General features: G+C 60.2%; 42 protein-coding genes (1 of these 42 running past the window's edge). 28 read left to right on the forward strand and 14 right to left on the reverse strand.

Going from position 1 to position 57,671, the window contains the following annotated elements; all coding sequences use genetic code 11:
* The first annotated feature begins 337 nt into the window (after window positions 1-337).
* The 11 genes from IB254_RS25075 (at window position 338) to IB254_RS25120 (ending at window position 9,259) form a co-directional block, all read left to right on the forward strand.
* Window positions 338-1,252: a glutamate/aspartate ABC transporter substrate-binding protein gene (locus IB254_RS25075; RefSeq protein WP_008032176.1), complete on the forward strand. Its 915-nt coding sequence runs from the start codon at window positions 338-340 to the stop codon at window positions 1,250-1,252.
* A 195-nt stretch (window positions 1,253-1,447) separates the two neighbouring features.
* Entirely contained in the window at window positions 1,448-2,194 is a 747-nt protein-coding gene (locus IB254_RS25080) for an amino acid ABC transporter permease (protein ID WP_192420021.1), read from the forward strand.
* Complete coding sequence (locus IB254_RS25085) at window positions 2,194-2,865, forward strand: amino acid ABC transporter permease (protein ID WP_192420023.1); 672 nt, start codon at window positions 2,194-2,196, stop codon at window positions 2,863-2,865. Before IB254_RS25080 ends, IB254_RS25085 begins: the two co-directional genes overlap by 1 nt.
* On the forward strand, window positions 2,862-3,596 hold the full coding sequence (locus IB254_RS25090) for an amino acid ABC transporter ATP-binding protein (RefSeq protein WP_008032183.1): 735 nt from the start codon (window positions 2,862-2,864) through the stop codon (window positions 3,594-3,596). Before IB254_RS25085 ends, IB254_RS25090 begins: the two co-directional genes overlap by 4 nt.
* A 28-nt stretch (window positions 3,597-3,624) precedes the next feature.
* Window positions 3,625-3,753, forward strand: coding sequence for a hypothetical protein (locus IB254_RS29705; protein ID WP_263864003.1), 129 nt, complete (start codon window positions 3,625-3,627; stop codon window positions 3,751-3,753).
* Window positions 3,753-5,654: a sensor histidine kinase gene (locus tag IB254_RS25095; RefSeq protein ID WP_008040854.1), complete on the forward strand. Its 1,902-nt coding sequence runs from the start codon at window positions 3,753-3,755 to the stop codon at window positions 5,652-5,654. Before IB254_RS29705 ends, IB254_RS25095 begins: the two co-directional genes overlap by 1 nt.
* The gene (locus IB254_RS25100; protein WP_192420025.1) at window positions 5,651-6,979 is read left to right on the forward strand and encodes a sigma-54-dependent transcriptional regulator; all 1,329 of its coding nucleotides are present in this window, start codon (window positions 5,651-5,653) and stop codon (window positions 6,977-6,979) included. Before IB254_RS25095 ends, IB254_RS25100 begins: the two co-directional genes overlap by 4 nt.
* 8 nt (window positions 6,980-6,987) lie before the next feature.
* A complete protein-coding gene (locus IB254_RS25105; RefSeq protein ID WP_192420106.1) occupies window positions 6,988-7,317 on the forward strand; it encodes a GlpM family protein in 330 nt (109 codons plus the stop codon).
* 241 nt (window positions 7,318-7,558) lie between these two features.
* Window positions 7,559-8,479, forward strand: coding sequence for an arginase (locus tag IB254_RS25110; RefSeq protein ID WP_192420027.1), 921 nt, complete (start codon window positions 7,559-7,561; stop codon window positions 8,477-8,479).
* Window positions 8,476-8,850 carry an EamA family transporter gene (locus IB254_RS25115; protein ID WP_192420029.1) on the forward strand — a complete coding sequence of 125 codons (375 nt, stop codon included), beginning with the start codon at window positions 8,476-8,478 and terminating at the stop codon, window positions 8,848-8,850. Before IB254_RS25110 ends, IB254_RS25115 begins: the two co-directional genes overlap by 4 nt.
* Before the next feature lie 10 nt (window positions 8,851-8,860).
* Window positions 8,861-9,259: a transporter gene (locus IB254_RS25120; RefSeq protein WP_008040850.1), complete on the forward strand. Its 399-nt coding sequence runs from the start codon at window positions 8,861-8,863 to the stop codon at window positions 9,257-9,259.
* A gap of 119 nt (window positions 9,260-9,378) precedes the next feature.
* On the opposite strand, the gene IB254_RS25125 is transcribed toward IB254_RS25120, so the two are convergent.
* Window positions 9,379-10,140, reverse strand: coding sequence for a MipA/OmpV family protein (locus tag IB254_RS25125; RefSeq protein WP_192420031.1), 762 nt, complete (start codon window positions 10,138-10,140; stop codon window positions 9,379-9,381).
* 231 nt (window positions 10,141-10,371) lie between these two features.
* Here IB254_RS25125 and IB254_RS25130 point away from each other — a divergent pair, with 231 nt between their 5' ends.
* From IB254_RS25130 to IB254_RS25155, 6 genes are read left to right on the forward strand one after another with little or no spacing between them, the layout of a single operon-like run.
* Complete coding sequence (locus IB254_RS25130) at window positions 10,372-11,070, forward strand: MtnX-like HAD-IB family phosphatase (RefSeq protein WP_192420032.1); 699 nt, start codon at window positions 10,372-10,374, stop codon at window positions 11,068-11,070.
* Window positions 11,063-12,457: an aspartate aminotransferase family protein gene (locus tag IB254_RS25135; RefSeq protein WP_192420033.1), complete on the forward strand. Its 1,395-nt coding sequence runs from the start codon at window positions 11,063-11,065 to the stop codon at window positions 12,455-12,457. The genes IB254_RS25130 and IB254_RS25135 overlap by 8 nt, the downstream gene beginning before the upstream one ends.
* Window positions 12,454-13,347 (forward strand): alpha/beta hydrolase, encoded by an 894-nt coding sequence (locus tag IB254_RS25140; RefSeq protein WP_192420034.1) that lies wholly within the window; start codon window positions 12,454-12,456, stop codon window positions 13,345-13,347. The genes IB254_RS25135 and IB254_RS25140 overlap by 4 nt, the downstream gene beginning before the upstream one ends.
* Window positions 13,348-13,361: 14 nt before the next feature.
* Window positions 13,362-14,489 carry a GNAT family N-acetyltransferase gene (locus IB254_RS25145; protein ID WP_192420035.1) on the forward strand — a complete coding sequence of 376 codons (1,128 nt, stop codon included), beginning with the start codon at window positions 13,362-13,364 and terminating at the stop codon, window positions 14,487-14,489.
* Between the two features lie 10 nt (window positions 14,490-14,499).
* Window positions 14,500-16,272, forward strand: coding sequence for a sensor histidine kinase (locus IB254_RS25150; RefSeq protein WP_192420036.1), 1,773 nt, complete (start codon window positions 14,500-14,502; stop codon window positions 16,270-16,272).
* Window positions 16,262-17,650 (forward strand): sigma-54-dependent transcriptional regulator, encoded by a 1,389-nt coding sequence (locus IB254_RS25155; RefSeq protein ID WP_192420037.1) that lies wholly within the window; start codon window positions 16,262-16,264, stop codon window positions 17,648-17,650. Before IB254_RS25150 ends, IB254_RS25155 begins: the two co-directional genes overlap by 11 nt.
* A gap of 1,030 nt (window positions 17,651-18,680) precedes the next feature.
* On the opposite strand, the gene IB254_RS25160 is transcribed toward IB254_RS25155, so the two are convergent.
* From IB254_RS25160 to metE, 3 genes are all read right to left on the reverse strand, one after another.
* Window positions 18,681-19,346 carry a DsbA family oxidoreductase gene (locus tag IB254_RS25160; RefSeq protein ID WP_192228565.1) on the reverse strand — a complete coding sequence of 222 codons (666 nt, stop codon included), beginning with the start codon at window positions 19,344-19,346 and terminating at the stop codon, window positions 18,681-18,683.
* Window positions 19,347-19,554: 208 nt separating this feature from the next.
* Window positions 19,555-20,589, reverse strand: coding sequence for an alpha/beta fold hydrolase (locus tag IB254_RS25165; RefSeq protein WP_192420038.1), 1,035 nt, complete (start codon window positions 20,587-20,589; stop codon window positions 19,555-19,557).
* Window positions 20,590-20,830: 241 nt separating this feature from the next.
* Window positions 20,831-23,143, reverse strand: coding sequence for a 5-methyltetrahydropteroyltriglutamate--homocysteine S-methyltransferase (metE, locus tag IB254_RS25170; protein WP_192420040.1), 2,313 nt, complete (start codon window positions 23,141-23,143; stop codon window positions 20,831-20,833).
* Window positions 23,144-23,251: 108 nt separating this feature from the next.
* Here metE and metR point away from each other — a divergent pair, with 108 nt between their 5' ends.
* On the forward strand, window positions 23,252-24,169 hold the full coding sequence (metR, locus tag IB254_RS25175) for a transcriptional regulator MetR (protein WP_008032216.1): 918 nt from the start codon (window positions 23,252-23,254) through the stop codon (window positions 24,167-24,169).
* Between the two features lie 153 nt (window positions 24,170-24,322).
* Here metR and IB254_RS25180 read toward each other — a convergent pair whose 3' ends face one another.
* The 4 genes from IB254_RS25180 to IB254_RS25195 form a co-directional block, all read right to left on the reverse strand.
* Window positions 24,323-24,820 carry a GNAT family N-acetyltransferase gene (locus IB254_RS25180; RefSeq protein ID WP_192420108.1) on the reverse strand — a complete coding sequence of 166 codons (498 nt, stop codon included), beginning with the start codon at window positions 24,818-24,820 and terminating at the stop codon, window positions 24,323-24,325.
* Window positions 24,821-24,822: 2 nt separating this feature from the next.
* Window positions 24,823-25,461 (reverse strand): LysE family translocator, encoded by a 639-nt coding sequence (locus tag IB254_RS25185; protein ID WP_192420042.1) that lies wholly within the window; start codon window positions 25,459-25,461, stop codon window positions 24,823-24,825.
* Between the two features lie 22 nt (window positions 25,462-25,483).
* Window positions 25,484-25,918: an NUDIX hydrolase gene (locus tag IB254_RS25190; protein WP_192420043.1), complete on the reverse strand. Its 435-nt coding sequence runs from the start codon at window positions 25,916-25,918 to the stop codon at window positions 25,484-25,486.
* A 184-nt stretch (window positions 25,919-26,102) separates the two neighbouring features.
* Entirely contained in the window at window positions 26,103-27,476 is a 1,374-nt protein-coding gene (locus tag IB254_RS25195; RefSeq protein WP_192420045.1) for an HD domain-containing phosphohydrolase, read from the reverse strand.
* Window positions 27,477-27,734: 258 nt separating this feature from the next.
* Here IB254_RS25195 and IB254_RS25200 point away from each other — a divergent pair, with 258 nt between their 5' ends.
* The 5 genes from IB254_RS25200 to IB254_RS25220 are packed head-to-tail and all read left to right on the forward strand — an operon-like array spanning window position 27,735 to window position 36,127.
* Window positions 27,735-30,041 (forward strand): putative bifunctional diguanylate cyclase/phosphodiesterase, encoded by a 2,307-nt coding sequence (locus IB254_RS25200; protein ID WP_192420047.1) that lies wholly within the window; start codon window positions 27,735-27,737, stop codon window positions 30,039-30,041.
* Complete coding sequence (locus IB254_RS25205; protein ID WP_192420049.1) at window positions 30,038-31,912, forward strand: putative bifunctional diguanylate cyclase/phosphodiesterase; 1,875 nt, start codon at window positions 30,038-30,040, stop codon at window positions 31,910-31,912. The genes IB254_RS25200 and IB254_RS25205 overlap by 4 nt, the downstream gene beginning before the upstream one ends.
* 44 nt (window positions 31,913-31,956) lie before the next feature.
* On the forward strand, window positions 31,957-32,916 hold the full coding sequence (locus IB254_RS25210; RefSeq protein WP_192420051.1) for a cytochrome-c peroxidase: 960 nt from the start codon (window positions 31,957-31,959) through the stop codon (window positions 32,914-32,916).
* A complete protein-coding gene (locus IB254_RS25215; RefSeq protein ID WP_192420053.1) occupies window positions 32,913-34,724 on the forward strand; it encodes a DAHL domain-containing protein in 1,812 nt (603 codons plus the stop codon). The genes IB254_RS25210 and IB254_RS25215 overlap by 4 nt, the downstream gene beginning before the upstream one ends.
* Window positions 34,721-36,127: an ATP-binding protein gene (locus IB254_RS25220; RefSeq protein WP_192420055.1), complete on the forward strand. Its 1,407-nt coding sequence runs from the start codon at window positions 34,721-34,723 to the stop codon at window positions 36,125-36,127. The genes IB254_RS25215 and IB254_RS25220 overlap by 4 nt, the downstream gene beginning before the upstream one ends.
* A 114-nt stretch (window positions 36,128-36,241) precedes the next feature.
* Here the strand turns inward: IB254_RS25220 and IB254_RS25225 are convergent, their stop codons facing one another.
* Both IB254_RS25225 and IB254_RS25230 read right to left on the reverse strand, forming a co-directional pair.
* Entirely contained in the window at window positions 36,242-37,567 is a 1,326-nt protein-coding gene (locus IB254_RS25225; RefSeq protein WP_192420057.1) for an APC family permease, read from the reverse strand.
* Between the two features lie 245 nt (window positions 37,568-37,812).
* On the reverse strand, window positions 37,813-38,634 hold the full coding sequence (locus IB254_RS25230) for a carbon-nitrogen hydrolase family protein (protein WP_192420059.1): 822 nt from the start codon (window positions 38,632-38,634) through the stop codon (window positions 37,813-37,815).
* 126 nt (window positions 38,635-38,760) lie between these two features.
* Between IB254_RS25230 and IB254_RS25235 the strand changes: the two genes are divergently transcribed.
* Both IB254_RS25235 and IB254_RS25240 read left to right on the forward strand, forming a co-directional pair.
* Window positions 38,761-39,561: a helix-turn-helix transcriptional regulator gene (locus IB254_RS25235; RefSeq protein WP_008032237.1), complete on the forward strand. Its 801-nt coding sequence runs from the start codon at window positions 38,761-38,763 to the stop codon at window positions 39,559-39,561.
* A gap of 177 nt (window positions 39,562-39,738) precedes the next feature.
* Window positions 39,739-41,358: an FMN-binding glutamate synthase family protein gene (locus IB254_RS25240; RefSeq protein ID WP_192420061.1), complete on the forward strand. Its 1,620-nt coding sequence runs from the start codon at window positions 39,739-39,741 to the stop codon at window positions 41,356-41,358.
* A gap of 15 nt (window positions 41,359-41,373) precedes the next feature.
* Here IB254_RS25240 and IB254_RS25245 read toward each other — a convergent pair whose 3' ends face one another.
* Both IB254_RS25245 and IB254_RS25250 read right to left on the reverse strand, forming a co-directional pair.
* The gene (locus IB254_RS25245; protein WP_192420063.1) at window positions 41,374-42,882 is read right to left on the reverse strand and encodes a glucosyltransferase domain-containing protein; all 1,509 of its coding nucleotides are present in this window, start codon (window positions 42,880-42,882) and stop codon (window positions 41,374-41,376) included.
* Window position 42,883: 1 nt separating this feature from the next.
* Window positions 42,884-43,825: a glycosyltransferase family 2 protein gene (locus IB254_RS25250; protein ID WP_192420065.1), complete on the reverse strand. Its 942-nt coding sequence runs from the start codon at window positions 43,823-43,825 to the stop codon at window positions 42,884-42,886.
* A 248-nt stretch (window positions 43,826-44,073) separates the two neighbouring features.
* Here IB254_RS25250 and IB254_RS25255 point away from each other — a divergent pair, with 248 nt between their 5' ends.
* Window positions 44,074-45,222: an OpgC family protein gene (locus tag IB254_RS25255; protein WP_192420067.1), complete on the forward strand. Its 1,149-nt coding sequence runs from the start codon at window positions 44,074-44,076 to the stop codon at window positions 45,220-45,222.
* 971 nt (window positions 45,223-46,193) lie between these two features.
* Here IB254_RS25255 and IB254_RS25260 read toward each other — a convergent pair.
* Entirely contained in the window at window positions 46,194-47,615 is a 1,422-nt protein-coding gene (locus IB254_RS25260; protein ID WP_192420068.1) for an amino acid permease, read from the reverse strand.
* A gap of 770 nt (window positions 47,616-48,385) precedes the next feature.
* Between IB254_RS25260 and IB254_RS25265 the strand changes: the two genes are divergently transcribed.
* Together IB254_RS25265 and IB254_RS25270 are read left to right on the forward strand one after the other, a co-directional pair.
* Complete coding sequence (locus tag IB254_RS25265; protein ID WP_192420070.1) at window positions 48,386-51,502, forward strand: transglycosylase domain-containing protein; 3,117 nt, start codon at window positions 48,386-48,388, stop codon at window positions 51,500-51,502.
* Between the two features lie 153 nt (window positions 51,503-51,655).
* Window positions 51,656-56,734, forward strand: a complete 5,079-nt coding sequence (locus IB254_RS25270; protein ID WP_192420072.1) for an NEL-type E3 ubiquitin ligase domain-containing protein — start codon at window positions 51,656-51,658, stop codon at window positions 56,732-56,734.
* A gap of 44 nt (window positions 56,735-56,778) precedes the next feature.
* Here the strand turns inward: IB254_RS25270 and IB254_RS25275 are convergent, their stop codons facing one another.
* A protein-coding gene (locus IB254_RS25275) for a hypothetical protein (RefSeq protein ID WP_192420074.1) crosses the window boundary here: on the reverse strand, window positions 56,779-57,671 show its 3' portion. The gene runs 328 nt beyond the window's last position; 893 of the gene's 1,221 nt are visible here — the last part of the coding sequence; its start codon lies beyond the right edge, outside the window; the stop codon is at window positions 56,779-56,781.

The following is a 57,671-nucleotide window of genomic DNA, read 5'->3' on the forward strand; positions in this document are numbered from 1 at the left end:
ATGCCAGTCAATAAAGAAGTTAACTGGCACACCGCCATCGCCAGCAAGCCGGCTCCTACAGGGGAATGCGTTTACAGCATGGGGCATTCGGTTTTCCGAACGCGACTCATCGGTCTATTCGGTTAACCGGACTATCTCACTCCAAAAAACGCGCCATAAATATTTAATCTCCTTACAAATCAATACTTTAGTTTGTATCGACTGGTCTGGCACGAGTCATGCTCTACACTCTTGGACGAATGCTTGTTGCGCGGACCTTGAGAAGCCGACAGACATTCGAAGCACAAAAGGGCCGATGAACTGGCTCCATAAAAAAAACAATGTCGAGGAAAATTTGATGCGCATCGTTCCCCATATCCTGGGCGCAGCCATTGCTGCAGCTCTGATTACCACTCCAGTTTTCGCTGCCGAACTCACCGGCACACTGAAGAAGATCAAAGAGTCCGGCACCATCACCCTCGGGCATCGTGACGCTTCCATTCCGTTTTCCTATATCGCGGACGCTTCCGGCAAACCGGTTGGCTACTCCCACGATATTCAGCTGAAAGTCGTTGAAGCCCTGAAAAAAGACCTCGACATGCCGAATCTCCAGGTCAAATACAACCTGGTGACCTCGCAAACCCGCATCCCGCTGGTGCAGAACGGCACCGTGGACCTCGAGTGCGGTTCCACCACCAACAACGTCGAGCGTCAGCAGCAAGTTGACTTCTCCGTCGGCATTTTCGAAATCGGTACTCGCCTGCTGTCCAAGGCAGACTCCAAGTACAAGGATTTCGCTGACCTGGCCGGCAAGAACGTCGTGACCACCGCCGGCACCACGTCCGAACGCATCCTCAAGGCGATGAACGCCGACAAGCAGATGGGTATGAACGTCATCTCCGCCAAAGACCACGGCGAATCCTTCCAGATGCTGGAAACCGGCCGTGCCGTGGCTTTCATGATGGACGACGCCCTGCTGGCAGGTGAAGCGGCCAAAGCCAAGAAGGCAACTGACTGGGCCGTGACCGGCACTCCACAGTCCTACGAAATCTACGGCTGCATGGTCCGCAAGGGCGACGAGCCGTTCAAGAAGGCTGTAGACGACGCCATCGTGGCGACCTACAAGTCGGGCGAGATCAACAAGATCTACGACAAATGGTTCATGCAGCCAATCCCGCCAAAAGGTCTGAACCTGAACTTCCCGATGAGCGACGAGCTCAAGGCCCTGATCGCCAATCCGACTGATAAAGCGGCTGACGACAAGAAGTCCTGATTTTCTGACTAACCTTATCTCCTGAGAGGGCCGTCGCCCTTTCAGGAGGTGGTCACTTCCTGCTGGTATTTTTTGGAAACACTCGAACCGGTGGCTGTCGAGCCGGGAGCGTGTGCCTGATCGAAAAGGTCAGGCGGGAACGGAGCTTCCCCCAAGCGGGCACTTGCACATCGATTGAACTGAGGGGAGACCCTAATGAATTACAACTGGGACTGGGGCGTGTTCTTCAAGTCCACCGGCGTGGGCAGCGAGACCTATTTCGACTGGTACTTGTCCGGTCTGGGATGGACCATCGGCATCGCCATCGCGGCCTGGATCATCGCCCTGACACTGGGTTCGATCCTGGGCGTCATGCGTACCGTGCCAAACCGCATCGTATCGGGCATCGCCACCTGCTACGTCGAACTTTTCCGTAACGTACCGCTGCTGGTGCAGCTGTTCATCTGGTACTTCCTGGTGCCCGACCTGCTGCCGCAAGATCTGCAGGAATGGTACAAACAGGACCTGAACCCGACCACCTCCGCGTTCCTCAGCGTGGTTGTCTGCCTGGGCCTGTTCACCACGGCTCGCGTTTGCGAACAAGTGCGCACCGGTATTCAGGCACTGCCAAAAGGCCAGGAATCCGCTGCTCGCGCCATGGGCTTCAAGCTGCCGCAGATCTACTGGAACGTGCTGCTGCCCCAGGCCTACCGGATCATCATTCCGCCGCTTACCTCGGAATTCCTGAACGTATTCAAGAACACCTCCGTCGCCTCGCTGATCGGCCTGATGGAGTTGCTCGCACAAACCAAACAGACCGCCGAGTTCTCCGCGAACCTGTTCGAAGCGTTCACCCTGGCGACCCTGATCTACTTCACCCTGAACATGAGCCTGATGCTGCTGATGCGCCTGGTCGAGAAGAAAGTGGCCGTACCGGGCCTGATCTCCGTAGGGGGTAAATGATGGAATTCGACTTCTCGGGCATCATCCCGTCCCTGCCGGGCCTGTGGAACGGCATGGTCATGACCCTGCAATTGATGGCGCTGGGCGTCGTCGGCGGGATCATCCTCGGCACTATCCTCGCGCTGATGCGCCTGTCCCACAGCAAAGTGCTGTCGAACATCGCCGGCGCCTACGTTAACTACTTCCGTTCGATTCCACTGCTGCTGGTCATCACCTGGTTCTACCTGGCGGTGCCGTTCGTGCTGCGCTGGATCACCGGCGAAGACACACCGATCGGCGCATTCGCCTCGTGCATCGTGGCGTTCATGATGTTCGAAGCGGCGTACTTCTGCGAAATCGTCCGCGCCGGCGTGCAGTCGATTCCCAAAGGCCAGATGGGCGCTGCCCAGGCACTGGGCATGTCGTATGGCCAGATGATGCGTCTGATCATCCTGCCGCAAGCGTTCCGCAAGATGACCCCGCTGCTGCTGCAACAGAGCATCATCCTGTTTCAGGACACCTCGCTGGTCTACGCCGTCGGCCTGGTGGACTTCCTCAATGCCTCGCGTGCCAGTGGCGACATCATCGGCCGCTCGAATGAGTTCCTGATCTTCGCAGGTCTCGTGTACTTCACAATCAGCTTTGCCGCCTCGCTGCTGGTCAAGCGTCTGCAAAAAAGGTTTGCCGTATGATCTCTATCAAGAATGTCAACAAGTGGTATGGCGACTTCCAGGTACTGACTGACTGCAGCACCGAGGTCAAAAAAGGCGAAGTGATCGTGGTGTGCGGGCCGTCCGGCTCCGGCAAATCCACCCTGATCAAATGCGTCAACGCTCTGGAACCGTTCCAGAAAGGCGACATCGTGGTCGACGGCACGTCCATTGCGGACCCGAAGACCAACCTGCCGAAGCTGCGTTCACGCGTGGGCATGGTGTTCCAGCATTTCGAACTGTTCCCGCACCTGACCATTACCGAAAACCTGACCATCGCGCAGATCAAGGTGTTGGGCCGCAGCAAGGAAGAAGCCACCAAGAAAGGCCTTCAACTGCTGGAGCGCGTCGGCCTCTCGGCACACGCTCACAAGCACCCGGGCCAGCTCTCCGGTGGTCAGCAACAGCGTGTGGCGATTGCCCGTGCGCTGGCGATGGACCCGATCGTCATGCTGTTCGACGAACCGACCTCCGCGCTCGACCCTGAAATGGTCAACGAAGTGCTCGACGTGATGGTGCAACTGGCCCACGAAGGCATGACCATGATGTGCGTGACCCACGAAATGGGTTTCGCCCGTAAAGTAGCGGACCGGGTGATTTTCATGGACGCCGGCAAAATCATCGAAGACTGCAAGAAAGAGGAGTTCTTCGGCGACATCAGCCACCGCGCCGAGCGTACCCAGCACTTCCTCAACAAGATTCTGCAGCACTAAAAAACACCGCTCCCCTGTAGGAGCCGGCTTGCTGGCGATCAACGATAACGCGGTGTTTCAGGTTAACCGCGGTGATGCGATCGCCAGCAAGCCGGCTCCTACAGGGGTCGGTGATGGTTTTGAGATTTGTGTTGTGGTTGACCCAAGGCATCTGTGATGAAATGCGACCCCACTCTCTATCGCGCAGCGCCGCCATCACTCGTCGTGAAACCCCGTCTGATCCGCCACTTGTTCCTGCCGCCACTGGTCATCGCCCTGATGATCGGATTGGGTTACCTCGGCTTCTGGGTCAGCGAGCACTACGGGATCCGCAGCCTCAGCGAGAACGGCCAGCGTCAGCTCGAACTGCACGCCCGCGCCGTCGAGAGCGAGATCAGCAAGTACACCTACCTGCCCAGCCTGCTGGAACTCGAAACCAGCGTTTCGAAGCTGCTGGCCGACCCGTCGCCGGAACACCGGCAAACGGTCAATGAATACCTCGAAGGCCTGAACCGGCGCAGCCGCAGTCGGGCCATCTACGTGATGGACACCACCGGTCGCGTCATGGCCACCAGCAACTGGCGCGATGTCGACAGTTACCTCGGTGAAGACCTGTCCTTTCGCGCCTACTTCCAGAACGCCGTGCGCGGTCAGCCGGGCCGCTTCTATGGCATCGGCAGCACCAACGGCGAACCCGGTTATTACCTGGCCCATGGCCTGGAAGAACACGGCAAGATCATCGGTGTCGCGGTGGTCAAAGTCCGCCTCGAAGCCATGGAAGAACGCTGGCAGCGGGCGCGCCTGGAAGCCTTCGTCAGCGACGAAAATGGCATCATCATTCTCTCCAGCGATCCGGCGCGACGGCTGAAATCAGTCGTTCCATTGAGCGACGAGACCAAGGAAAAACTCGCCCGCAGCCTTCAGTACTACTGGTTTCCACTGAACGAGCTGCAACCGCTGGCCCGTGAAAGACTGGCCGAAGGCGAGGAAAAACTGACCTTCCCGGCCAACAGCGAAGTGGAGTCCGACGAAGAGGACATCAGTTACCTCTCGCAAACCCGTCCCTTGAGCGACACCCCGTGGAATTTCACCCTGCTCACGCCGCTGCAGGATTTGCGTCGCGAAGCGATCAATCAGGGGATTCTGGTGGCCGTGGCGTTTGCCCTGGTGGCGTTCCTGCTGATCGCCTGGAACGAGCGCCGCAAGGTGATCGCCACCCGTCTCGCCGCCCGGGAAGCCTTGCAGGAAGCCAACAATCAACTGGAGCGTCGGATTACCGAACGCACCACCGACCTGCGCGCCAGCAACGAACGGCTCAAGGGCCAGATTCGCGAACGCCGTCAGGCCGAAGAGACCTTGCGCCGCGCCCAGGATGAACTGGTGCAGGCCGGAAAACTCGCGGCCATCGGCCAGATGTCCACCAGTATCGCCCACGAATTGAACCAGCCGCTGGCGGCGCTGCGCACCTTGTCCGGCAACACCGTGCGCTTTCTCGAGCGCGGGCAACTGGATGTGGCCAGCACCAACCTCAAGACCATCAACGAACTGATCGACCGCATGGGCCGGATCACCGCAAGCCTGCGCTCCTTCGCCCGGCGCGGCGACGACAAGGGCCAGGCCTGCCTCGGCAAAGCGGTGGACGCCGCGTTGCAACTGCTTGGCGGACGCGTGGAAAGTGTCCCACTGCACTTGCATCGCGAGTTCGCCGACGTGCAGGTGCAGATTGACCAGACCCGCCTGGAGCAGATTCTGGTCAACCTGATCGGCAACGCCCTCGACGCCATGCAGTCGCAGCCCCAACCGGAATTGTGGCTCGAAGGCGAAGCGTTCGACGGCAAGTATCGCCTACGGGTACGCGACAACGGCCACGGCATCGATGCCGAAGCGCGCAAGCATCTGTTCGAACCGTTCTTCACCACCAAACCCGGCGAGCAAGGCCTGGGCCTCGGCCTGACCCTGTCCGCCAGCCTGGCCGCCGCCACCGGCGGACACCTGGGTGTCGAACACCCGGCCAGCGGTGGTACCACCTTCGTCCTCAGTTTACCGTTGGTAAGCCCCCTTCAAGCCGAGCCAATATGAACAACGACCTTAGTGTGCTGATCGTCGAAGACGACCCTCATGTGCTGCTCGGCTGCCAACAGGCGCTGACCCTGGAAGACATTCCCTGCGTCGGCGTGGGCAGCGCCGAAGAAGCGCTGGAGCGGGTCGGCGACAACTTTGCCGGCATCGTCATCAGCGACATTCGCCTGCCGGGCATCGATGGCCTGGAGTTGCTGACCCGGCTCAAGGCCCGTGATCGCAGCCTGCCGGTGGTGCTGATCACCGGCCACGGCGACATTTCCATGGCCGTCGGCGCGATGCAGAAAGGCGCCTACGACTTCATGGAGAAACCTTTCTCCCCCGAACGCCTGGTGGATGTCGCCCGTCGTGCGCTGGAGCAACGCAGCCTCGCCCGGGAAGTCTCTTCGCTGCGCCGGCAATTGGCGGAACGGAATTCCCTGGAAGGCCGGATCATCGGTCGTTCGCCAGCCATGCAGAACCTGCGGGAATTGATCGCCAACGTCGCCGATACCTCGGCCAACGTGCTGATCGAAGGCGAAACCGGCACCGGTAAGGAACTGGTTGCGCGCTGCCTGCACGACTTCAGTCGGCGTCACACCAAACAGTTCGTTGCCCTGAACTGCGGTGGCCTGCCGGAGAACCTGTTCGAAAGTGAAATTTTCGGCCACGAAGCCAATGCCTTCACCGGCGCCGGCAAGCGGCGGATCGGCAAGATCGAACACGCCGACGGCGGCACGCTGTTCCTCGACGAGGTGGAAAGCATGCCGCTGCCGTTGCAGATCAAACTGCTGCGGGTGTTGCAGGAGCGTACCCTGGAACGCCTAGGCTCGAACCAGAGCGTGGCAGTGGATTGCCGGGTGATCGCGGCGACCAAGTCCGATCTCGACGAGTCGAGCAAGGCCGGCGAATTCCGCAGCGACTTGTATTACCGGCTGAACGTGGTGACCCTGGAACTGCCGCCGCTGCGCGAGCGCCGCGAAGACATCCTGCAACTGTTCGAGCACTTCCTGCAGCAATCGTCCTTGCGCTTTGACCGTGCCGTGCCGGAACTGGACAACCAGACCGTGTCGAACCTGATGAGCCACGACTGGCCGGGCAACGTCCGTGAACTGCGCAACGTTGCCGAGCGGTATGCCCTCGGTCTGCCGGCCTTCAAGAAGTCGGGCGCCAGCGGCAGCAATCAGGGCCTGGCCTTCGCCGAAGCAGTGGAAGCCTTCGAACGCAACCTGCTCGGCGACGCCTTGCAACGCAGCGGCGGCAACCTGACCCAGGCCAGCCTGGAACTGGGCATGGCCAAAACCACGCTGTTCGACAAAGTGAAGAAGTACGGGTTGAGCCACTGATGGACCTGATGCTCAAGGCAACCCTGGGCGCAGCGGTGGTGCTGATACTCGCTGCGCTGGCCAAGACCAGAAACTATTACATCGCCGGCCTGGTGCCGCTGTTTCCGACCTTTGCGCTGATTGCGCACTACATCGTCGGCAAGGGTCGCTCGCTGGACGACTTGAAGACCACGATTGTGTTTGGCATGTGGTCGATCATTCCGTACTTCATCTATCTCGCAACCTTATACGTGATGGTCGACCGGATGCGGCTGGAGGCTTCGCTCGCCGTGGCGGCGGTGGCGTGGTTGATCGCGGCGACGATCCTCGTCAGCGTCTGGGTACGCTTCCAAGCCTGACCACACCCCCTGTAGGAGCCGGCTTGCTGGCGATAGCGATGTGTCAGTCGGCATCGATGTTGACTGACACACCGCTATCGCCGGAACGCCGCCCGCAGCAAGCCGGCTCCTACAAGGGAGAACGGGTACATCCGGCATGGCTGGCCCGCCCCTTGCATTTACCCCCAAAAGCCCCCTCGGCCGGCCTTCATGATGGATGGAGCCGGTGTCTGGGAGGGTCTGCCAAGGGTGAATTGCGACCTTGAACATTTTAGATCTCGACCACAGCCTGACTGCCCAGGCCCCCATTGCACGGTTGCTCGACAGCGGCCGCGCGAAACGCCTGGACCTGCTCGACCTCGGCCCGAAATTGCGACTCTGGTCCAGCGAACGCACCTGGCGCCGCTTCGCCGAACGCCTGCAACAACGCCCGCGCCACAGCGGCCCGCAACCGGAAATTTTCTTCGTCGGCTCAGGCGATTACCACCACTTGACCCCGGCTTTCCTCACTGACTTGCCGGTGCCGGTGAGCCTGATCCACTTCGACAATCACCCCGACTGGGTCCACTTCGCCCCGCGTCGGCATTGCGGTTCGTGGGTCAACCAGGCGCTGAAACTGCCGAACGTCCAGCGCATCGTCACCCTCGGCCCGTGCAGCGATGACCTGCAAAATCCACAGCTCAAGGGCGGCAACCTCAGCGCCCTGAAACGCGGGGTGTTGCAGCTGTTTCCGTGGCAGCATCCGCCCTCGAAAGTCTGGGGCCGGGTCGGCGATGGCGCCGGACATCAGCAACTGGAAAACCAGCTCCACTGGCGCAACCTCGCCGAACTGGATTGGCCGGTGTTTCTCGATCAGTTGATCACCAGCCTGCCCACCGAGGCGGTGTGGATCACCATCGACAAAGACGTCCTGGCCTGCGAAGACGCGGCGACCAACTGGGATCAGGGCGGCATGCGCCTGAGCCATCTGCTGCAAGCGATACGCGTGCTGGCCGCGAACAAGCGGATCCTCGGCATCGACATCTGCGGCGAATACGCCCGCCCCGCGTTCAGCAACGCCTTCAAACGCTGGGAAGCCAAGGCCGACCAGCCGCCGGCGGAACGCTGGAGCGCAGACGATCTGCTGCGTAACTCGGCCACCAATCAGGCACTGATCGAGCTGTTCGAGGAGCTGTTCCCATGACCCTTACCGTGATTGTGCTGGTGGCGTTTTCCATCGTGCTGGACGTCATTGGTCAGCTCTGTTTCAAGCTCGGACTCGACCGTTTGCCGGAACTTGAAGGCGGTTTTCGCCTGAATGCATTCTGGGGCCAGGTGTTCAACGCGCCGCTGCTGTGGTGCGGGATCGGCGCCTACGTGATCGAGTTTTTTGTCTGGCTCGAAGCCCTCTCCCGCGCGCCGCTGAGCCTGCTGTTTCCGGCTGCGGCGCTGGCGTATTGCGGCGTGGTGCTGGCCGGCAAACTGATCCTCGGCGAAACCGTGAGTCGTCGGCGCTGGCTCGGCACTTTAGTGATTACGGCGGGCGTGATGCTCGTGTGTGTCGCCCATGCATGAGGCTCAATCGATGATCAGAGGCAAGACCGACTGGCTGCATGAGCGCTTGGGCACCATCGTGCTGTGGGCGCTGTTGATCGCTTTTGAAAGTGCCGGACAGATCGCCACGAAGGTCGGCGGCGATCAACTGGGGCAGATGGATTTCAACCTGAAGTGGCTGATGGCCGTGGCGGTGAATCCCGGGGTGTGGCTGGCGATTGCCTGCTACATCGGGGCGTTTTTCGTGTGGATGTTGATCTTGCGGCGCAGCAGCCTGTCGCTGGCGTTTCCGTTGAGTTCGCTGGTGTTCGTCGGGGTTTTGCTTGGGTCTTGGCTGGGGTTGGGTGAGCAGATCAGCGTGCTGCACTGGGTGGGGGTGGCGGTGATCATGGGGGGGATTGCGTTGCTGGCCGAGGGTGAAGAGACCTAGTTTTCTGTGATCTCAAGGGCCCCATCGCGAGCAGGCTCGCTCCCACATTTTGACCGCATCCCCCTGTGGGAGCGAGACCGGCTTGCCGGCGATGGCGTCAGACCAGCCAATGAAGCTTTCTATTCAAACTTGTAAGCCACCGCCGCCTGCACCTCCCCCTGGTTGGTATCCCCGACCGCTTTGACAATGCTGCTATCCGCCGCCGCCCCCGTCAGGTGAATCCAGCTCGCGCTCGTCAGCAGTGACCATTGCGGCGCCAAGGGAAATTCGAAGCTCTGGGTCAGCGCCACTTTCTGCAAGCCACCACCGGCGTTGTACGGGCGGATCCCCGAGGCTTGAGACTCGTCGGCACTGACGCCGAAGAACGTCTGGTTCTGCCGGGCATCGGCAAAATGCGCGGTCAGGTTTGAGCTGCCGATCACCCCTCCACCCAGTGGATAACCCACCTCCCCACCCAGCCGTCCCAACACCCCGCCCTGCCCCCCTCGCCCGCCCACCGCCTGGCCAACCGAAGCAAACACTCGCCAGAAATCGGCCGGCGCGTACTGCACAAACCCGCCCAATTCGCCCATGTCCGGCACATCGCGCAAGCCTTGCAGCTCGCCGTTGGAGGTCCGTCCCGGCAGGTAATTCAGGAACGGCCCGGCGCTGAAGCCGTTGCCGTTGAACGCGTCCCAGGTCAGCCCGTCATCGGTGCTCAGGCTGACATCGCCCCAGTCCAGATCGAGATACGGCACGGGCCGGGTTTCGTAACGGCTGCCGGTTGGGTCGTGCGGCTGATAGCTGAGGCCACCCCCTGCTTCGCCGGTGATGCCGTCTGCTGAAACGTTGGCCGAAAGGCACGTCAGCGCGGCGAATAGAGCAACTGTAATCCTCGACATGAGGCAATTCCTTGAACGGGACATGCGCGCATCAATCCCCGGATCGCGCTCCCGGCGCAAGCACTCATGTTGTTTGTAGCGACCTACAAAAATTGTAGCTTCGCCGCCACGAACACACGCCAGAACCCCAGCCCTGCGGGGCCAAACCCGGTTGGCACAGTCCCTGCTCTACCCCCTGGGCAGCGCAGACAGCACACCCGGCGCACACTTTTTACAAGATAGGTAACGCAGATGATTGACTGGCATATCGTGTGTGATTTCGACGGGACCATCACCCGCACCGACGTGATCGACAGCATCCTCCAACGGTTCGCCGACCCGAGCTGGGAAGCGATCGAAAACGAGTGGCTGGCGGGCGACATCGGTTCCCGTGAATGCCTCAGCCGCCAGCTCTCGCTGGTCAAGGCCACACCCTCCGAGCTGCTCGGGTTCTTCGACACGGTCGAGATCGACCCGGACTTCCCCGACTTCGTCGACCACGTGATCGGCCTCGGCGCCTCCCTCGAAGTGGTCAGCGACGGCATCGAACAAGGCATCGCACGGATCCTGGCGCGCAACTACGTCAGCCTCTTGCCGATCCTCGCCAATCGCCTGCGCCAACTCGATCACGACAGTTGGCGCATCGACTTCCCCCATGCCAGCGACGCCTGCCGCGCCGCCTCCGGCAACTGCAAATGCAAATCCACCCCCGGCACCAAACGGGTGCTGGTAATCGGCGACGGCCAGTCCGACATGTGCGTGGCCGCCACCGCCGATTTCGTGTTCGCCAAGGATCGCCTGGCCGAGCACTGCGAGCGCAACGGCATCGCCTATGCGCGCTTCGACAGCTTCGCTGAACTGCCGGCGCTGCTGGCCTTGCTGCCAAGCGCCAACGCCGCCAATGCCACCTCTTTCAACGTTGAAACACAGGAACTCCTCCACCATGTCTGATATTCGAATCGCCACCGCAGAAGACCAGATCCTCCTGGATAAAGAAGCCAAATACTGCTCCTACGGCGACACCGTTCACTACATCGACCCGCCGCGTATCTTCAGCCGATGCGAAGGCTCCTACGTCTGGGACACCGAAGACCAGGCCTACCTCGATTTGCAAATGTGGTACTCGGCGGTCAACTTCGGTTACGCCAACCCGCGCCTGAACAATGCGCTGAAACAGCAGATCGATACCCTGCCGCAGATCGCCAGCCAGTACCTGCACAAAGGCAAGATCGAGCTCTCGGAAATGATCGCGGTCGACGCGAAGAAAAAATTCGACCTCGACGGTCGCGTGCACTTCAACGTCGGCGGGTCGCAGTCCATCGAGGACTCGCTGAAAGTCGTGCGTAACGCCACCAACGGCAAGAGCCTGATGTTCGCGTTCGAGGGCGGTTACCACGGGCGCACACTCGGCGCGTCGTCGATCACCTCCAGCTACCGCTATCGCCGCCGCTACGGCCACTTCGGCGAGCGCGCCAATTTCATCCCGTTCCCGTACCACTTCCGTGGTCCGAAAGGCATGACCAAGGAAGAATACGGCAGCCATTGCGTGCAGCAATTCGCCCGCCTGTTCGAGACCGAATACAACGGCGTCTGGGACCCGAAAGTCGGCCAGAGCGAATACGCCGCGTTCTACGTCGAGCCGATCCAGGGCACCGGCGGCTATGTGATTCCGCCGATGAACTTCTACAGCGAACTCAAGCATGTGCTGGACCAGCACGGCATTCTGATGGTGGTCGACGAAATCCAGATGGGCTTCTATCGCACCGGCAAGCTGTGGTCGATCGAGCACTTCGACGTCAAACCCGACGTCATCGTCTTCGGTAAAGCGCTGACCAACGGCCTCAACCCGCTGGGCGGCATCTGGGCGAAAGAAGAGCTGATCAACCCGAAAATCTTCCCGCCAGGCTCGACCCACTCGACGTTCGCCTCCAACCCGTTGGGCACGGCGGTGGGCCTGGAAATGTTCAAGATGACCAGCGAAGTCGACTACGGCGCGATGGTCATGAACAAGGGCAAGTACTTCCTCGATGGCTTGAAAGACTTGCAGAAACGCTACCCGATCATCGGCGACGTCGACGGCCTGGGCTTGGCGCTGCGCTGCGAAATCTGCGGCCCGGACGGTTTCACGCCAGACAAGGCCACGCTCGATTTCATGGTGGAAGAAGGCATGAAGGCCGACATCGAAATCGACGGCAAACGCCTGGGCCTGATTCTCGATGTGGGCGGTTACTACAAGAACGTCATCACCCTCGCGCCGTCGCTGGAAATCAGCTATCCGGAAATCGATTTGGGCATCGCTTTGCTCGACCGCTTGCTGCATCGGGCGATGAAACGATGAAGCCCTCTTTTTCCAGGGCAGACGAGATCGACATGGGCGAAGGCAGCGCCGGTTTCGTTCTCGGCAGCGGGGAGGTCGCGGTGTTGTTGATCCACGGCCTCACCGGCACCCCGACCGAGTTGCGTCGGGTCGCCATCGGCCTGGCCAAGGCCGGCTGCACGGTGTACGTGCCGACGCTGGCCGGGCACTGCGGAGACAACGCCGACCTGCAAGCCACCGGTTGGCGTGACTGGTACGAGAGCGCACGCAATACCTTCATCGGTGTGCGGCGCAAACACGAGCACGTGTTCGTCGGCGGTTTGTCGATGGGCGCGGTGCTGTCGATGTACCTCGCCGCCGAGCATCCGGGGCAGATCGAAGGCTTGTTGCTGTATTCGACGACACTACGTTACGACGGCTGGAACATGCCCAAAGTCGCCGTGCTCACGCCGTTGCTGATGGCGATTCCGTTTGGCGTGCACCTGTGCCGCTTCAACGAAAAATCACCTTTTGGCATCAAGGACGAACGCTTGCGAGCGGTCGTCGAGCGGCAGATGAAGGCTGGCGAGAGCAGCAATGCCGGGCTGCTGACCATGTCCGGGGTGAGCGTCCGGGAACTGCATCGACTGGTGGCGGCGGTGAAAAAACGCATGCCGCAGATCACCACGCAAACGCTGGTGCTGCACTCGCGCGAAGACGACATCACCAGCCGCTGGAACGCCGATTATGTGGAACGCAAACTCGGCGGTCCGGTGGTGAAGGTTCTGCTCGACGACTGCTACCACATGATTACCGTCGACCTGCAATACCGCCGCGTGGTGGAGCTGAGCGCGGACTTCATCCAGCAACGTTTCATTCAACAGCGCTGCGCCCCCAAACCCATGCGCCAGGACTATCGGCAACTGGCCTGACTCAAGGAAACGATGTGATCACAGCCCTTGCCTTTTCGACGATCGAGGCCATCGACCGCGATGCCTGGAATGCCTGTTTCCCGGCCGAGCTGGAGGATTGGAATTACTACCGGGCGGTTGAACGGGCCGGCATCGCAGACTTTCAATGGCGCTATCTGGCGCTGTACGAAGACGAGGTACTGATCGCGGCGGCCGTGGCGTTCACCACCGCTTACTCGCTGGACACCACGGTTCAGGGGCTGGGCAAACGCATCAGTGAACGGCTGCGCCGCGTGTGGCCGGGGCTGTTCGACGTGCACCTGTATGCCCTCGGTTCGCCGGTGGCCGAGCAGTGCCACGTCGGGACCGCGCCGCACATCGAACCGGCCCGGCGCGTGGACCTGCTTCAGCAATTGTTACGGCTGGCGCGCCACGATGCCGATCAGGCCGGGGTCGGTTTGCTGGCCGTCAAGGATGCCTCTCACCGCGACCCACAATGGTTGCAGGTGTGTCAGGACGCGGGCCTGCAAAGCATGCCCGGCCTGCCCAGCGCCGAGCTGCCGATCCGTTTTGGCTCGGTGGACGCCTACCTCGGCACGCTCGGCAAATCCACCCGCAAAGACCTGCGCCGCACCCTGCGTGGCCAGGGGCCGCGCATCGAATGGCGGCGCTCGGTCGATGACCTGTTGCCGCGCATGATGGCGCTTTACGAGGCCACGCTGAGCCGCAGCGACCTGACCTTCGAACGCCTGCCGCCCGGCTACTTCCGCCAGGTCCTGGAACACCTCGATGAACGTGCCGCGTGCGTGTTGTATTGGGTCGGCGAAGAGCTGGTGGCGTTCAACCTTGTGCTGTTGGACGAGCAGCGACTGGTCGACAAGTTCTTCGCCCACGACCTGGCCCGGACCCGCGAACACAATCTCTACGTGCGCAGCTGGCTGGCCAATGTCGACTACTGTATTGAGCACGGCATTCCGATCTACGCGTGCGGCCAGGCCGGTTATGCCAGTAAGCTGCGCCTGGGTTGCTCGTTTACTGGCAACACCGTGTTTTTCCGCCATCGCAACCGCTTGCTCGACAGCCTGTTGCGCGTGGTGAAACTGTTTATCCGACCGGACCGTTCCGACCCTGCCATGGCCGCCGCGATCAGCGAGCAGCAATAAGCGAAGCACAATGACCAAAGACTCACGCACCAACGCTCGACCTTTCGCCCTCTCCGGCTGGAGCCTGCAGCGCAAACTGGTGCTGGCGTTCTGGCTGGTCAGCGTCATTCCGACGATGATCGCCGCCGAACTGGCGGCCACCACGCTGTCGCAGATTTTCGACAGCAACGTACGCATCTGGCTGCAGGAATCGACCAAGATCGTCGAGGACGAGATCAGCGAAATCCTGCGCGACAACGCCCGGGTCGCGCAGCTGTTCCTGCGTTACACGCGCCCGCCCACCGATCGGCAGGCGAACAAACACGACAAGCTGACCACCGACATCGCCGACTCCATGGGCATCGACGTCGTGGCGCTGGTGCGCACCAGCGATCACAAAGTGGTGTTCAGCACCGCCGCCGACGACATCGTCCGCCAGATCAGCACCGCGCCCAAGGCAGTGCTGCAAACCCTGCAAGTCGGTGGCGTGGCGACCGGCACAGTGGTCTCGACCTTCGAAACGGATCAGGACGGCGTCGAGTACAAACTGGTGATTGCCACCTACCTCGACAACAGTTTCCTCACCAGTGTGGCCGACGTGCACTCGCTGGACCTGCGCCTGTATCTGGCCAAGGCCAATGACTTCTCGGAGATTTTTTCCACCCAGCGCTTCGAGGATCACCCGGCGGCCGTACCGGAAAAAATCGAGCAAATCCTGCGCAGCACCAAACAGCCGATCGAACAGTTCACCAACCGCTACAGCGGCATCTACCGGCCGATCCTCAACGAAAACGGTGAGCTGCAAGGGGTGATTTTCAGCGGCCTGCTGCGCCACACCAGCCTGGTCGGGCTGGTCAATCAGAGCAACCTGTTCATCCTGATTTTCCTGCTCAGTTCGGCAGCGTCCCTGGCGGTCGGCTGGCTGGTATCGCAGCGCCTGACCAAGCCGTTGCGCGGGTTGTCCAAAGGCGTACAAGCGGTGATCGCCGGAGATTATCGCCAACGCCTGCCGGTCACCGGCGGCGACGAACTGGCGGAACTGAGCAGCACCTTCAACCACATGAGCGAACGCCTTGGCGAGTTGCAGCATCTGGAATCGCAACTGCGTCGGCGTGACCGCCTGCATGCGCTGGGCGAAGTGGCGATGGGCCTGGCCCATGAAATCCGCAACCCGTTGGGCATCATCAAAACCGCCACGCAACTGCTGCACCGACGCGCCGATTTGCCCGAGACCGACAAGCGTCATCTGGAATACGTGGTCAGCGAAGTCAGCCGGATCAACGACCTGATCACCGACTTCCTCGACTTCGCCAAACCCAGCGCACCGATGCGCTCGACCCAACTGGCGCGTCCGCTGGTGGATGAACTGGTCGGCTTCTGCGCGCCGGAGCTGGCCAGCCACAACATCGATGTGCAAATCGATGATCAATCGCCCACCGCGACGCTTTACGCCGACGCGCGGCAAATCAAGCAGGCCGGCCTGAACCTGATCGTCAACGCCATCGACGCCATGCCCGACGGCGGGCGGCTGACCCTGGGCATCAACAGCGACCGGCACTACACGGTGATCAGCATCAGCGACACCGGCCAAGGCATCGAACCGGACATGCTCGAACGGATCTTCACGCCGTTCGTCACCACCAAGGCCTCGGGCACCGGGCTGGGTCTGGCCAAGGTGTTCTCGATCATGGAGAGTCATGACGGGCGCATCGAATGCGTCAGCGAAAAAGATGCCGGGGCCACATTCACCCTGTACATTCCGGCCAACGGTGAAGACTTCGATGAGGGCAGCGATGACACATAACGTACTGGTGGTCGACGACGAGCCCAAGCTCTGCGACCTGCTGGCCTCGGCGCTCAGTCAGAACGACATTGTGGTGTTCACCGCCGGCAACGGCCTGCACGCGCTCAAGGTGCTGGAGTGCGAAGACATCGACCTGGTGATCAGCGACTGGCGCATGCCCGGCATGGACGGCCCGCAACTGCTGGCGGAAATCAAAAGCCGTTTTCCGCAGTTGCCGGTGATCGTCATGACCGCCTACGGCACGGTGAAAAACGCCGTGCAGTCGATGCGCAACGGCGCCTTCGACTACATCGCCAAGCCGTTCGACATCGATGAGCTGGACATCACCGTCAACAAGGCCCTGCAATTTCGCGACATCCTCAAAGACAACCAGCGCATGCGCGCCGAGCTCGACGAACACCGGCAGATCGACAGCCTGATCGGCGACAGCCCAAGCTTTCGGCGGGTGTTGCACGCCATCGACTCGGTGCGCGAAAGCAACGCGACCATTCTGCTGACCGGCGAAAGCGGCACCGGCAAGGAAATGGTCGCCCGGGCGATCCACACGCACGGCAATCGCGCCGACAAACCTTTTGTCGCGGTGAACTGCGCGGCAATCCCCGAAGGGCTGCTGGAAAGCGAAATGTTCGGCCACCGCAAAGGCGCATTTACCGGCGCGGTGGCGGATCGCGTCGGGCGCTTCCAGCAGGCCGACAAGGGCACGCTGTTTCTCGATGAAATCGGCGAAATGCCGCTGGCGTTGCAGGCAAAAATCCTTCGAGCCTTGCAGGAGCGAGTGATCGAACCGGTGGGCGATCCGCGCGAGCGCAAGGTCGATGTGCGGGTGATCGCGGCGACCAACAAAAACCTGCTGGACGCGGTGGCCAACAAGGAGTTTCGCGAAGACCTCTACTACCGCCTCAACGTCTTCCCGATTCCGCTGCCGGCCCTGCGCGAACGGGTTGAAGACATTGCGCCGCTGGCCCGGCATTTCGCCCACACGCTAGGGGCTGCGGCCGGCAAACGTTTCAGCGGTTTCAGCCCGCAGGCGTTGCAGGCCATGGCCCGGTATTCATGGCCAGGGAATATTCGCGAACTGCAGAACTGCGTGGAACGGGCGACCATTGTCGCCTCGGGCGCGGTGATTGAAGAGGAAGACCTGCCGGCGTATCTGTTCGCTTCGAGTGCCAACGGCGGCGGCACGTTGATCGCGGAGGGCAGCGTGCCGGCGGACCTGGAAGCGGCGCTGGCGGAGGTGGAAAAAACCTACATTCTGGCGGCGCTGGCACAGAGCAACGGCGTGCAGGCAGCCGCGGCGCAGTTGATTGGGATTTCCGAGCGCAGCTTTTGGTATCGGTTGAAGAAGCTGGGGATTCATGTGGACAAGATTGTGCGCTAATCCCCCCCCCCCTGTGGGAGGCTTTGAATGGGGCATATCCGTTGCTGCGGTAACGGCTTCTATTGGTTTCGCCCTTACGGCGAGTCACTTTCGAAAAGCGCGAAAGTAACCAAAGCGCTTTTGCCCCTTTCGTTCGGTGCCTCGCTGTGGCTCGGCATGCCCTCGCTCCGGTCCTGCTCCGTGGGCCCGCCGCCATCGGCCATCCATGGCCGGGGGCGGCTAACCCGGCATCCATGCCGGGTTGCCCACTGCGCAGAACCTCCACTCGGCCTCTCGAGGGGGCGACTACCGCCACAGCCGCCGAGGCGGCCTGAAAGCCGACCTGGCTCTTTGGTCGACCGCGTTGTCTTTCTTGGCTGCGACCACTCATTCCGGACCTATACACCGATCCCCTGTAGGAGCCGGCTTGCTGGCGATTGCGTCTGTCCAGCCAATACATACGTTGACTGACCCACCGCCATCGCCAGCAAGCCGGCTCCTACAGTTGATCGTATTTATCCAAACGCATATGCATTTCCCTTGTAGGAGCTGGCTTACCGGCGATGGACGTCAACGATAACGCGGGCTGTCTGAATGAACGCGTCGTCCAGACGATTTTCGCCGGCAAGCCGGCTCCTACAGGGAATCCCATACGCTTTTGATTCCCACCACTCATCAGGCCGAGCGTTAGCTCGCCTTCCGCTTTTGATCTGAGCGCCCCCTCGAGAGGCCGAGCGCAGGTTCTGCGCAGTGGGCAACCCGGCATGGATGCCGGGTTAGCCGCCCCCGGCCATGGATGGCCGATGGCGGCGGGCCCACGGAGCAGGACCGGAGCGAGGGCATGCCGAGCCTAGGCGAGGCACCGAACGAAAGGGGCAAGAGCCCTTGGTTACTTGGGGCTCTTCCAAGTGACTCGCTGTAAAAGCGAAACCAATAGCGGCCGTTACCGCAGCAACGGATATGCCCCCCATCCAATCCAAAAAAACTCTTAATTGAACAGCATTACCTGTGGGAGCAGGCTCGCTCCCACAGGAATTCGGCGACCCCGCGATCAGCTTACAGTCCCGCCCTTTGATTCACTCATAATCTGCCGAATCGCCCCCACAAACGTCTCCACCGGCTGCCCGCCACTGACGGCGTATTGCCCGTTGAACACCACCGTCGGCACCGAACTCACCCCCCGCGACAACCACAACTGCTCTTCCTCACGCACCTCTTTAGCGAACGCGTCCGAGGCCAGAATCGCCTCAGCCCGCTCCCGGTCCAGACCAACACTTTGCGCAATCTGAGCCAACTGAGCGTGGTCGGACGGATTGCCGCCCTCCGTGAAATACGCCTTGAACAACGCCTCTTTCAAATTGAACTGCAACCCTTCCAGCCCCGCCCAGTACAGCAAGCGATGCGCATCGAACGTGTTGTAGATGCGGCTGTTGCCGTCGGTGCGAAAGGCGAACCCGACTTCGGCGCCACGCGCACGGATCATTTCGCGGTTCTTCTGCGACTGCTCCGGGGTCGAGCCGTATTTCTCGGTGATGTGTTCGGTGATGTTCTGCCCTTCCGGGCCCATCTTCGGGTTCAGCTCGAACGGCTGGAAACGGATCTCGGCCTGGACCTCGTCCCCCAGCAGATCCAGGGCACGGGTCAGGCCGTACAGCCCGACAACGCACCAGGGGCAGGACACGTCGCTGACGAAATCGATTTTCAGGGGGGTACTCATCACTCACCTCGCGGGCTGGATACGGGCCGGAAAAGTTGAACGATACACCTGTGGGTCTGAGTACACCTGCCAGAAATTGGTTGGCTGTCAGGCCGTCATCGCTAGCAAGCCAGCTCCTACAAGGTCAGGTGTGTCAACCCGGTCTGTAGGAGCTGGCTTGCTGGCGATGGGGCCTTCAAACCCCGCATCGTCGTTGAGGGCATCATCATTACAAGAGGTTGTGTTCGACCACCGGATCGATCTGTGCCCAATGCGAAGTGTCCTCGCGATGGGCCTGCAAATAGGGCAGCACCGCCGCGAGCAATGGCGCTTTGAAGGCTTCCTGAAAACGATGGGCCAGCCCCGGAATCAGCTTCAACTGGCTACCTCGAATATGCGCCGCCAGGTGCACGCCATGCATTACCGGCAACAGCGGATCGGCAGTGCCATGAACCACCAGCGTCGGCACCCGCAGTTGATTGAGCAGTGCCACCCGGCTCGGCTCCGCGAGGATCGCCATGATCTGACGCTTCACGCCCTCGGGGTTAAACGCACGGTCATAGGACAGCGCCGCCTGATGCAACAGCGCCTGCCGATCATCACTCACCGACGGGCTACCCAGCGCTGCCAACAAATCAGCTTGCTGCTCAAGCGCCACTTCACGATTCGGCGCGCCACGCCGCGAAAGCAGTTGCACCAGCGCCGCGTTCGGCGCCGGCAAGCCTTCGGCACCGGAGCTGGTCATGATCAGAGTCAGGCTCTCGACCCGCTGCGGCGCCATGGCCGCCATGTGCTGGGCGATCATCCCGCCCATGCTCGCGCCCAGCACGTGGAATTGCTCGACGTGCAAGGCATCCATCAAGCCCAGCGCATCGTCGGCCATGTCGGTCAGGGAGTACGGCGCCGATACTGGCAAACCGAGTTTGTAGCGCAGCACTTCGAAGGTCAGGTTGGCGTCGGCAGGCGATTGCCGCCAGGTGGACAGGCCGACATCGCGATTGTCATACCGAATGACCCGAAAGCCTTGCTGACACAGCGCGACCACCACCTCGTCCGGCCAGTGAATCAACTGCCCGCCCAGGCCCATCACCAACAGCAACGCCGGGTCGGAGGCGCGGCCGATGCTCTGGTACGCCAGGGTCACCTGCGCCAGATCGACCCGTTCGGTCGGAACATTGACATCGCATCGAGACGCCGCAAAGGACGGAAGGCCAAAGAACAACGCGGCCAGGAAGGCCGCCGTTGATAAAAATCGTGCACGCATGAAAAACACCGAAACGCAGAACCCCAGTAGAGCGCGAGTCTGATGAAGTTTGTTGAAGCGCGCTGCCACAGTTACGTGACAGTTTGATGAAGAGTGCTGAACGGTCATTTTTCAAGACCGCGTTATCGTTCATCGCCGGCAAGCCGGTCTCACTCCCACATTGGATTGATGTCGTGCACAAAATCTGTGATCAACATCAATCCAATGTGGGAGCGAGACCGGCTTGCCGGCGATGGCGTCCTTAAGCCAGCTGACTGCGCAACTGCCGCGCCGCCGCCACCATGTTCACCAATGCCGCTTCAGTCTCCGGCCATGCCCGGGTCTTCAAACCGCAATCCGGATTCACCCACAACCGCTCTGCCGGAATGCGCTTCACGGCCTTGCTCATCAACTTGACCATCTCGGCCGTGTCCGGCACGCGTGGCGAGTGAATGTCGTAGACGCCCGGACCGATGTCATTCGGGTAGTCGAACGCTTCGAAGGCTTCCAGCAATTCCATGTCCGAACGCGAGGTTTCAATGGTGATCACATCGGCATCCATGTCGGCAATCGCCTTGATCACGTCATTGAATTCGCTGTAGCACATGTGCGTGTGGATCTGGGTTTCATCGCGCACGCCGGAGGCGCTCAAGCGGAACGCTTCCACCGCCCAGTCGAGGTATTCCTGCCATTGCGCCCGACGCAGTGGCAAGCCTTCGCGGAACGCGGCTTCGTCGATCTGCACGATCTTGATGCCGGCGCTTTCCAGGTCGACCACTTCGTCACGCAGGGCCAACGCCAACTGCTGCGCCTGGACTTTGCGCGAAACGTCTTCACGCGGGAACGACCACATCAGCATGGTCACGGGACCGGTGAGCATACCTTTCATGACCTTGTCGGTCTGGCTCTGCGCGTAGCTGATCCAGTCGACCGTCATGGCTTTCGGACGGCTCAGGTCGCCATAGATGACTGCCGGTTTCACGCAGCGCGAGCCGTAGCTCTGGACCCAGCCGAAACGGGTGAACAGGTAGCCGTCCAGTTGCTCGGCGAAGTACTCGACCATGTCGTTGCGTTCGGCTTCACCGTGTACCAGCACATCCAGCCCCAGACGTTCCTGGACTTGCACGGCGTGGCGAATTTCGTGGTGCATGGCGTCGGTGTAGTCGTTGGCTGACAGCTTGCCTTGCTTGTAGGCCTGTCGCGCCAGACGGATCGAACCGGTCTGCGGGAACGAGCCGATGGTGGTGGTGGGGAATGTCGGCAGTTTCAAGCGCGCACGTTGTTGCTCGATGCGTTTGGCGAACGGCGATTGGCGTTGGCTGTCCGCTGCACTGATGGCATTGATGCGGGCTTGCACTTCGGTTTTGTGAATACGCGGCGACTCGGCACGGCTGGCCTGAATCGCCCGGCTGTGTGCCAGCGCGGTTTGCACTTTGGGCGATTGCGGATCGTTGAGCGCGTCGCGCAGCACGGCGATTTCGCCACACTTTTGCACCGCAAACGCCAGCCAGCTTTTCAGTTCCGGATCGAGTTTGTCTTCGCGTTCCAGGTCTACCGGGCTGTGCAGCAGCGAGCAGGAACTGCTGACCCACAGGTTGTCGCCGAAACGTTCCTGGGCCAATTGCAGTTGTGCGAGCACCGGTTCCAGTTCGCAGCGCCAGACGTTGCGGCCGTTGACCAGGCCCACCGAGAGAATCTTGTAGGTCGGCAGACGATCGAGCACATGCAGCAGTTGGTCGGGGGCGCGCACCGCATCGATGTGCAAGCCTTGTACGGGCAAGCCGACGGCCAGGCCGAGGTTGTCTTGCAGGCCGCTGAAGTAGGTCGCCACCAGCTTTTTCAGCGGCGAATACTGGAGGATGTGGTAGGCGCGTTCGAAGGCGTTTTTCCATTCTTGCGGCAGATCGAGGGTCAGGATCGGTTCGTCGATCTGCACCCACTCCACACCTTGTGCGGCGAGGCGGCCGAGGATTTCGCCGTAGATCGGCAGCAGGCGTTCCAGCAGGTCGAGCTTGTCGAAGTCGTTGCCTTTGGCCTTGCCCAGCCACAAGTAAGTCAGCGGGCCGATGATCACCGGTTTGACGTTGTGACCGAGGGCCTTGGCTTCGTCGACTTCGTCGAACAGCTGTTCCCAGCTCAGCTTGAATTGCTGGTCAGCGCTGAATTCCGGGACCAGGTAGTGGTAGTTGGTGTCGAACCACTTGGTCAGTTCCTGGGCATATTGCGCTTTGCTGTGTTCGCCACCGCAGCAAGTGGTGGTAGCGCCACGGGCCATGGCAAACAGCGTGTCGAGGGTCGGCAGGCCCCTGGCATTCTTGGCGCTGTCGAAACGCTCCGGGATCACACCGAAGGTCAGGGAGTGCGTCAGGACCTGGTCGTACCAGGCGAAGTCGCCAACCGGCAGCAGGTCGATGCCGGCGTCTTTCTGCAATTGCCAGTGGGTGGCACGCAATTGGCGGCCGACGCTTTTCAGCGCGTCCTGATCGAGATCGCCCTTCCAGTAGGATTCGAGGGCTTTTTTCAGTTCGCGGTCAGCGCCGATGCGCGGAAAACCAAGTGTGTGGGCCAGAGCCATGGTGAGTTTCTCCTTGTAAAAGATGGCGCTATTGTCGACAGCCAACCCAACATGAGACAAACTCAACCTTTTCGTGTTGATCACAAGTTTTCCTCATGGAGCCCTCCGGTGCTTGAAATCCGTCACTTGAAGACCCTGCACGCCTTGCGCGAAGCCGATAGCCTGGTCGATGCCGCCGACCGCCTGCACCTGACGCAGTCGGCGCTGTCCCACCAGTTCAAGGAGCTGGAAGAGCGCATGGGCATGCCGCTGTTTGTGCGCAAGACCAAACCGGTGCGCTTCACCAGTGCCGGCTTGCGCCTGCTGCAACTGGCCGACGCCACCCTGCCGCTGTTGCGCGGCGCCGAGCGTGATATCGCGCGGCTGGCCGGTGGCACCGCCGGGCGCTTGCACATGGCGATCGAGTGCCACAGTTGCTTTCAGTGGCTGATGCCGACCATCGACCAGTTCCGCGATGCCTGGCCGGAAGTCGAGCTGGACCTGGCCTCGGGCTTCTCATTCGCGCCACTGCCGGCGTTGGCCCGTGGTGATCTGGACCTGGTGGTGACCTCCGATCCGCTGGAACTGGCCGGGATCACCTATGTGCCGTTGTTCACTTATGAAGCCATGCTCGCGGTTGCCAATCAGCACCGTTTGGCGAACAAGGCGTACATCGTTCCGGAGGATTTGCTCACGGAAACCCTGATCACTTACCCGGTGGAACGTGACCGGCTGGACATCTTCACCCGCTTCCTGGAGCCGGCCGACATCGAACCGGCCCAGGTCCGTACCTCGGAACTGACGGTGATGATGATGCAGTTGGTTGCCAGCGGGCGTGGCGTGTGTGGCATGCCGCACTGGGCGCTGCATGAATACAGTTCACGGGGCTACGTGAAGGCCAAGCGGCTGGGCGAGAAGGGATTGTTTGCGACGTTGTACGCGGCGGTTCGTGCGGACATGCTGGATGCGCCGTATATGCGCGACTTCCTGCTGACGGCAAAAGATACGTCGTTCTCGACACTCGATGGTGTCAGCGCCGTCCGTTAGCACAACACAGACCTGTAGGAGCCGGCTTGCTGGCGATAGCGGTGGATCAGTCAATATCAATGGCGCCTGATACACCGCCATCGCCAGCAAGCCGGCTCCTACAGGGGATCGTGGTGGATTCAGATTTCGCGTCGCATATGGATCGTGGTGGGTTCAGATCTCGCGCCACATATGAATCTTGTCGAAGTAGTCCTCGCCCACCCGCACCGCCAGCGGTTCGAGGCCGAACTGGATGAAGCCGCATCGCTGGTACAGGTTGAACGCCGCGTCATTGCCGGCGGTAACGGTCAGTTGAATCAGCCTCAAGCCCGGGTGGGTTTGCGCTTCGGCCAACGCCGCCTGCACCAGTTGATAACCGAGCCCGCGCTGGCGGGCCTGACTGGACACGTACATGCCAAACAGCGTCGCCTTGTGCCGGGCCTTTTCCCGAGGATCGAAGGCGAGGCCGACGATGCCTGCCAACTTCCCGTCCTCAAACGCCCCGAACACCACATCGAGCTTGCTGGTCAGGCGCGATTCCCACCAGCTCAGCGGCATCGTGGCACGTTCGCGCACGGTGGAGGTAAACGCCTGGGGATGCAGGTCGTAGGCTTCGAGCATCAACGCCCGATAATCCAGGGCATGGCTGGCATCAAGCCGTTCAATCCACATGTTCACGCCGTCCGTCGTTGCTCAAGCATCAGCCGCACGGCCAGCGCCGCCAACACAAACCCCATGAAGTAACGCTGCACCGCCAGCCAGGTCGGGTTGTTGACGAACCACGATGCGATGCCGGCGGCGAACACCGCGATCAGCAGGTTGACGCTGAAACTGACGCTGATCTGGGTCAGGCCGAGGATGATGCTTTGGTTGAACACCGAACCGTGCTCAGGGGTGATGAATTGCGGAAACACCGAGAGGTAAAACACCGCGATTTTCGGGTTCAGGGCGCTGGTCAAAAAGCCCATGGTGATCAATTTTCGCGAGGAGTCCGGCGGCAACTGCTGTGCCTCGAACGGCGAACGCGCGCCCGGTTTGACCGCCTGCCAGGCCAGCCACACCAGGTACAGCGCGCCGGCCCATTTCAACACTTCATAAGCCATCGGCACCGCGAGGAACACCGCCGTCAATCCCGCTGCCGCAGCGAACAGGTGCACAAAAAAACCCGCCACCACACCGAGCAACGAAGTGATCCCAGCCTTGCGCCCCTGACAGATCGAACGAGAGATCAGGTAGATCATGTTCGGTCCCGGCGTCAGTACCATCAGCAACGCGGCAGCGGCGAAAATCAGCAAATCTTGAAGCGGGATCATGGCGGTTCCTTGGCGTGAATGATCAGGCGATTGCGCTCAGCGAGGCTCGATAAAACGGCAGGATCAGGTCGCGTGTCAATGGCGCCAGCGTCACATCGCCGTCGGTGGCGGGGTCGATCCAACGCACCTCTTCGATTTCCGCCGCAGGCGATACGTCTGAATCGATAGTCAGCTGAAAGAGTTCGGCCTGTACGACAAAACCTGGCTCATTGGCGGCCGGTGCCGAGAACTGCCCCAGATAAGTGGCGTGCGCCGGATCGATGGCCAATCCCAACTCTTCTTCCAGCTCACGCACCAGGGCGTGAACCGGTTGTTCATGGGCTTCGATCTTGCCGCCCGGTTGCATGAAAGCTTCAGTGCCACGCTTGCGCACCAGCAGCGTGCGACCGTCGGGGCCGATCAACAGGGCGGCGGCGATGTGGATGATGCGGGGGGAAGTGGCGGATGCAAGCGTCATGGGGGAGGCGTGGCCTTGGCTGAAAGGTGCAAGGATCACATGTGTATCGGTATGTCGTCACGCCGAAAAAATCGCTGCGAAACACCGCCCCTGTAGGAGTGAGACCGGCTTGCCGGCGATGAACGATGACGCGCTGTACCTGAAAAACCGCGTCGTCTTCATCGCCGGCAAGCCGGTCTCACTCCTACAGGGGATGAACCTGTTCCATCTCGAGAATCGCGCCGTTCACTTCTTCCGGCACCTTCACGAAAATGCTGTATTTCGCGCCCTCCATGGCCTCGAAGGCGATCAGCTTTTCCACCAGCGGTCCGTTCAGCACCTTGCCGGCGTTGAGCAACAGCATGCCGTTGTCGGCGTTGAGGTTGCGCGCCAGGATCATCCCCGCAGCCAACTCCCGGGTGGTCATGACCTTGACCGTCGGATCGGCCAGGGACACATCGCTCAGGTACGCGGCACACACCTTGATGAAATCCTCCACCATCTCGGGGTCGTAGAGTTTTCCGGCATAGCTGCGGATATACACCAGCGCCTCATCACTGTTCATCTGCCGTTCCAGGATCAACCCGCGCTGCAACTCGATGAAATCCACTGCCAGTTTCAACAGCCGGGAACCGACCGGTATCGCCTCGCCCTTGAGCCGGTCGGGAAAACCGCTGCCGTCCCAACGCTCCTGATGGTGAAGAATCAGACGGGCAGCGTCCTTCATCGGATCGAGCGTCATCAACAGGGATTCGCTCTGCTTCGGGTAATTGCGATAACGCTCGCGATCATTGTGATGCAGCAGGTCCGCGGGGGCGGTCATCATGCTGTCGGTCCAGCTCAGCTTGCCGATGTTGTAGAGCGCCGCCGCCATGGTCAGGTCGCGACTGGTGCCTTCGTCCAGGCCATGAAGTTTGCAGTACACCCGCACCAGTTCGATGATCTGGCGGTTGGTCTGCTTGGCCGGCGGCATGCGCAGGTTGGCCAGCAGCGAGAACATTTCTGTGCCGGTGACGTAGCTGCGTTTGAGCTCTTCGTAGGCCAGGTCGAGCATGTCGGCGGTCTGTTGCAGTTCAGCGGTGCGGGAGGCGACGCGTTTGTCCAGGGTGATGTTGAGCAGTTTCAATTCCTGGTTCTGATCCCACGTTTCCTGGACCAGACGCAACCTTTCACGCTCGGAATGCTGATACGCGAGTGATTGTCGCAGTACCAAAAGCATTTCCTCATCGTGCCAGGGTTTGCTGATGTAACGGTGAATCTGCCCGTCATTGATGGCTTTGATAATGGCTGACGGATCGGCATAACCGGTCAGCATGATGCGCACGGTATCGGGATAACGCTGATGGATGAGGGCCAGCAGCGTGGCGCCGTCCATATTGGGCATGCGCGCATCGCTCATCACCAGGTCGATGGGCTGCTGCGCCATGATTTCCAGGGCCTGGGCACCGCTGGTGGCCAGCAACACGTCGTAGGGCTGGCCGCGCAACAGTCGACGCAGGCTGTTGAGGATGGACTCCTCATCGTCGACCAGCAGCACTGTGGGTTTATAGGTGGACGTCGTGGGGAGTTGCTCTTCCATGGCATTACCTCGGGCGAAAACGGTTACAGCGATATGTCGGGAACCGGGCAAACATCCCCTATTGCCGGATCCTGACCTACAGGCTAGATGATTTTCGACCCACCACCGTAATGATTCGTTTCAGTCAGTTGCGCGAAGTCTGATCCGGGCGACTATGCTCACTTCACTCGGATCCATTATCTGTACGTTCGGCCAGGTGGTCAGGGAAAGGATGCCCCTTATGAACACGGTGTATCAAAACGCTGTCGGTCCCGGCATATGGCGATGAATACGCTGCTGTCGCGGACCAATCGTCGGATTCTTATCGTCGACGACACCGCTTCAATCCACGAGGACTTCATCAAGATCCTCAGCCCGCCATCGTTTGATGACGACAGCCTGACCAGCGCTGAAAACGCCCTGTTCGGCACCACGGCGGCCGTCACGCTGCAGAGTTTCACCCTTGACTCGGCGTTTCAGGGCCTTGAAGCACTGGACAAGGTCGAGACGGCCCTGGCCAATGACCTGCCTTATGCGATGGCCTTCATCGACATGCGCATGCCGCCGGGCTGGGACGGCCTGGAAACCATCGAACGGCTGTGGCAGGTCGATCCGAAGCTGCAAGTGGCGCTATGCACGGCCTACTCCGACTATTCCTGGGAAGACATCGACGAACGCCTGGAACTCGGCGACCGCCTGCTGATTCTCAAGAAACCGTTCGATGCCATCGAAATCCGTCAGATGGCCAGCGCCCTGACCGCCAAGTGGCAAATGACCGAAGACGCGGCGCTGAAGATGTCGCTGCTCGAACAAGCGGTCGAGGAGCGTACCCGGGAACTGTCCGATGCCAACATCATCGTGCAGAACAGCCCGACCATTCTCTATCGGCTGCGGGGCGAACCATCGTTTCCACTGATGTACATCTCGCACAACATCACCAAATATGGGCATGTCGCGGCAAAACTGGTGGCCTCGGCCAACTGGGCCCGGGAGCTGATTCATCCCGACGATCAAGCGAAAGTCGACACGGCGATGGCGCGGGTGCTGGACCGCCATGCCGCCGGAGCTTCCATCGAGTTTCGGATGCGCACTGGCGAAGGTGCCTGGCGCTGGGTGGAAAACCGCTACATCCCGGTGCGCGACGATGAAGGCCGCCTGCTGGAAGTCGAAGGCATCATCATCGACATCACCGAGCGCAAGCTGGCCGAGGAGAAAATCTTCCTGCTGGCGCGCACCGACGGGCTGACCGGGCTGGTCAACCGCGCGACGCTGATCGAACGGCTGCACCAGGCCTTCGCCGCTGCGCGTCGTGGCGCGACCCCGTTTGCCATCTTTTATCTGGACCTGGATCACTTCAAACGCATCAACGATACCCTCGGGCACCCGGTGGGCGATCTGTTGCTGCAAGAAGTCGCCCGGCGGATCAAGGCTTGCGTACGTGAGAACGATATCGTCGCCCGCCTTGGCGGCGACGAGTTCGCGATCCTGCAACTGGACGTCAGCGACCCGACCCACTCCGCGTCCCTGGCCACCAAGGTCCGCGACGCGCTGGTGCTCCCCTACTCCCTGGCCGGCAACGATGTCCGGGTGTCGGTCAGCATCGGCATCAGCAGCTACAGCCCGGCCTGCACCAGCGCCGACGGCCTGCTGACCCAGGCCGACATGGCGCTCTATCGCTCCAAGGAAAAGGGCCGAAACCAGTACCACTTCCACTCCGAAGAGATCAATCAGGAGATGGTCGAGCGCATGACCATCGCCAGCGAATTGAGAGAGGCCATCGAGCGTCAAGAACTCGAACTGCGTTACTGGCCGGAAGTGGACCTGAGCAGCGGCAAGATCCTCGGGATGGAAGCGCAGGTCACCTGGAATCACCCCGGACGCGGCTTGCTGGAAGCCCCCGCGTTCCTGCCCGCCGCCGAAAAGACCGGCACCATCATCGCCCTCGGTCACTGGGTGCTCGATCGCGCCTGCCGGCAAATGCGCCAGTGGCGGGATGAAGGTGTCGCGCCACCGGTGATTGCGATCAAGCTGTCCCTGGCCCAGCTCAAGAGCGGCCCGGAACTGATTTATGACGTGTTGCGCACCACCGCGCGCTGGGAGCTCTGCGCCTGGGACCTGCGCTTCGACGTCACCGAGGCGACGCTGGCCCAGACCAAATGGACCCACAACGATGTGCTGCCGCGCCTGCGGGAGCTGGGGGTGAAGATTGCCATCGACGACTTCGGCACCGAGTATTCGTCGTTCGATTACCTCAAGACCTATCAGGTCAATCACCTGAAGCTCGCTCAACCTTTCATCGATACCGCCGCCCGCGATCCGGCCAGTGCCAACACCTTGCGCGCCATTATCAATTTCGCCCGGGACGTGGGGATCGGAATCATCGCCGAAGGTGTCGAAACCCAGGAACAGCGCAGTTCATTGATGGCCACCGGGTCGCCGATGAACGCCCAGGGTTACTTCTTCAGCAAAGCGGTCAGCAGCCAGCAGGCCGCCGAGTTGCTGAAAGCCGGAAGCATCGTGCCGACAACGCACGACATCGGGCCGATCCGGGACAACCCGCACCGGTCCACGGAGGACAAAGGATGAAAGTGCCTTGCGTGCGGACCAACCGGCGCATCCTGATCGTCGACGACACGCCTTCGATTCATGATGACTTCCGCAAGATCCTCGGCCCCGAAACCGACGATGAACAGACCCTCGCTGGCACAGAAGCCGCACTGTTCGGCACGCCGCACACGGATCGCCTGACGTTTCAGCTCGACTCGGCGTATCAGGGGCAGGAAGCCCTCGAACTGGTCAAACACGCCTTGGCTGAAGGTCGTCCCTATGCGCTGGTGTTCACCGACATGCGCATGCCGCCGGGCTGGGACGGCCTGGAAACCATCAAGCAACTGTGGCAAGCCGACCCGCACCTGGAAATCGCGCTGTGCACCGCTTTTTCGGATTACACCTGGGAAGCGATGACCGAACGGCTGGAATTCGGCGACCAGATGCTGGTGCTGAAAAAACCCTTCGACAGCCTGGAAATCCGCCAGATGGCCAGTGCCCTGACCTGGAAATGGCAGATGGCGCAGGACGCGGCGATGAAAGTGCTGAGCCTGGAGCAAACCATCGAGGCGCGGGTTCACGAGCTGCTCAAGGTGTCGCACCTGCTGCAGTACGACGTGTTGACCGAGTTGCCCAACAGCACGTTGCTGGGTGACCGGTTGAACCAGTCGCTGGCCCTTTCACGACGCAATGACAAACAACTGGCGGTGATGTTTCTGGGGCTCGACCGCTTCAAGCGCATCAACAATGCGCTCGGCCATCCGGCCGGTGACGAGATGTTGAAACAGGTCAGCCGCAATCTGGTGGCCACCGTACGCGAGTCGGATTCGGTATTTCGCTATGGCTCCGACGAATTCGTGGTCATCCTCGCCGACATTCGCCACCCTCAACAGACCAGGGGCATCGCCGAAAAACTCTTGAGCGCCATTCGCATACCCCTGCATATCGCTGGCCACGACTTGAGCGTGACCGCGAGCCTGGGCATCAGCATTTATCCCGATGACGGCCTCGAAGCGATCGAGCTGATCAAAAAAGCCGAGACCGCGATGCGCAACATCAAGGAAAGCGGCCCGAATGATTTCAGCTTTTTCATCGATGAAATGAACCAGCGCGCCAGGGATCAGCAAAGTATCGAAACCGGTATTCGCCTGGCGCTGGAGCGCAACGAGTTTATCCTGCACTACCAACCCAAACTGGATCTGAACAGCGGTCAGGTGGTTGGCGCCGAGGCGTTGATCCGCTGGCAGAAACCGGGGCACGGGTTGGTCTACCCATCGGAGTTCATCGGTGTGGCCGAAGACAGCGGTCTGATCGTGCCGCTGAGCAAATGGGTGCTGGCCGAGGCCTGTCGACAAGCCTGCGCCTGGCAGGCCGAAGGGCTGCCAAAAATATGCATGTCGGTAAATATGTCGGCCATCGATTTCCGCCAGCGCGACTTTGTCGACAGCATCGGACTGACCCTCGAACAAACCGGACTGGAACCGGCGTTGCTGGAACTGGAAATCACCGAAGGCGTGTTGATGCAAAACATCGACACCACCGTCACCGCCCTTACCCGACTCAAGGTCATGGGTATCCGGCTGGCCATCGATGACTTCGGCACCGGCTACTCCAGCCTCAGCTACTTGCGGCGCTTTCCCATCGACGTGTTGAAAATCGACCAGTCGTTCATTCGCGGTTTAAGCACCGACAGCAACGATGCCGCGCTGGTCAGCGCCATCATCAGCCTGGGCCGCAGCCTCAAGCTGACCATCATCGCCGAAGGGGTGGAAACCCTCGAACAGCTGGATTTCCTCAAGGCCCATCAATGTGAAGAAGGCCAGGGTTACTACTTCAGCAAAGCCGTCGAACCGGACGCCTTCGCCCAATACCTTGAATCGGTAAAACCTGCTCCATTTACCGCCACGTGAACGATGCGTAACGACACACGGGCTATCAGCCAAGGAATCATCAGATGTCGCCGTCCATTCACTACCTGCTCCTGGTACCGCTGCTCGGGTTCTGTCTGAATACCGTCGCCGCGCCGCTGAACGAACCCCTCAAGCCACTGCCGGTGGCGCCTGCACAGAATCCTCTGCGTGTCGAACTCGGTCGCCAGTTGTTCAATGAAACGCGGTTGTCGGTCAACAACACGCTGTCCTGTGCCAGTTGCCATCGACTGGAAAACGGTGGGGCCGACACCCAGGCGTTTTCCATCGGCTTCGCAGGTCAGCCAGTGACGATCAACACCCCCAGCGTGTTCAACGCCACCCTGAACTTCCGGCAGTTCTGGAACGGGCGCGCCGACACCCTGGAATCCCAGGTCCATGAAGTGGTGAAAAGCCCCAGCGAAATGGGCAGCAACTGGGAGCACGTGGTGGAAGTACTGTCCGCAGACACGGATTACCGCAGCGCATTTACCAACGCCTACCCGGACGGTGTGACCATGAACAATGTGCAAAACGCCCTGGCCACGTACGAACGAACGCTGCTCAGCCGCAACTCGCGGTTTGATCAATACCTGCTGGGTGACACCGACATCCTCACGACCGAGGAAAAGTACGGCTACCAACGCTTCAAGGATTATGGCTGCATCGCCTGCCATCAAGGCGTGAACATTGGCGGCAACATGTTCCAGAAGTTCGGCGTCATGGGCGATTACTTCAAGGTTCGCGGCAACCCGACCGACTCCGACCTGGGTCGCTATCTGGTGACCAAGGATGAAGAGGACCGCAACGTGTTCAAGGTACCGAGCCTGCGCAATGTCGCGGTGACCGCACCGTATTTTCACGACGGCTCGGCCAACACGCTGGAAGAGGCGGTGGACGTGATGTTCAAGTTCCAGCTCGGCCGCATTCCTTCCGCCGAGGACAAAACCCTGATCATCAAATTCCTCAAGACCCTGACCGGTGAATGGGGAGGCAAACCCTTATGAAAATATCCCGTCGTCGCAGCCTCGCACTGCTGGGCGCCGTCGCTTTGTTACTGGCCTCGACGCTGCTGTTCCTGTACCTCAAATCGAATTCGAACGAGACGTCGACCTACGCCGAATCCCGGGACCTGATCGGCCGGATCAAACAGCTCAACGCGCAATGGGAAACCGAGATTCTCAAGGCCAGGATCGCCACCAACCACAACTACGATCCGTTGGTCGCGCCGCTGACCGAGATGACAAAGCTGTGGGAGCGGTTCGACACCATGGAGTCGAACCACGGCCGCAACGACTCGCCGATCTGGCGCTCCAGCCATGATGCGTACCTGGCCGCCATCGAGGAAAAGACCCGTCTGGTAGAGCAGTTCAAGTCCCACAACGCGCTGCTGCGCAACTCACTGGCGTTCCTGCCCACAGCCGAGGACGACATTCAGGAGCAACTGGCCCGGTTGGTCGATGGCGATAAACTGCAACTGCAGAACATCGCCACCGACACTTACGATTTGCTGCTCAGCAGCATGGAATACGCCCAGGTCACTTCCGACGACAAGGCTGCTGACATTCTGGTCGGGCTGAACAAGCTGGGGGTGAACAAGGTGCGACTGCCCGAGCAGTTTCACAGCCCGATCGATATTCTGAGCACCCACATTTCGCTGATTCTGCGCGAACAACCGGTGGTCAACCGCTTGCTGGAAAATATCGAAGCAGTTCCCGTCGCCGAGCGTCTGGACGACATCACCAGCCTATTGAACAAGGACCAGCAACAGGCTGACGCTGTCGAGCAGCGCTATCACTTTTACATGCTGGTGTTCTCTGTGCTGCTGGTCCTGCTGCTGGTGTACCTGGCCATTCACCTGATGCGCAGTTTCACCATCATCAATCGTGTCAACAAGGCCCTGAAGGCCGCCAATGACGACCTGGAACTGCGGGTGGAAGAGCGCACCCGGGAACTCAAGGACACCCAGAGCGAACTGCTCGACACCGCGCGCCAGGCGGGCATGGCCGAAATCGCGACCAACGTGCTGCACAACGTCGGTAACGTGCTCAACAGCGTCAACATCTCGGCCGACCTGGTCTCGCGCAAACTGCGCGCCAGCAAGGCCCAGGGGCTGGGCAAAGCCATGCAATTGATCAACGAACACCCCGGCGACCTCGGCACCTTCCTGACCCAGGACGAGAAAGGCAAGTTGCTGCCCGGCTACCTCAACCAACTGGTCGAAGCCATCGCCCTCGAACAGCAAGGCATGAGCGACGAGCTGGCCCAACTGAGCAAAAGTGTCGACCACATCAAGGACATCGTTGCTACCCAGCAATCCTACGCGGGCGCCAACAGCCTGGTGGAGCCGCTGCACATCAGCGAATTGCTGGAGGATGCCCTGCGCATGAACTCCGGCGCGCTGACCCGGCATCACGTCACGGTGGTCAAGGAGTACGGCGAGGTGCCGCAGGTCATGGGGGACAAGCACCGGTTGCTGCTGATCCTGATCAACCTGATCAGCAACGCCAAGTACGCGATGTCCGACCTCAGCAACCGCCCGCGACAAATGACCCTCGGGGTCAAAGTGGTCGACGACGCCACGCTGCAAGTCAGCGTCAAGGATGACGGCGAAGGCATCGCCCCGGAAAACATGACGCGCATCTTTGCCCACGGCTTTACCACCCGCAAGGAAGGTCACGGCTTTGGTCTGCACAGTTGCGCACTGGCAGCCATCGAGATGAATGGCCACCTCACCGCCCACAGCGACGGGCCGGGCAAGGGCGCGCTGTTCACCCTGCAGATCCCGCTGAAAACCGTCATGGAGGAGGCATGAGCGAACTGTCGAACCGCCGCATTTTGCTGATCGATGACACGCCGTCCATTCACGTGGATTTCCGCAAGATCCTCACGCCGACGCCCGTGCAGACCGTCGAGCTGGACGAGATGGAGGCCGCGCTGTTCGGCAGTGAAGTGAAATCCACCCGCGCGCTGTTCGAACTGGATTCGGCGTATGGCGGCCAAGAGGGCCTGGGCAAACTCCAAGAAGCCTTGCAGCAAAACCAGCCCTACGCGCTGGCCTTCGTCGACATGCGCATGCCCGAAGGCTGGGACGGCGCACAAACCATCGAGCATCTGTGGCAGGAAGACCCGCGCCTGCAAGTGGTGGTGTGTACCGCCTACTCCGACTATTCCTGGGATGAACTGCTGGACCGTTTGCAGGCGCACGACCGTCTGCTGATTCTGAAAAAGCCGTTCGACAACATTGAAGTCCAGCAGATGGCCAACACCCTGCTGACCAAATGGGACATGACCGAACGGGCCTTTGTGCAGATGAGCCACCTGGAGCATCTGGTGGACCAGAGAACGACCCAGTTCAAACAGGCCAGTGAGGCATTGCAACGGGAAATCGACGAACGCAAACAGCTTGAATCGCAATTGGTGCAGTCGGAAAAACTCGCGTCACTGGGGCAACTGGCGGCCGGCGTCGCCCATGAAATCAACAACCCCATCGGTTTCATTTCCTCCAACCTCGGCACCCTCGATGGCTATTTCAAACAGCTGCAGGAAATGCTCGACGCTTATCGGGATGCGGAAGAAGCAATAGGTTCCAGCGAGCTGGTCGAACGCTTGCAACAACTGCGTGAGCGGATCGAACTGGAATTCCTGCGCGACGACATCCCGTTGCTGATCAAGGAATCCAAGGACGGCATCAGCCGCGTCGGGCAGATCGTCAAAGACCTGAAGGAATTCTCGCGGGCGGACTCCAACCAGGAATGGCAGTGGGCGAATCTGCAGCAAGGCATCGAATCGACGCTGAACATCGTGGCCAATGAACTGAAGTACAAGGCCGATGTGGTGAAGGACTATCAGCCCCTCCCCGACATCGAATGCCTGCCCTCGCAGATCAACCAGGTGATCATGAACCTCATCGTCAACGCCTCGCAGGCCATCGGCCCGGAACGCGGCACCCTCACCCTGCGCACGGGGATCGACGGTGAAAAGGTGTGGATCGAAGTCGCCGACACCGGCACCGGCATCCCGCCGGCCAGCCTGCAAAAAATCTTCGACCCGTTTTTCACTACCAAACCGGTGGGCCAGGGGACCGGGCTTGGGTTGTCCCTGTCCTATGGCATCGTGAAGAAACACCGGGGGGATATTTCGGTGGTGAGTGAAGTCGGCGTTGGCAGCACTTTCCGCGTCGAATTGCCGATCCACCAATCAAAACCCGCAGCCTGAACACCGCCCCTGTAGGAGCCGGCTTGCTGGCGATCGATTCAACGCGGTGTTCCTGATTCACCGCGTCGCACGCATCGCCAGCAAGCCGGCTCCTACAAAGGTGTTCGGTATGCGTTAGGTGGCTTCCTGAAAATCCATCTCCGGCGGCTGGCGACGGAATCCGCCGGTCAGCACCGCCAGGTACACCACGCCAATCGCCAGCCAGCTCAGGCCCAGGTAAATCGCCAGGTGATCGAGGCTGACCATCAGCCACAAATCCGCCGCCAGGCCAATGAACGGGAAGATCAGGAACAGCACCCACTCACGCAGCCCCTTTTTTTCGCCGCCAATCCAGTAATGAAAGATCACCGACAGGTTCACCAGGCTGAACGCCAGGAACGCGCCGAAGTTGATGAACGAGGTCGAGGTGGTGACGTCCAGTTTCAGCGCCAGCAACGCCACCACTGCGCACAGCAGGATGCTGTTGATCGGCGTCCCGAAACGTTCATGCAACGTACCGAAGAAGGATTTCGGCAGCACACCGTCGCGGCCCATGGCGTAGAGCAGGCGCGAACCGCTGGCCTGAGCCGACAGCCCCGAGGCGAATTGACCGACGATCAAGCCAATCAGGAAGATCGACACGAACAGGTCGCCACCGATGTTGCGGGCAATTTCATAGGCCGCCGAATCGACGCTGTCGAACTGGAACGACGGGTGCGCGATCTGCACGAAGTACGACACGCCGACGAAGATCAGCCCGCCGATCAGGGTGATCAGCATGATCGCACGCGGGATGGTGCGGCGCGGGTCGCGGGTTTCTTCGGTCAGGGTACTGACCGCGTCGAAACCGAGGAACGAGTAACAGGCGATGGCGGCACCGCTCATGATCAGTGGCATCTGCATGTCGCCGTTGAAGAACGGTTTCACCGACCACAACGGCGTGCTCGCATCGCCGCCGACGTAGTGGACGCAGAGCGCCACGAAGGCAATCAGCACCAGAAACTGCACCAGCATCAGCAAGGCGTTGATGCCGTTGGCCAGTTTCAGGCCGACGATGTTGATTGCGCTGGTGATGCCGATGAACGCCAGCACCCAGATCCATTGCGGCACGGCCGGGAATGCGGAGTTGAGATAAGCCGCGCCGATCAGCCAGATTGCCATCGGCAGGAACAGGTAATCGAGCAGCACCGCCCAACCGGCGATGAAACCGAGTTTCGGGCTGATCGCCTTGCGCACGTAGCTATAGGCCGAGCCAGCGACAGGGAATGCCGAGGCCATCCGGCCATAACTCATGGCGGTGAAGAACATCGCCACCAGCGCCGCGAGGTACGCGGCCGGCACCATGCCAGCGGTGGATTGAGCGAGGATGCCGAAAGTGCCGAGCACAATGATCGGCGTCATGTAGGCGATGCCAAACAGCACCACCGACCCCAATGACAGGGTGCGTTGCAAACGAGCCATGAGCGACTACTCCGAATTTTATTGGATTTATGGCAGAGCCGAGTTCGGCGCAAATTACGGGTGTTGCGTTTGTTGTTCTTGGTTTCAGACCGACAAAGATGTGTTGCCTGTCAGGGCCTCATCGCGAGCAGGCTCGCTCCCACAGGATCGCGGGCGCTCACAAATTGTGTAATCACTGAAGATCCCTGTGGGAGCGAGACCGGCTTGCCGGCGATGGCGTCAGCCCGAGCGACACAGAATCCGGATCAATTCTTGGGAATCAGCAGCTCCCGCAATCCAGAAGCATGCTCAACCCTCTCCCCCGGCAACTTCAGCCGCTGATCATCCAGGTACCGATAATCCTGGCGCGCCGCTTCCAGCTGGCTGAAATCCAGCTCCACCGCAAACTGCCCTTCCTCGCGCCCGGCCTCGAACAACAGCGTGCCCAGCGGATTCACCAGCGCACTGCCGCCGGCGAACAACAAACCGCCATCGCCCGCCTCCACGCGGTTGACCATCAGCGCAAACGCCTGGTTTTCCTGGGCGCGGGCCATGATCGCGGTGCGGTGCGTAGGGCCGTAAGGGTCCATGTTGCCGTTGGTGACGATCAGCAATTCGGCGCCCAGTTGCGCCAGGGCGCGGGCGGTTTCCGGGAACTCGATGTCGTAGCAGATCAGCAGGCCGACCCGCACGCCGTTCCACAAACACGTGGCGTAGCGGTCGCCCGGCTCGTACACGCCACGGTCCGACGCCCACAGGTGCGTCTTGCGGTATTTCAGCGCGATGCCTTGCGGGGTAATCAGCAGCGTGGTGTTGAAAAAACGACCGTTGTCGTTTTCCGCCGTACCGATCACCACGGCGATGTTGCGCTCGCGGGCCGCGGCGACGATTGCGCTGACGGTCGGACCGTTCAGCGGTTCGGCAACGGCGGCCACCGTCTCGGCCGACGGGAAGCCCATCAAGTGGCTTTCGGGAAACATGATCAACTGCGTGTCGGCGGCACAGGCTGCAATCGCCGCCAGCGCGCGTTCGAGGTTGTAAGCCGTGTCGTTGTCACGGCCCGCCAGTTGGGCGAGTTCGACCTTCATGGGTATTCCTTGTTCTAGTGGCCGGGCGGCAGAAAGATTGCCCGGTCGTTGTCTGTGCGCCAGTATGCGCAGCAAGCAACCGGCCAGGGAATCACGCGTCTGGGGTAACCCGATAGGGGTAGATGCATGACACTTTCGTTAGACGACATCGCCTGGCACCGTTCGGTCGGGCAACTGATCGACGCTCTCGACAAGCCGAATTTCTGGACGCAGCTTGTCCGGTTATTGGATCAATACGTCACCTTCGACAGTTGGGTGGCGCTGCTTTTCAGCGCCGATCAGCACCCGCAAGTGTTCGCCGAATGTCCCGGTGAAGACGGCAGCCCGGATCAGTTGTTCCAGGATTACCTGCGCGGTTTGTACCTGCTCGACCCGTTCTACATCGCCTGCCGCGAGCAATCGCGCACCGGGCTGTATCGCCTGTCGGAAGTGGCGCCGGAGCACTTTGAGCTGACCGAGTATTACCAGCGCTACTTTCGTCTGAATGTGGTGGCCGATGAAATCCAGTTCAATTGTCAGCTCGAAGGCGACCGCACGTTGTGCCTGTCATTGGGCAGCAAACAGCGTTTCAGCGGCCAGCAGATCGCGTTGCTGTCGCTGATTCAGCCGTGGGTGCTGGGTTTGTTGCGTCAGCGCCTGCCCTACGAAATCAACGAAGTCGTGGCTCTCGCGCCGGCACCGGTCCAAGGTGACTGGCGCGTTCAGCTGGAAGCCTCGGTGCAACAACTCAAAGGCGCGCAATTGACCGCCCGGGAGCTGGATGTCGGGCGTTTGATGCTCAGCGGTTGCTCCAGTAAAGAAATCGCCCGTAAGCTGGAAATCTCTGTCGAAACCGTGAAAGTCCATAAGAAACACATGTACAGCAAGCTGGGGATCAAGTCCCAGTCCGAGCTGTTTTCGATTTTCCTCCAGGCGCAGAATGCCTGAGTGCGCAGTGGAGCGCTTTTCTGTAGGAGTGAGCCTGCTCGCGATTGCGGTCTTTCATTCAGCATTGATGTCGACTGAACCACCGCAATCGCGAGCAGGCTCACTCCTACAGGGATCTATGTCTGTATCCATGCATCTGTGCGTTGAAACCATTGAGTCCGAACCCAAGGAAACCGTATGAGCCTGTCACTCCTGAGCCGCTACGCCTTCTTTGCCGTCTGTGTGATTTTCACCCTCGCCAGTCTGCCGTTCCTGGAACACGACTGGCTCTGGCCGATCACCGCTGTCACCGGCGTCCTGAGCCTCGTGGGCCTGTTTGATCTGCTGCAAAGCCCTCACGCCGTACGCCGCAACTACCCGATCCTCGGCAACATCCGCTATCTGGTGGAGGGCATCCGTCCGGAAATCCGCCAGTACCTGCTCGAATCCGACAGCGACGCCCTGCCCTTCTCCCGGGCCCAGCGTTCGCTGGTCTATTCCCGCGCCAAGAACGAAAGCGCCGACAAACCCTTCGGCACGTTGATCGATGTGTATCAGTCGGGTTTCGAATTCATCGGCCACTCGATGCGCCCGGCGCCGTTGAGTGACCCGAACAGTTTCCGAACCCTGGTCGGCGGCCCGCAGTGCACACAGCCGTATTCGGCATCGGTGTTCAACATCTCGGCCATGAGCTTCGGCTCCCTCAGCGCCAACGCCATTCGTGCCTTGAACCAGGGCGCCAAGCTCGGCAACTTTGCCCACGACACGGGTGAAGGCAGCATCAGCGCGTATCACCGGGAAAACGGCGGCGACCTGACCTGGGAGCTCGGCAGCGGCTACTTCGGTTGCCGCACCGCAGACGGTCGCTTCGACCCGGAACGCTTCGCCGCCCAAGCGCAAACCCCGCAGGTGCGGATGATCGAAATCAAGATGAGCCAGGGCGCCAAACCCGGCCACGGCGGGATTCTGCCCAAGCACAAGGTCACCAAGGAAATCGCTGAAACCCGCGGCATCCTGATGGGCGAAGACTGCATCTCGCCATCGCGGCACAGCGCGTTTTCCACGCCGATCGAACTGATGCACTTCATCCAGCAACTGCGTGAACTGTCCGGCGGCAAACCGGTGGGCTTCAAGTTCTGCCTCGGCCATCCGTGGGAATTCATGGGCATCGCCAAGGCCATGCTGGAAACCGGCATCCTCCCGGACTTCATCGTCGTCGATGGCAAGGAAGGCGGCACGGGGGCAGCGCCTGTGGAGTTCACCGACCACATCGGCGTACCGATGCGCGAAGGTCTGCTGTTCGTGCACAACACGCTGGTGGGCCTGAACCTGCGGGACAAAATCAAACTCGGCGCCAGCGGCAAGATTGTCAGCGCCTTCGACATCGCCAGCGTGCTGGCCATCGGCGCCGACTGGGCCAACTCGGCGCGCGGCTTCATGTTCGCCATCGGCTGCATCCAGTCGCAGTCGTGCCACACCAACAAATGCCCGACCGGCGTCGCCACGCAGGACACCTTGCGCCAGCGTGCCCTCGTCGTCCCGGACAAGGCCCAGCGGGTGTTCAACTTCCACCGCAACACCCTCAAGGCACTCGCGGAAATGCTCGCCGCCGCCGGCCTCGATCATCCGTCGCAGTTGTCGGCCAAGCACCTGGTGCGGCGCATGTCCGCGACCGAGATCAAGCTGTTCTCGCAGCTGCATGTGTTTTTGAAACCGGGGGAATTGCTCACAGGAGAAGTGAACGGCGAGTTCTACTCACGCATGTGGCAGATGGCGCGGGCGGACAGTTTTGATCCCAATGAAGTGGCAGCAGCCTGAGTCCAGCGAGGCGCTTCACCAGCGAAGCGCCTTGAGCGGGGCCGGTTCTTTCATGACGATAAAACCGTAGTCCCCCAGCAGGTAAATCCGGTAGTAGGGGCGTTCCAGCAACGGCGGATACCCCAGATAACCCACACGAGTCGCATTGCGGCGCTCTTTCTCCGCGACCACGTTGGTGATGCCGAGCTTCGGCAGATTTTCGGCCAGCATGAAAAAGTCGATGTTCAGCAGGTAGTGCAACACCGGCATCTGCTTGAACGAACCTGCGGCCCCCGACAGCCAGTGATCGGAATACGTTACCGACATGTAAATCCGCTTGGCCACGCGCAATTCCCGATGCGTCGAAATGTCGTGCTCAAGGCTGAACAGTGCGCTGGTGCTGAAGGCTTTCTGCACCGTCAGCACCCGACCGTAGGCAAACGACAACGACAGCATCGCCAGCAGTGGAACTGCCAGCAACAGCGTCAGTCGCTCATGGATTTGCGCCAGCGCCAGATGGCTCAAGTAGAACAACAGCATCAATAAAACCGCGAAGCCCATCAGGGTTCGAGCGCCCTCGTTGAAGTCGCGGAAAAACAGCGCGACGCCGGACACCAGCAGCGTCACGACCGGCAAGGTCAGTAGACACAACAGGCCGATCAACGCTTTCTTCGGCCCACTGTCCTGACGCTTCCACACCTTCAGCCCCAATTGCACAGCGCCGGCGATGGCACACAGCAACAGCGCGGCGAACACCCAGGCCAATCCGCCATGAAACAGCAGCACGACTTTTTCCAGCACTCTGCCGATGTTGATCTGCAGTTGCAGCAGCGGCGCGGCGCTCCAGTTCAACAACAACGTACGATCCTGCGCCATGAACACTAAGGCGCTGACGCAATACATCAACCAGCCCATGATGACCTGCGCCAGTTTCCTGCCGATCAGCCTGCACAACTGCGGCCAGGCCAAACGGTCGTTTACGCCTCGCAGCAGTTCCAGGCAACACAAGCCCACAAACACATTCAGGCTGATCTGATACAGCCCCAGCGCCAGCGCAATCAGGAGCGAAGGCACCAGCCATTGCAGGCTGCGCGAAGGATGACGAAAGGTGATCGCGTAGATCACCGCCACCAGGCTCAGGGCCATGGCGGGCCCGTCATATTGATAAGACAGGTTTTGCAGAAAAAACGGGTTGTACCAGAGGGGCAACGGCACCAGGCAACAGGCGAGCGTCGGTTGCGCAAAGTAATGAAACGTCAGCCGGCTCAGTGCCGAGGCCATGGCCAGCGTGGCGATCAACAGCGGCAAAGGAAAGATGTTCGGCGCCGCGCTGCCGAAGGTGAGCAGGTTGTAGAACAGCTGGGTAAACAGGCGCCCCTGCTCCGCCCAGGCCATGCCCGCCGACAGCGATCGCCAGTTGTCATCGATGTACGGGTAGTCCGCGAGGATCAGCGGCAGTACATACAGCAACGTCGCGAGCAGAAAAAACAGCCAGACCTGCCGGCAGCCGAGCTCCTTGCCGAGCACATCGCGAAATCGGCCCATGCTAAAGCCCGAGTCGGTCTTTGCCGCCGACGATGTCTTTGATGACGTAGCGCGGCCGGTGCTTGGCCTCGATGTAGATCCGGCCGACGTACTCACCGAGGATGCCGATGCCAATCAACTGCACACCGCCAAGAAACAGAATGGCGGTCATCAACGATGGGTAACCGGGTACGCTGTTGCCGAAGAAAATCTTGTCCAGCACCATGTACACCGCGTAAAGCACCGCGAAAATCGAAATGCCGCCGCCGACGTACGTCCACAAACGCAGCGGCACGGTGCTGAACGACGTCACCCCTTCGAGTGCCAGGTTCCACAGTTTCCAGCCATTGAACTTGCTGCTGCCGGCCACGCGCCCGGCGCGTTCGTACTCCACCACCGCGGTGGTGAACCCGGCCCACGACAACACGCCTTTCATGAACAATTGATGCTCGGGCAGTGCGCGGATCACGTTGACCACCTTGCGATCCATCAATCGAAAATCGCCGACGTTCTCTTCGATCCGGGTGTACGCGATACGGTTCAGCACGTGGTAGAACAGCGCCGCGCTGTGGCGCTTGAGGTAACCGTCGGTGGCCCGGTTGCGGCGTTTGGCGAGCACCACGTCCGCGCCCTTTTGCCACTCGTCAATCAACAGTGGAATGACGCTGATCGGGTCCTGCAAGTCGACGTCCATGGGGATCACCGCATCGCCAGAAGCGTATTCCAGGCCGGCAAACAACGCCGGTTCCTTGCCGAAGTTGCGCGAAAAGTTGATCAGCAACACACGCTCGTCGACTTGCGCCAGGGCCTTGACCTGCTCAGCCGTCCGGTCGGAGCTGCCATCGTTGATGAATACGATCTCGATCTCGTCGCCGCCCAGCCTCAACTCGCGCTGCACCGCCTGATAAAACAGGCTGATCGCTTGCTCTTCGTTGAAGACCGGAACGATCAGCGAAACCTTCACGTTTCACGCTCCTGAACCATGCTCGGTAAAGATTCGACAGCTGCCGTACACCATTATTCGGGCACGCCATCGCGCGGGCAGACCAGCGGATGGGTTCTTTCATTCAGTCACACCTGAGACATTCAGTAATAGCGTGTTTTTTGCAATTGTCGTCGAATCGCGCCACCCTGCGCGCCGCCGATGCGCGGCGCCCACCTTTTGCCGCGCTGACCACTCCTTATTCAACACCCGTTCACGAGCCCGCTGTCATGACGTTTGAACGCGATCACCGAATCGACTTTTTTCGAGGCCTGGCGCTGATCTTCATCTTCTGGGATCACGTGCCTCACAACCCCCTCGGTCAAATCACCCCGCGTAACTTCGGTTTCAGCGATGCCGCGGAAATTTTCGTGTTTCTCGCCGGTTACGCGGCGGTCCTGGCCTACGGGAAAATCTTCCGACGTGACGGTTACCTGATTGCCTGCGTGAAGATTCTGCACCGCGCCTGGGTGCTCTACGTGGTGCATATTTTCTTGCTGGCGATGCTGATGGGCATCGTGTTCTTCGCCAACAGCCACGTGGAAACGAGGGATCTGGTGGAGGAAATGGGCATGCACCATTTCATCACCAACCCGCAGCAAGCCCTGGTCGATGAACTGCTGCTGCGCTTCAAACCGAACCTCATGGACCCGCTGCCGCTGTACATCGTGCTGCTGGCCGGCTTGCCGCTGGTGCTGCCGATGCTGGTGCGCAAACCATGGGCGGTGGTGGCCGTGTCGTTGACCGTGTACCTGTTGGCGCCGTGGTTCGGCTGGAACCTGGCGGCCATCAAGGATGGCGTGTGGTACTTCAACCCCGTGGTCTGGCAACTGCTGTTTGTGTTGGGCGGCGCGGCGGCGACTTACGGGCAGCGCCCCCGGTTACCTGACGCGCGCCCGTTGCTGCACCGGCCGTTGTTTGTCAGTGCCGCGGTGTATTTGGTGGTCACCGGCGTGCTGACTGTCTCCTGGCGATGGCCGGAAATTCATGACGCGCTGATGCCAGCGTGGCTGAGCAACCTGTTGTACCCGATCAGCAAGACTGACTTGTCGCCGGTGCGGTTGCTGCACTTCCTGGCGCTGGCGTATGTCACGGCGAAGCTGTTGCCCGATACCGGCTGGACGCAAAACTGGCTGGCGCAGCAAAGTTGTCGCATGGGGCGTTATTCGCTGGAAATCTTTTGCCTCGGCGTGTTGTTGGCGCCGTTGGCGGACATGGTCAATGCCATGACCGACGATGCGTTTGCCATGCAGATATTCACAGCCTTGGTGGGTGCGGGGTTGATGGCGTTGTTGGGGGCTTGGCTGGAGTTCAATAAACGGTTGAACCAGCCGGTCAACAGGTCGCAGCGTTCGGCAGCTGAACGGATCTCTCTGTAAGAGCTGGCTTGCCAGCGATGGCGGCCTGACAGCCGACCAATCTCTTGCTGGTGTACATATCCGTTGCTGCGGTAACGGCGGCTATTGGTTTCGCCCTTACGGCGAGTCACTTGGAGAAGCGCCAAGTAACCAAGCGCTCTTGCCCCTTTCGTTCGGTGCCTCGCCTAGGCTCGGCATTCCCTCGCTCCGGTCCTGCTCCGTGGGCCCGCCGCCATCGGCCATCCATGGCCGGGGGCGGCTAACCCGGCATCCATGCCGGGTTGCCCACTACGCAGAACCTCCACTCGGCCTCTCGAGGGGGCGCTCAGATCAAAAGCGGAAGGCGAGCTAACGCTCGGCCTGATGAGTGGTGGGAATCAAAAGCGTACGCGATTCCCTGTAGGAGCCGGCTTGCTGGCGAAAAACGTGTGGGCACCGCGTTCATTCAGACAGCCCGCGTTATCGTTGACGTCCATCGCCGGGAAGCCGGCTCCTACAATTTTGAATCGTGTGAACCCAGTCCCCGTGTAGGACCCGGCTTGCTGCGGGCGGCGTTCCGACGATAGCGGTGGATCAGTCAACGTATGTATTGGCTGGACAGACGCAATCGTCGGAACGCCGCCCGCAGCAAGCCGGCTCCTACAGGGGAATGCGTACGATCATAGAGACAGGTCGGCTGGCAGGCCGCCTCGTTTTTGCTTTGCTTTGCTTTGGCTTTTGATTTTGATCTGCCCCGTCGGAAGGCCGAGTGGAGGTTCTACGCAGTGGGCAACCCGGCAAGGATGCCGGGTTAGCCGCCCCCGGCCATGGATGGCCGATGGCGGCGGGCCCACGGAGCAGGACCGGAGCGAGGGCATGGCGAGCATTAGCGAGCCACCGTACGTCAGGGGCGCGAGCGCTTGGTTACTTGGCGCTTCTCCAAGTGACTCGCCGTAAGGGCGAAACCATAAGCAGCCGTCACCACAGCAACGGATATGCCCCCCATCCAACCCCTACGAAGCCGAACGCACCGAACCTTGCGAAACACCAGTCGGCTGCAGCTTGAACACATAAAACAAAACCGTCAGCAGCACCAAAAACGCCGGCCCCACATACAGCGCCACCCGAGTGTCCGGAAAGTACGCCATCAAACCAACCACCAACACCAAAAACGCCAGTGCCAGATACGAACTGACCGGGTACAACCACATCTTGTATTTCAACCCGGCCCGCTCGCTGGCGCTCAGACCTTTGCGAAACTTGAGCTGAGCCAGCAGGATCATCACCCAGGTCCAGATCGCGCCGAAAGTAGCAATGGCCGTCACCCAGACGAAGACCTTTTCCGGCACCAGGTAATTGAGCAGCACCCCCAGCAACAAGGCGAAAATCGACAACAGCAGCGCACGACGCGGCACCCCGTTGTTCGACGTCTTGGCAAAACCGGCCGGAGCCTGGCCATTCTGCGCCAGGCTATAGAGCATGCGCCCCGTGCTGAAAATGCCGCCATTGCAGGACGACAGTGCAGCGGTGATCACCACGAAGTTGATGATGCCAGCGGCGGTCTTGATGCCCAGACGCTCAAAGGTCATCACAAACGGACTGCCCTGGGTGCCGATTTCATTCCACGGGTAGATCGACAGAATCACAAACAGCGCGCCGACGTAGAACAGCAGAATCCGCCAGAACACCGAGCCGATCGCATTGGGAATGGTCTTCTGCGGGTTCTTCGCTTCACCGGCGGTCAGGCCGATCATCTCGACGCCGAGGTAGGCGAACATCACCATTTGCAGGGACATCAACACGCCTTGCACGCCGTTCGGCATGAAGCCGCCGTGAGCCCAGAGATTGGAAATCCCCAACGCCACGCCGTCGTTGCCGAAACCGAACGCGATCACGCCGACGCCGCCGATCACCATCGCAATGATGGTGACGATCTTGATCAGGGCGAACCAGAATTCGAATTCACCGAAAGCTTTTACGGCGATCAGGTTGATCGAGCCCATGCTGATCAACGCGGCAAGTGCCCAGATCCAGCGCGGGACCTCGGGAAACCAGACGCCCATGTACACCGCCACTGCGGTGATTTCCGCGACACAGGTCACCAGCCACAGGAACCAATAGTTCCAGCCCGTCAGGAACCCCGCCAACGGGCCAAGGTAGTCTTGGGCATAACGGCTGAAGGAGCCGGCGACCGGGTTGTGCACAGCCATTTCGCCGAGGGCGCGCATGATCACCAGGATCGCCAGACCGCCGATGATGTAGGACAGCATGATGGCCGGGCCAGCCATTTCGATGGCCTTGGCCGAACCGAGAAACAGACCGACACCGATACAGGCACCGAGTGCCATCAAGCGAATATGCCGCTCGCCGAGTTCGCGTTTAAGCGGGCCGCCCTGAGCGGTCTCGCCGTGGGGCAGGTGATTGCCGACTGGCATAGGGGTACAACCTCGTCTTGTTATTGGATATGACCACCGAGTGTCGAAGCGCTGACCGATAAGCCATTGCTTGCCTGAAACCGGACCTGCTTCGTGGGCAGAACCGTCCTGCAGGGCAAAACCCTCCAGGATCAGCGGGGCGTGCAGTCTAAAAAGTTTCCTGCAGGATATTTCACTCTACAACCCACAATATTCAGCGAGAAATCTCGGAGAAAACGCGGTTTTTGGAGGCGCATTACCTGACTTTTTGTAGGAATTTTTACCGTTAAAACGGCACGGAGTATTGCACAGCATTGGTGCATCGTCATGCCCCTACCTAGGCAGCATTTACGTGGCGATGGCTCTAGTACGGCCCTCCTGTAGGAACTGGCTTGCCGGCGATGGCGTCCCTGAAACCGCCATCGCCAGCAAGCTGGCTCCTACGGATCGGGGGCGCTGTCCAAAATGTGGAAGTCACCTCCCCCCTGTAGGAGCCGGCTTGCCGGCGATGGCGTCCCTGAAACCGCCATCGCCAGCAAGCTGGCTCCTACGGATCGAGGCGCGACTCAAAATATCGGGCTCACCTCCCCCCTGTAGGAGCCGGCTTGCTGGCGATGGCGCCCGTGAAATCGCCATCGCCAACAAGCCAGCCCCCTGCAAAAAGAACATTCGCTCATCCCCCGTCATGGTGAATATTCGATATCCGGGTGTTCACAATTTTTTCACCGGCAGCATCCACCGTCTAAGCTTCAAACAAGTCCGATCAATCTGCGTGAATGGATCAGTCGACTATGGGCGCGTTATGGCAAACCGATACGAGTAAAACTGTGGTCCCGACTGAACGTGTGGATGAAGCGCCTATCCCCGAAAAACCCCGTCGTAGTCGTACCAAACACGGGTGGAAGGCGTTTTGGTTACTGGTGTTGATTATCCTGATTGCTCTGGGGTTGGCCGCTGTCAGGGAAATGCGTACCTCGAAGTTCCAATCCCGGGAAGCCAGCAAGTATGCCGCTACCCTGAGTTACGAACTGAAGCCTGGCCCAAGCGATGCCATTCGCTATCCCGGGGCCGGCCCTTTTGACTTGCGTCTGGGCTACAGCTCTCTGGGTGAATTCCTGCCGCGCCTGATCAAGCGCGACTACGTCGTTGCGGCGCAAACCCGCTTTTCCCAACCGTTGATGGACTACACCGACAAAGGCTTTTTCGTGCCCTATGCGGAGAAGATCCAGGCAGGATTGTCGATCACCGACTGCCGTGCGGCGCCGCTGTATCAGTACAAATACCCGCAGCAGCTCTATTCAAGCTTTGACGCGATTCCGCCGGTGGTGGTCAGCAGTTTGCTGTTCATCGAAAACCGCTTCCTGCTCGACCCTCGTCAGCCCCGGGCCAACCCCGCCGTGGATTGGCCGCGTTTCGGCATGGCGGCGTGGTCGCAGGTCGCCAAAATGCTGCACATGCCTGGCCAATCAGCGGGCGGCAGTACCCTCGCGACGCAACTCGAGAAGTATCGACACTCGCCCGACGGCTTGACCGTGTCCGGCGGGGAAAAAATCCGCCAGATGATTTCCGCCAGCGTACGCGCCTATCAGGCCGGGCCGGAAACGCTTGCGGCGCGCCAGAACGTGGTGCGTGATTACCTCAACAGCGTGCCCCTGTCCGCCGTGCCCGGGCACGGGGAAGTACACGGCATGGCCGAAGGTTTGCGCGTCTGGTACGGAGCCGATTTCAACAAGGCCAACGAACGGCTGGCCAGTACCGACACGGATCCAAAGGCCATGGCGGAAAAAGGCCTGGCCCTGCGTGAAATGCTGTCGTTGATGATTGCCCAGCGCCGCCCTTCCCACTACCTGACCAAGGGCCGCGATGAGCTGGCCGACCTCACCGACAGCCACATTCGCCTGTTGGCGCAAAACTTTGTGATCGACGCGCCGTTCGCCGCCGCCGCATTGGCCAGCAAAGTGACCTATCGCGACTGGCAGACCCAGCCGACCATTCAACCGATCGAAACCAACAAAGGCATCAGCGTGGCACGCAGTCGCCTGGGCGGGTTGCTCAATCGTCCGCTGTACGACCTCGATCGCCTGGATCTCTCGGCCACCAGCACCCTGCAAGGCGAACTGCAAACCCAGGTCACCGAGTACCTCAAGCACCTGGCCGACCCGGAGTTTGCAACGCAGATTGGTTTGATGGGCGAACGCCTGCTCACCCCCACCAGCACCACGCAAGTGCGCTACAGCTTCACACTGTTCGAATTGACCCCGGACGGTTCGCGGGTGCGTGTGCAAACCGACAGCACCGATCAGCCATTCGATATCAATGAAGGCAGCAAACTGGAATTGGGCTCCACCGCGAAAATGCGGGTACTGACGACTTACCTGCAAATCATTGCCGAGCTGCACGACAAGTACGCCGAAATGACCGTCCCGGAACTGAAGAAAGTCGACGTCCCGGATCAGGATCGCCTGAGCCGCTGGGCCGTCGATTACCTGATCGAGAACAAGGACCACAACCTGTCGGCCATGCTCAGCGCCGCGCTGGACCGCAAATACTCGGCCAGCCCCGGCGAAGCCTTTTTTACCGGCGGCGGGCTGCATACCTTCGTCAACTTCCGCAAGGAAGACAACGGTCGCATACCGACCTTGCGCGATGCCCTGCGCGAATCGATCAACCTGCCGTTCATTCGGCTGATGCGTGATCTGGTGCGCTACACCACCTACTCCGGCCCGAACAACAGCGCGGCACTGCTCGGGGACGACCGCGATCCTCGGCGCCAGGAATACCTGGCCGAGTTCGCCGACCGCGAGGGTACTTCGTTCCTGCTGAAGTTCTGGAAGCGCTACAAAAACAAGGACACCCAGGCACGGCTCGAAACCTTCCTCGACAGCATGCGCCCGACGCCGATTCGCATGGCTGCGGTGCATCGCTACCTGTTGCCGCAAGCCAGTCAGGAAAGCTTCAACACCTTTGTGCGCTCGCACCTTTCAGGCGCCAAGCTCACCGAGAAACTCACGGACGAACGCCTGCAACGGCTTTACGAAAATTACAGCCCCGGCATCTACGATTTGCCGGACCAGGGCTTCATCGCCAAGGTTCACCCGCTGGAATTGTGGCTGATCGGTTATTTGTTGAATCACCCCGACGCCAAGTGGAGCGAAATCGTCAAGGCCAGCCAGTTCGAACGCCAGGAAGTCTATAGCTGGCTGTTCAAAAGCAAACATAAGGGTGCCCGCGATGGCCGCATCCGCACCATGCTGGAGATCGAGGCGTTTCTCGACATCCACGCGCGCTGGCAGAAAGTCGGCTATCCGTTCGATCACCTGGTGCCCTCGCTGGCCACCGCCATCGGCAGTTCCGGCGACCGCCCAGCGGCATTGGCGGAGCTGATCGGCACCATCCTCAACGACGGTGTGCGCATGCCGACGCTGCGCATCGACAGCCTGCATTTCGCGGCGAATACGCCCTATGAAACCAAGCTGATCAACGACCCGGATGTGGGTAAACGGGTGATGCCGTCCGAAGTGGCCACGGCCATGCGCGAGGCCTTGTCGCACGTGGTGGACGCGGGTACGGCCAAACGTGTTTCCGGCAGTTTCATCACCCCCGATGGCAAGCCGCTGGCCATGGGCGGCAAGACCGGGACCGGTGACAACCGCATCGAAGCCATTGGTTCCGGTGGGCGAATCTTGAGTTCGAAGTCGATCAACCGCACGGCCACCTTTGTGTTTTACATCGGTGATAGCCACTTCGGTACGTTGACCGCATTCGTCCCCGGGCGCACGGCCGAAGCCTTCAAGTTCACCTCGGCCTTACCGGTGCAAGTGCTCAAGGGCATGGCACCGATTCTCACGCCGTATCTGCAACCGGGCACGCATACGCAGTGCCTGCCCGTGGAGGTCGCACGACGCTGAAAAACGATGGCGGTAAATAACTATTTTCGGCATTGAAAATTCCAATGCTTCGCCGGGAAGAACGCGTTTCAAGCAGCGGGAATTCAGACTTTTACTTTGAACCTCGGGCGTTAGGCTGGTCACTCCACTTAATGCTCAAGGTTTATTGAAAGCATGACTGACTTACACGGACGTATATCAGCGCTACCGTCACCCGTGGCCGATGACAATAAAGGTCACCATTACGCGTTCATCAAGAACCGTATCCACCCCGTTTTCAAAGGCGCGTCAGTGCGACGGGCTCATGAACTGAGCCTCACACAAACGGCGTCAGGGCAATGGATACAGAGCGCCAGAGATTTCGACCACACGCCGTTACAAGAAGCCAATCTTGAACTCTGGTCCACGCAGAATGCAGTCGACCGGTTCATGGATGAGGTGCAGGACGTTTACACGTTCGCCGAACCGTTACTCACCGATGCACTGCAAAAAAAATTCAACGTCGATGTCGATGTGACCAGTACGTTCCTATACCTGTACTTACCCAAAGCACGCCCGTGGTATGCCTTCGATATCTCCGGCGGTGTTGTTACCCGAACCGTCTCATTGCTGGACGCCGCCCTGCACAACTTCGCACGTCACGAAACCTGCGAACCGGACTCGGTCTTCATCAGCCAGCCCGACGCACGCGGGCACTTCGACGTCCTGCCGATCAAACGCAAAATGTCCATTGCCCAGTTCCAGAACCTTTGCCGCGAACTGGACATCGGCGCGCGCTACACGAAATACCTCGAAGAACACTTACTGCCCAGTGACGGCCTCGCCCAAGGTTTTTTGAAGTTCAAAATCGTCGAGAGCGAGAAAGCCGCGTTCAAAGCCGCCGTCCAATTGGCGGTTCTGAAGGGCGACATCGACGCCGAGGCCAGTGACCTGATCCTGAAAATGCTCGATGGCCAGCGCAACCTCACCCGTAAAGGCCGGGTGATGCAATTTGCCGAACTGTCGATTCTCGAACGCCCGCTGAGCGCAATCGTGTTGATCACACCCAGGCCGGAACAACACATCCGTGAGGTGATGCCGGTGATTGTTTACGTCCCGCAGGACCCTGAGCATCCACTGAAAGAGTACCCCTCGACCGTCGCGTTCATGAATGAACTGACGCGCCAGCTACGCGACAACGACGTCGTTTCATCCACCGGCATGACCTATCAGCAGTACTTCAGCCGGTTCGTCGATCAATCGGAGCGCGGGCATTTTTTCGGCGGGCTGCAGCAACGTCTGTTCGAGGTGAAATGGCATCAAAAAGCACCGCTGGAGCAGGGACCGAGCTGGCGGGAAGTGCCAATCGACAAACCCAATCTGCATTTCAAGGCGGCACCGATCCAAGGCGAACTCTGGGAATACCTCTTCCAGCAGAAGCTCAACAAGGTGCTGAACGACGCTCGACACATTGCCGTGTCCACCGCCGATAGCGATAGCAATGCCCGATGGGCCTGGTGGGAAAACTTCAAGAAAATAGTCTCGGACATCTTCAACGTCGCACTGATGGTCGCCACGCCGTTCGTTCCGGGGCTGGGTGAATTGATGATGGTCTACACGGCGTATCAGATGGCCAGTGACGTCATCGAAGGCATCGTCGATATGACCATGGGACTGAGGATCGAAGCCGCCGAACACATCATCGGCGTGGTGACCGACGTCATTCAGTTGGTGGCATTCGCCGCCGGGGTGAAGATTGGCAACGTTGCGCGCCTGAAACTTTCGCCGCTGATCGAAGGCATGAAACCGGTGAGTCTGCCCAATGGCGAGCCAAGACTGTGGCATCCCGATCTCAAGCCTTATGAGAGGCCGAATGTAAAACTGCCCGCTAAAGCGAAACCTGACGCCTTGGGTCTCCATGCCCACGAAGGCCAGGACATTTTGCCGCTGGATGACAAACACTACGCCGTGCAAAAAGACCCACAAACCGGCGACTACCGCGTCAAGCACCCGCATCGCGACAACGCCTATTTACCTGGGTTGAAACATAACGGCCGGGGCGCCTGGACCCACGAAGCCGAAAACCCGCGAGCGTGGCAACGCCCGACGTTGATGCGTCGCCTCGGCCATTCCGTGGACGGCTTCAGCGACACAGAACTGGACAATGTGCGCATCGCCAGCGGCACCGACGACGCTGCGCTGCGCCGGATGTACGTCGACAATACGTCCCCGCCACCGCTGCTGGACGACAGCCTCACACGCTTGAAAATCCAGCACCGGACCCGCGAGGCCATTGAACGGATTCGAACCGGTCAACCTCTGGATCCTGCCTCCTGGTGGTTTGAACCCCTGGCGACTTACCTGGACGGCTGGCCTGTGGATAAAGCCCTGAAGGTCTATGAAGACACCGACATGACCGGACGCTTTCGCCAGTACGGCAATCCCGAGGTGACCGAAGCGCAAACGCTGTCCACCAGCCAGTCACAGCTCATGAGCGAGCAGTTTGCGCCCAGGCTTGTCGAGTTTCTCAGTGAAGAAGAGCTGCGAGCGATGCTCGGTCGGTCAACCGCCAAAAGTGAACAGGTGCAAGCCCTGCGTAATCGACTGGCGGACGAAGCCAATCGACTGAACGCTGACATCGTCAATCAGCTTTACCAAGGTGCAGAAACGTCCGACGACCCGCAGGTCCGACTCATTCGCCAGACATTCCCCGAGCTGCCGACCCGCGCGGCACAGACGCTGCTGAACAGTTCCGACGCGGCCGACCTCACGCGCATGACCCAGGAGCAACGCCTGCCGTTGAGCCTGAAGAGCCGCGCCCGTGAAGCCGCCTTCGAAGCCCGGACCAACCATGCGTACGAAGGTTTTCATGACGGCGCGCAGTGGGTGGCGCAAACCGAAAGCCTGGTGCTGAATGCGCTCAGGATTCATACCGACACCTTCGCGCAATTACGTATCGAGGTGCGTGAAGGCAGCGATGCCGGACCACTGCGCGGCAGCGTGGGCGCATATGAAGCGACGACGGTGCGAGTGCTGGTCAAGGACGACGCCAACCGGTTCGAAGTCTGGGACGCCGACAATCACAAACTGCACGACGCCGCTGATTTTTTCGAAGCCGTGCTCACGGCGTTGCCGAAAAACAAACAGGCGCAGTTGGGTTATCGACCGGGCCAGGGGGCGTTTTTCAAGCAATGGGTCATGGCCAAGACCGATACTCCGGCCGAACGCCGCACCGCACTCGCCGCCCCGCCGATCCGCCCGATGGCGAACCACGAAGACATGACGCTGTTGCGCGGTCCCGGCTTCTCCACCACTGCCGCCACGCTCACCGAGCGGGTGCAGGATGTGTACCCGCACTTCAACGAACGAGAGGTCGCTACCTTCGTTCGATCCCTGGGTTCGCCGGAGCAAGGACGTCAGACGCTGACGAGGCTGGATCGAGAGCTCGATGACCTGCGCGTGATACTCAATCGGTGGCAATACCAGCGACCGGAGACATGGGGGCCTGATCGACAAGGGTTCGTACGCGGTGGCGGACAGCACATTGCCGAACGGCTCATCGATTGTTTCAAAAGAAAATCCACCGTTTTCGGTGAGCGCAGCACCACAGCCGACGGCGGTTATGCGCTGGACCTGTCCGTTGAGTTCGATGTGCCCGACCTCGAACGCTGGTGGAAGGAACTGCCGGATATCAAGCATTTCCTCGACCAGATCAGCACCTTGAATCTGGATCGCACAAACTTTTCCGAAACCTCCTCCGGCCTGTTGAGCGACTTCCCGCATCTTCGGCAACTGAGCGCCCGCAGCTGCGGGTTGACACGGCTTCCCGAGACCATCGGCAAGATGCACCACCTGCGTACGTTGCGGCTGATGAGCAACGACATCACCTTGACGCCGTCGGCCGTCGAGCAACTGCGAAACCTGACTCACCTGGAAACCATCAGGCTCGATGACAACACCCGGCTGGGCATGCTTCCAAACGTCGGGCGCATGCCCAAACTGAGAATCCTGAGTTTGAGCAACACAGGGGCAACCACCTGGCCCGATGGCCTGTTCGGGCCCTTCAGCAAACGTCGACCGCGGGGCTTCTTTCTGGATTTGCAGGAGAACCCCCTCAGCGTTATTCCGACGGTCGTGCCTGGCTCGCAGGACGCCTTCATCGTGGCGCGGACTCGCTTGTTTCCGAAGAAACTTTCGGAGGCCAATCTGATCAAGTTCAAAGCCTATCGACGCTCGGTCGGCCTCGCGCCCGATCAGATCTATGCCGAAGCTGCCGCCGACGCGATGCTTCAATGGCCGACAAAGGACGACTCTGTCTGGTGGAGTGCCGAAGTCGGGGGGCTGGGTACTTTCCGCGAGGACGCCTGGCACGATCTGATGACCGAGCCTGGCTCCGAAGATTTCTTTGCCTTGATCCAGAAACAGACCCTCTCGGCCGATTACCGGTCCGGTGGCGAATTGCGCCAACAGCTCAGTAACCGGGTATGGCGCATGATCGAAGCCATCGATCTGGACACCGGGTTGCGCAAGGATCTGTTCGAAATGGCCAGGGCGCCCACCACCTGCGCCGATGCCGGGGCTCAAGTGTTCAACCACATGGGTATCAAGGTGCTCGCCTCCGAAGCCCATGCCTTATCGACCTCCAACGCTGTCCTTGAAAGCAAACTGGTGAACCTGGCAAAAGGTGCCGCGCGCCTCGCGCGCGTGGATGACATTGCCCGTGCCGATTTCGGCAGTCGACCGGGCAATCCCGATGAGGTCGAGGTGTACCTCGCCTACGAAACCGGCTTGGCTCCACGCCTCGGTTTACCTTGGCAATCGGAGGCTATGCTGTATCGCCCGGTGGCCGGCGTGAGCGCCGAAGCCCTCGACACGGCCTTCGATACGGTGATGTCGATGGAGGCAGGCGATGGCTTGATCAACGACATGCTTGAACAGCCGTTCTGGCAAAAGTACTTGCGTGACACCTTCCCGAACGAGTTCCGGCGCAATACCAGGCTGTACGAAACCAGGAGCGACTTGCTGGACGAGTTGCGCGAAGTTCAACACGCCTGGGCCAACTCCAAAGGCCTGCAGATTGCACAACGACGAGCACTCAAGCAGCGCCTGCAAGACCTCGCCCGCCGCCTGGATGTCGATGACAGTATGGTGCTGACCGATGAAGACATGAGTGATGAGGTCTACTTCCGACTGCTTCACGACATGGGCTACGAAGAAAAAGAGCTGAGCAGAAAGCTGACCCGCGCAGCGCTGCAAAAAGCCGCAGAGCAATAATCGGCAACCCCTGATGCATCGGGTGATGCATCAGGGTTCAAGCCTTAACCCACTTCCGAGTCCCAGATGACTGTGACAAGGCCGGAGTAGGATCTTGCGACACCGGGTTTGAGCATTTCGCCGACTTCGCCTGGTGCAATCTCGAAGTGCAACGTTCCCGGTTTTCGATCGACATAAAAGCGCGGCTGGATCAGCTCGGTGCCACTACCATCGCGCCGCAATGGCCGGCGATTGACCGGTTGCGCGGCGGCATCCACCAAGCCACTGGGTAGGGTCACGCTGACGTCGAGCGGCACGGTATGTCCTGAAACCGGCTCGCGCACCGCGCAGCGGTTGCCATCCAGGCTGTACTGGCAGTCCATGTTCATTTTGAAACGGCTCGACGAAGACACATTGAACGTCTGATCCCGGAATAGCCGTGTGGGCTTGCGTCCCTGTGTCAGCCAGGCCTGCCAGCCGCCCTGCGGGACCAGTTCGACACGATTGCCGCCCGGTGGAATCTCGACCTTGAGGGTGTGCTCGACGTTCAGGGTGAAGTTGAGAGTGATCAACTCATCGTCAGGCAACATGACATCACCCATGTCGAAATCACGAAGCGGCCCAACGGTGTAGTTCAATGTTCCGCGATAGGTGCCCGTCGACATTGCGAGTGGGTTGGGTGTGATCAGTTCGTAGGAAAAACCGGTGTCCTGGTAAGCAAACTGGTGGGCCTCGGTAATTTCCTTTTGAGCCTGCTTGGCACACACCCCCGCATTGGCCGGGACTCTCCAGAAGAACGCGTAATACAAGCTACTCCCATACCCCACACCGCCATAGGCGCAAGGGGCAGGCGCATAAACCCACGAACTTGGCCAGACCCCTCCGGGAAGAGGTGTTTTGATCGTATAGGCCGCTCCAATACCGTTTATTCGTATTTTCACCGTCTCGGGTTCACCCG

The sequence above is a fragment of the Pseudomonas sp. PDM03 genome (assembly GCF_014852385.1).
Classification (GTDB): Bacteria; Pseudomonadota; Gammaproteobacteria; order Pseudomonadales; family Pseudomonadaceae; genus Aquipseudomonas; species Aquipseudomonas migulae.

Bases quoted from the DNA above. Each gene is read 5' to 3' on its own strand.
- IB254_RS25185 (WP_192420042.1), bottom strand. From the start codon at position 25,461: ATGATCCCGCTTCAAGATTTGCTGATTTTCGCCGCTGCCGCGTTGCTG.
- IB254_RS25260 (WP_192420068.1), bottom strand. From the start codon at position 47,615: ATGCCAGTCGGCAATCACCTGCCCCACGGCGAGACCGCTCAGGGCGGC.
- IB254_RS25235 (WP_008032237.1), top strand. From the start codon at position 38,761: ATGACACTTTCGTTAGACGACATCGCCTGGCACCGTTCGGTCGGGCAA.
- IB254_RS25135 (WP_192420033.1), top strand. From the start codon at position 11,063: ATGTCTGATATTCGAATCGCCACCGCAGAAGACCAGATCCTCCTGGAT.
- IB254_RS25165 (WP_192420038.1), bottom strand. From the start codon at position 20,589: ATGCGTGCACGATTTTTATCAACGGCGGCCTTCCTGGCCGCGTTGTTC.
- metE (WP_192420040.1), bottom strand. From the start codon at position 23,143: ATGGCTCTGGCCCACACACTTGGTTTTCCGCGCATCGGCGCTGACCGC.
- IB254_RS25200 (WP_192420047.1), top strand. From the start codon at position 27,735: ATGGCGATGAATACGCTGCTGTCGCGGACCAATCGTCGGATTCTTATC.
- IB254_RS25080 (WP_192420021.1), top strand. From the start codon at position 1,448: ATGAATTACAACTGGGACTGGGGCGTGTTCTTCAAGTCCACCGGCGTG.
- IB254_RS25220 (WP_192420055.1), top strand. From the start codon at position 34,721: ATGAGCGAACTGTCGAACCGCCGCATTTTGCTGATCGATGACACGCCG.
- IB254_RS25230 (WP_192420059.1), bottom strand. From the start codon at position 38,634: ATGAAGGTCGAACTCGCCCAACTGGCGGGCCGTGACAACGACACGGCT.
- IB254_RS25180 (WP_192420108.1), bottom strand. From the start codon at position 24,820: ATGTGGATTGAACGGCTTGATGCCAGCCATGCCCTGGATTATCGGGCG.
- IB254_RS25240 (WP_192420061.1), top strand. From the start codon at position 39,739: ATGAGCCTGTCACTCCTGAGCCGCTACGCCTTCTTTGCCGTCTGTGTG.
- IB254_RS25205 (WP_192420049.1), top strand. From the start codon at position 30,038: ATGAAAGTGCCTTGCGTGCGGACCAACCGGCGCATCCTGATCGTCGAC.
- IB254_RS25255 (WP_192420067.1), top strand. From the start codon at position 44,074: ATGACGTTTGAACGCGATCACCGAATCGACTTTTTTCGAGGCCTGGCG.
- IB254_RS25160 (WP_192228565.1), bottom strand. From the start codon at position 19,346: ATGAGTACCCCCCTGAAAATCGATTTCGTCAGCGACGTGTCCTGCCCC.
- IB254_RS25125 (WP_192420031.1), bottom strand. From the start codon at position 10,140: ATGTCGAGGATTACAGTTGCTCTATTCGCCGCGCTGACGTGCCTTTCG.
- IB254_RS25265 (WP_192420070.1), top strand. From the start codon at position 48,386: ATGGGCGCGTTATGGCAAACCGATACGAGTAAAACTGTGGTCCCGACT.
- IB254_RS25090 (WP_008032183.1), top strand. From the start codon at position 2,862: ATGATCTCTATCAAGAATGTCAACAAGTGGTATGGCGACTTCCAGGTA.
- IB254_RS25120 (WP_008040850.1), top strand. From the start codon at position 8,861: ATGATCAGAGGCAAGACCGACTGGCTGCATGAGCGCTTGGGCACCATC.
- IB254_RS25150 (WP_192420036.1), top strand. From the start codon at position 14,500: ATGACCAAAGACTCACGCACCAACGCTCGACCTTTCGCCCTCTCCGGC.
- IB254_RS25075 (WP_008032176.1), top strand. From the start codon at position 338: ATGCGCATCGTTCCCCATATCCTGGGCGCAGCCATTGCTGCAGCTCTG.
- IB254_RS25155 (WP_192420037.1), top strand. From the start codon at position 16,262: ATGACACATAACGTACTGGTGGTCGACGACGAGCCCAAGCTCTGCGAC.
- IB254_RS25270 (WP_192420072.1), top strand. From the start codon at position 51,656: ATGACTGACTTACACGGACGTATATCAGCGCTACCGTCACCCGTGGCC.
- IB254_RS25115 (WP_192420029.1), top strand. From the start codon at position 8,476: ATGACCCTTACCGTGATTGTGCTGGTGGCGTTTTCCATCGTGCTGGAC.
- IB254_RS25105 (WP_192420106.1), top strand. From the start codon at position 6,988: ATGCTCAAGGCAACCCTGGGCGCAGCGGTGGTGCTGATACTCGCTGCG.
- IB254_RS25130 (WP_192420032.1), top strand. From the start codon at position 10,372: ATGATTGACTGGCATATCGTGTGTGATTTCGACGGGACCATCACCCGC.
- IB254_RS25245 (WP_192420063.1), bottom strand. From the start codon at position 42,882: ATGGGCCGATTTCGCGATGTGCTCGGCAAGGAGCTCGGCTGCCGGCAG.
- IB254_RS25195 (WP_192420045.1), bottom strand. From the start codon at position 27,476: ATGGAAGAGCAACTCCCCACGACGTCCACCTATAAACCCACAGTGCTG.
- IB254_RS25225 (WP_192420057.1), bottom strand. From the start codon at position 37,567: ATGGCTCGTTTGCAACGCACCCTGTCATTGGGGTCGGTGGTGCTGTTT.
- IB254_RS25140 (WP_192420034.1), top strand. From the start codon at position 12,454: ATGAAGCCCTCTTTTTCCAGGGCAGACGAGATCGACATGGGCGAAGGC.
- IB254_RS25095 (WP_008040854.1), top strand. From the start codon at position 3,753: ATGAAATGCGACCCCACTCTCTATCGCGCAGCGCCGCCATCACTCGTC.
- IB254_RS25190 (WP_192420043.1), bottom strand. From the start codon at position 25,918: ATGACGCTTGCATCCGCCACTTCCCCCCGCATCATCCACATCGCCGCC.
- IB254_RS25100 (WP_192420025.1), top strand. From the start codon at position 5,651: ATGAACAACGACCTTAGTGTGCTGATCGTCGAAGACGACCCTCATGTG.
- IB254_RS25085 (WP_192420023.1), top strand. From the start codon at position 2,194: ATGGAATTCGACTTCTCGGGCATCATCCCGTCCCTGCCGGGCCTGTGG.
- IB254_RS25210 (WP_192420051.1), top strand. From the start codon at position 31,957: ATGTCGCCGTCCATTCACTACCTGCTCCTGGTACCGCTGCTCGGGTTC.
- IB254_RS25215 (WP_192420053.1), top strand. From the start codon at position 32,913: ATGAAAATATCCCGTCGTCGCAGCCTCGCACTGCTGGGCGCCGTCGCT.